The organism is Nostoc sp. DedQUE02 (genome assembly GCF_034531035.1).
GTDB lineage: Bacteria > Cyanobacteriota > Cyanobacteriia > Cyanobacteriales > Nostocaceae > Nostoc.
Genome location: NZ_JAVRBY020000016.1, coordinates 1 through 57,671, shown reverse-complemented (window position 1 = coordinate 57,671; position 57,671 = coordinate 1). Strand labels below are relative to the sequence as shown.

Here is a 57,671-nt window from a genome sequence, read left to right as displayed (position 1 = left end):
AGCATCAAATTCGCTACCAATATCCAAGTTCTCTGGATTATTTGCCCAGTCGCCAAAGTCTGCTTGTATGCCAGTCCAGCGTTGTTGATATCCAGATGTTGTGATTTTATCTTGGGCAAATTGCAGCATTCGAGGTGAGTAATCTAGGGCAATTACTTGAGCATCTGGAAAGCGGTTGAGTATCTTGAGACTAAGTTCACCTGTGCCACAGCCTAATTCTAAAATACGCTGACTTGTGGAATTTAGACAACGAGCAATTACCTCCAACATCTCATCGTATCGCGGTAACAGTTGGCGAATCCCAAGGTCAAAATCAGCCGTGTTAGCGAATACTTCTCCGGGAAATACATTTTGCATGGGAATTGGAACTTATAGTTACACTAATCAATATTAATCATCCATCATTACCGAGGTATATAGTACATCGGTGGGAGGAACTTTATCAGTTGCCGCCAAGCCACAAAAGCAGAACGGAAAGTTTCTGAACAAAGTTAAAAGGGTATGCAGGCAAGAAAATTAAGACAGGTAATATTATTTTTCATTAGACATTGAAAAGACGCAATTAATCGCATCTCTACTAAAAATATCTATATAAAATCACAATTTTAGTGGTATTGAATTGTTGTATTATTTCTGTCACGCAATCCGTTTTGTGAAGCGATCGCTCTTGCGTTGATGGTGAAAGAATCTGTCTTTTCACTAATTTCTATCTTATGCTAGGTGCGAACTAACATCAAACGTACTAATCTACCTCTAGTGGAAGAGGCTTCGCTGTGTTTGGTTGAGCAAAAGATGGATTTTAGTCAGACTCTAATTGCAAAAAGTGATGCCATTCTTGATCAATGGGTAGAAGCAGTTTACCAGGATCAACAAATTGAAGCTACTAATGAACTTACTTTCAAAGCTGTACGGGATAGCTTACCCCGCGTTTTAAAAGCATTAGCAACAGTACTTTCTGAATCAGAAACGAGCGATTTGCAGACAGTTGTAGATGCAAGTTTAGAACACGGCACACTTCGCGCCCAACAAGGATTTGAACCATCAGAAATTGCACGAGAGTATCGGTTACTGCGGTTTGTAATTTTTTCCTTTTTAGAAGAAGATTTATTACAGGGATCTGCACAAGATGTGCTAAGGGCTGTTCGCCTGATTGATACAGTAATTGATGAAGCGATCGCTCGTTGTTTTAACAGTTATACTCAAGGACGATTACAAGAGCTTAAACAACTCCAAAGTCAGTTGCGGTTGACTAACCAAGAACTAACTCGTTTGGTTCGCGCCAATAAAGATAGCCTCTCTCATTTGGCTCATGAACTGAAAACGCCTCTGACTTCAATCATTGGTTACGCAGACTTATTTCTGCGCCAGCAGCGTCAACAATCAGAACTCAAAGATACCTATGCAAATCTTGAAAGTATCGAGCGAGTTCTTAAGAGTGGTAGACTTCTTGTCCGGTTAATTAACGATACTCTGGAAATTTCGCGTTATGATGCCGGACAGATGAAATTGCAGCCTACTTTAACCGATGTGCGTAGTTTAATCAACTTTGTTTTAGAGATGGTTGAGCCATTAGCCCGTACTAAAGAATTATCTTTAGTTGTTGAATGCGAACGCGCTCCAAGTCAAGTTACCACAGATCCGCTTCGGCTTCAGCAAATTCTGACAAATTTGCTGAGTAACGCAATTCGCTACACAGAATCTGGTTCAATTCATTTGGAGTGCTGGACGATATCTCGACAGCAGTGGGCTATCTCTGTTACTGATAGTGGTATTGGTATTTCTCCTGATGCTCAAGCACAAATCTTCAATCCCTATTTTCGGGAAGTAACTGCTCCCCAAGTCAAAAGTTCTGATGGTACAGGATTAGGTTTAGCGATAGTCTCGCGATTGGTTCAGTTAATGGATGGTGAAATTAAAGTAGATTCACAGCTAGGAAAGGGGTCTACATTTACAGTAATTTTCCCATTAGAAGCCATCGCTCAGGTATGATTGTGGCTTTGCCATAACTCCAAATTTAAAACTTGAGAGAACGCAACTTAAATTGGTGCGTTAACGCAGTGTAACGCACCCTACTGGCGTATCTACTCGTCAATTTGACCAACGCGGCGGATATTTAAAATGTCGCTCATTTTCTTAATTTGGACAAAGACTTGCTCTAATTGAGAGCGATCGCGTATATCTATTCCTAAGTCCATCAATGCAGGTTGACCAGTAGAGGTTTTCACCTGGGCATGGCGGACATTGATCCCTTGATCGCTCAAGCGTGACAAAATATCCTTTAACACCCCTACGCGATCCAGGGCTTCAATTTGAACATCTACGGGGTACGTGTGCGGACGACCACTATTTTCGGCGGCTGGGTTCCACCTAACTGGTACTAAGCGCTCATACTCCACAGTCTCCAGATTATGGCAGCCTTGGCGATGAATTGAAATCCCCCTACCTCGCGTCACCACACCAATAATTGGTTCGCCAGGAATCGGGGTACAACACCCAGCTAAATAATATACCAACCCCTCTACCCCAAAAATTGGCGAATCAGTGGAGCGTGAGGTAGTTGGAGGTGCATCTCGCAAAGCTTTTGAACTTGGTTCTTTGGGGATAAATAGAGGCACAGTGGCAGCTGGTTGTTGTCCCTTCGCTACTTCTCGCCAGCGATTTAGCACTAAGTTCAACGTAATTTCTCCATAACCCAAACCAGCCAGTAAATCTTCTACGCTGTGGTAATTACACTTTTCGGCGACAATCTGCATCGCATCCGACTTTAACAAACTATCAAAACCAGTTTTACCAAGTTCCTTTTCTAGCAATTCTCGTCCACGGGTGATATTTTCTTCCCGGCGCGATCGCTTGTACCATTGTTTTATCCGATATTTCGCCGCCGAACTTCTGACAAAGTTCAACCAATCCAAACTCGGATGGCAGTTCTTTTGGGTTAAAACCTCTACAATATCACCATTGTGCAACCGCGTTGACAATGGCACCATTCGCCCATTCACCCGCGCCCCTGAACAGTGGTTTCCCACTTCGGTATGAATCCGATAAGCAAAGTCTATAGTTGTAGAACCGGGGCTTAAAGGAACAACATCCCCCTTAGGGGTGAAGACATAGACATCATCTTCAAATAAATTATCTTTTACGCTATCAAGATATTCTTGGGCATCCTTGAGATCAGTTTGCCATTCCAGTAGCTGCCGCAGCCAAGTAAACTTGTCATCTGTCGCTGTCAAATGGCTAATACTAGAACCTCCTGTTTCTTTGTACTTCCAATGGGCGGCAATCCCATACTCGGCGATGTGATGCATTTCGGTTGTCCGAATTTGCACTTCCAAAGGACGACCAGTTAATCCAATCACCCCAGTATGCAACGACTGGTAACGGTTAGGCTTTGGCAGTCCAATATAGTCCTTAAATCTCCCAGGAATTGGACGAAAAGCATCATGAACCACCGCCAAAGCCCGATAGCATTCCTCATTAGTTTGAACAATAATCCGCAGCGCAGCCAAATCGTAAATTTCATGAAATTCTTTTTGCTGGCGGTGCATTTTTTGGTAAATGCTATAAAGATGCTTGGGACGACCACTGATATCCTGAAAGTGGATTCCGGCTTGCTGCAAACGTTCCCGCAAAATGTCTGTAGCTTTGGCTAATTTCTCTTCTCGTGCCGTCCGTTTTTCAGAAACATGCTCTTGCATTTGGCGAAAAGCTTCTGGTTCCAAATACTTAAAAGCCAAATCTTCTAGTTCCCATTTAATTCGCCAGATGCCCAAGCGATTAGCTAAAGGCGCGAAAATATCTCGTGTTTCCTGGGCACTGCGGCGGCGGCTAGCCTCTGACATGTATTGTAAAGTTCGCATATTATGCAAACGATCTGCCAATTTCACCACAATTACCCGAATATCTTGCGCCATAGCCAAAAACATCCGCCGGAAGTTTTCGGCTTGGCTTTCGGTTTTGCTGGTGAAATTGATCTTAGAAAGCTTGGTGACACCTTCGACCAATTGCCGCACTTCTGGGCCAAAGCGTTCTTCTATTTCTTCACTTGTAACTTCTGTATCTTCAACTACATCGTGGAGAAATCCAGCTGCTATCATAGCAGCACTACCTCCCAAGTCACGCAGCAATTCAGCCACAGCAATGGGATGAGCAATGTATGGTTCTCCCGATTTGCGGTATTGACCCTGATGCAGTTGGTAAGCAAATTCAAATGCTCGACCAATTAAGATTGCATCACTATATCTTCGGTCATCTTCCACTGTGCCGCTAATTGTCGATGACTCCTTCAAACATTTTTTTAACCATTCCGGAATGGCAAGATCAACTGATGAATTTATAGCTATGCTGCTCATACAATTGGGTTTAGAGTGGCTCGGTAGATAAGTGAAAGATAAATAAAACTGGCAGCATCGCCCGAAGAAGATGCTGTCACCCAGAGAAGGGTAGAAAAAACAGTGTCAGGATGATTTTCCAATTGCTATGGTAGTCATCCAGTTTGAGTTTCAAGGATCATAAAAAAGAAAATCCATTGATGGCAAACAAAGCCTTAAATCATCGTTTGAGGCTTTTAATGTTGATAAGTCTTTAAGAAAGTTTATTGTAGAAGAAAAATTACTTGACATTAATACTATCTTAACTAGCACTGGATGTCTTTAAACCGTGAGAAATATCTGGCATTTGTAACCTTATTAGAGCAATTACGCTCCGATGCCACAACTACCCAAATCGTTGCGCCCGAACTGCGGCAGCGTGTAGCCTCGTTGCAGCAATTCTTTGGGCAGCAGATTGTGCCTTTGGCTGATGAAAACTGGCGAGTACAGTCTTATCAAACGGAGATGAGCAAGCAATTGCGCCTGTTGGAAATGGATGTAAGGTTTTTCCAAGGAGCGCGGCAAGCATCTACTGCACAAACGAGACTTCAAACGATTAGCGATCGCTTGACAACCCTCATTCAATATTGTGATGCCATTCTGCAACCAGAAGCGGAAGGAGAAAAATAACAATTGTTCACCTTTTTCTCTAATTTCTCCATCATCTCATTTACAACCGTTCATGAAAAGTTATTTTTGCAACAAGTTGGAAATGGGGACACTTCGACAGTGCGGTAGTTGAATCTCGACTCACAACGACAAGCTCAGTGCATCGCTGGGGACACAACGACTGCGCTCAGTGCATCGCTGGGGACTGGGGATTTGGGATTGTTATTCCCCTTGTCTCCCTTGTCTCCCTTGTCTCTCTATGCCCCATTCCCAATACCTTTAAGGAGAAGATTCATAGTGCGGCGCATATAGGCTTCTACTGGCTCGGTTGTGGGTTTGAAAATCAGTGCATAATATAGTGAACCGCTCACAAGGTCGATAATTAGGTCTACGTCTGCGTCCTTGTGAATTTCATCTCTGGACTTGGCACGCTCAAGTACTTTCGCAAAGGCTTCACGTCGGAGTTTTGTATATTTTGTCCAATAGACCTCGGCAAACTGAGGATTGCTAGACGCTGTACTAACAATCAGTGCGAGTGTCTGACGGCCAAGGGGACTATCAATTTTTTTGGCGGCATTCTTAATCAGAATATCCATGTCTCCCCAAAAGCTGCCGGTATCGGGGATCGCTAAATCATCTCTGAGACTTTCTATCGCGTCTGCAACTAGTTCTTCTTTGGAAGTGTAACGCCGATAGATGGTTGTTTTACCAACTCCAGCACGAGAAGCGATCGCTTCTATACTCATGCTTTCATATCCTATCTCTGCAAGCAAATCCAAAGTCGCTCGCAGAATCGCTTGGTCGGCGTGGATGCTGCGCGGGCGTCCAGAGGTGCTGTTGATTTGCTTACTCATAAAAATATCATCCCCAAGCAATATCTTTTTGGTCATTTGCTCCTACCTTTGGGCACAGAACATCGCTTCTGGGAAACAAATAAGCTTTATAACCCAATTTTCATGCACTAAAACAGCAGCAATGACCATCCATCTTTAGCATAAGTATTTCTGCCACTTTTCATAGATAACTCTCTTGACCATTTTTATATGATACGCTACCGTAGCGTATGTATACAAAATTTAATTTTAGCCTTGGCATTGGTTAACATCTCCCAAATATTATTTGTGCTAAATAATGGCTACCAACATTAAAAGTTCTAGTATTGACCAATTTGGTTATGTCCACGGGCCATTGAAGTGGGCGATCGCATTTACGGCTTCTCTGGGTGCAATATTAGAAGTAATTGATACTAGTATTGTCAACGTCGCTCTCACTGATATCCAAGCTACCTTGGGTGCAACTGTGAGTGAGGTAGGTTGGGTAGTTAGCGGATATGCGATCGCTAACGTCGTCTTAATTCCCTTATCTGCATGGTTGGGAGATTACTTTGGGCGTAAAACCTACTTTATCTTCTCGCTAGTTGGTTTTACGATTTCCTCTGTTTTATGTGGGCTGTCCTTCAATCTACCGATGTTGATTGCGGCTCGAATTCTCCAAGGTTTATGCGGTGGCGGATTGCTAGCGAAAGCCCAAGCAATTTTGTTCGAGACTTTTCCCCCAGCTGAACAAGGTTTGGCGCAAGCAGTTTTTGGCGTGGGTGTAATTGCTGGGCCAGCAATTGGCCCAACCTTAGGAGGATTCTTAGTAGATGGTTTAGGCTGGCGCTGGATTTTCTTCGTTAACATTCCCTTTGGGATCGTTGCAGTCGCGATGTCTTTGGCGTTTTTGCCAAAAAATAAGGATAAGAGCGATACAAAGAACCAAGCTGTTGATTGGTGGGGAATTGGCTTTTTAATCGTGGCCGTGGGTAGCATACAAACTGTATTAGAAGAAGGGGAAACAGACGACTGGTTTTCCTCTAGTTTCATCGTCTCTCTGACTATCCTTGGTATTATCGGCTTGGGGTTGTTTATTTGGCGAGAACTGAAAACAGATCACCCGGCTGTGGATTTGAGAGTTTTGCGTCACCGTTCTTTAGCTGCGGGAAGCATTCTTTCAGCAGTGGTGGGTATGGGGCTTTATGGCGCACTGTTTGCTGTGCCGATATTTGCTCAAAGCGTGCTGCAATTTACGGCAACACAAACAGGACTATTATTAGCACCTGGGGCTTTAGCGTCTGCGATCGGTATGGTTTTATTAGGCAAGCTGACTAGTATAGTTGATGCGCGATTTTTAATTGCGATCGGCGCTGTCGGCTCATCTGGAGTCATGTTTCAATTGGCAGCAATTACCCCACAAAGCGGCACAGACGATTTATTTTGGCCATTGGTATGGCGCGGAGCTTTTACTGTATTTATGTTTCTCCCTTTGAGTTTGGCAGTTTTAGGGCCGCTACCCAAAAAAGATATTTCTGCTGGTTCTGGTTTCTACAACCTGACTCGACAACTAGGTGGTAGTATCGGCATTGCCCTACTTACTACTCTGCTTGACCAAAGACAGACTTTTCATCGAGATATCCTGTTAGCAAAACTTAGCCCTTATGACCCAGAAACCAGTCAACGTCTCGACTTGCTCAATGGGGCACTTCAAAGCCAAGGCATGGATGCGGCAACAGCGCAACAACAAGCACTAGCTTTATTAAGTCAAACAGTAGATACTCAAGCTGCTGTTTTGTCTTATGCAGATTGTTTTCGAGTCGTAGGCATAGGATTTCTTTGCTCATTACCCTTATTATTATTCCTGGGCAAAGGTGGTGCAGGAGTGAAAGCGCCAGTCGGTCACTAGGTTCAAGGAAATAGCGATCGCCTCCCTATTTTAAATACTCTGATGGCAAAATTACGGATGAATACGTATATAGCAATCCGATTTGATTTCTGTATCCCTCACGGGAGCGTAGCCATACTTATTTGTGTAGAAGGCAATAGGCAATAGGCAATAGGCAATAGGTAATAGGCAATAGGCAATAGGCAATAGGTAATAGGTAATAGGCAAGAAGCCTCTTTGAGCTGTACTGAATGTTTTCAGAAATCAAATATGAGTCCTGTACTTCAGTTTTGCTCAGTAAACAATGGGTAACTCAATACTAAATTCAGTTCCCCAATCTGGATCAGATATCACATTAATTCGACCATTGTGGCTCTCAATGATTTGGTAACAAATCGATAATCCTAATCCTGTACCTTTGCCGACTGGCTTGGTGGTGAAGAAGGGATTAAATATCTGATGATGAATCTGGGCGGGGATTCCGTTACCATTATCCTTGATGCGAATTCTAATGTAGTGATCGTTTAGTTTCTCCGTGTGAATCCAGATGCGACTGGGATAATTTCGTATTAATTCTGGCGATGATCTACGGTCTGTCGCAGACAATCGCACTTGTTCAGCTTCTTCTAAAGCATCGATCGCATTATTCAGGAGATTCATAAACACTTGATTGAGTTGCCCAGGAGAACAAGAAAGCCAAGGCAATTCTCCATATTCCTTAATCACTTCAATACCAGAATAGCGATCGCTAGGATTAAGGCGACTTTGTAAAATCATCAATGCAGCCTCTAAACCCTCATGAATATCAACCACCTTGAATGTTGCTTCGTCTAATCGAGTGAAGTTTCGCAAAGATTTAACAATCTCGCTAATCCGCTCGGAACCTGTCTGCATTGATTGGAGTAATTTTTTAATATCCTTTTGCATAAAATCAAGATCCAGGGCTTTAATTTCCTGCTGAATCACTCGACTCGGATTAGGATATTCTTGCTGATAGAGTTGAATCAGTTTCAGCAAATCATTATAGTATTCACCCGCATAGGTCAGATTTCCATAAATAAAGCTTATTGGATTATTAATTTCATGGGCAATTCCTGCAACTAAATGTCCTAGTCCAGACATCTTTTCCGTTTGCACAGCTTCAAGAGCATTTTGCAGTTTGAGTAGAGTCTGTCTTAAGGTTTCATTCGATTGTGCGAGTTCTGCCTCAATGCGTTGGCGTTGTTGAATTTCTTTACTCAGCGCATGAATTTTTTGGTTAAGCACAACGAATTGATCGCTTGTTCGCTTTTCTAACCGCAGTAAATTAATGGCTGGGCTTTCTGGCGATCGCGGCTCGATCAAAGATCCTTGACTACGACAAGCAATTTCCTCTCCTTGGGCTTGCTGGATAGTTAAAGCTCCCAAAATCATTTGACGACTTTGAGAGCAAGCTCGAAGATAGTCGATGACTTTCTCTGAAGAATCAGTAACAAACTCGGTAAGACATTGACCAATCAGTGCTTTACTGGTCTTGTTAAAGAGTCTGGCAGCAGGCTGATTAACTGCTAAAATTTCACCTGCGCTAGTCACAAGCAGCAGAGGTTCTGGTAAAACCTGGGCAAACTTTAAAAATTGATCGCGTATCATGATCTGGAGGTACTGAAGCGAGGATCTTTACCACTGCTCATAGCACTGATGGGGTAAAAGTGAAGAGACTAATACTAATTTTCGATTTTAGATTTTGGATTAAAAGCTTTGACCACAAAGCTGCTTCAGAAATCTTAAATAATACCTTTTGTACTAATCTGGTATAAGCTACGCTTTGGGGCATCAACTTCAGCCGGGACATATTATTACAGGGAGAGGGTGATAGTCTGCAAATGTCCCGTTTAACGCTGCTACTATGCTTTGAAGTATTCTTGTGCTGTAAACTCGTCTAATACTTCGCTAGGTTTGAGATAAATAACGATTTTGCATTCTTGTGCGCCTCTGGCAATCGTGTCTTGTAACTCGACTCTAGCGTAGCCGAGGTTGTCGGCTGCGATCGCGCCAAAAATGTTTGATGTCATAACACACATAGCTTCGCGTCCTTCTACCTGTTCTGCAAAAGGACATTTGCGATTGCCTAAAACGATCTTCTCATCGGTTTCTTCAATCACATAAAAGTCACCTTGAATCCGGCGTTTCCAATCTACGAGGACAACAGTTACCTGTTCACGAGAAAGATTTGACAATTGCAAAGCGTTTTGGTAAATCTGATTGACATGTTGACCTGTTCGATAGCCGACCACATTCAAAAAGCCTTCTGCCTGTTCAATCCCAACTACATCTTGTAGGGTTCCAGCCAATTCTCGAATCATTGTACGCAGAAACTGGTCGCGCTCGATCGGTAATTCTAAGGATTTTATTTGGTTGTCGAGCGAAGATGTGTCAACCATGATAGTGTTATTCTCTCGATGTTTAGATGGGACAAGCATCAATGGCCCTTAGTTAAGCGAAAATCAGTGAAACACCAAAATCTCTTAATTAAATACCATGTATAGCTGTCAATAGTTTTCCCTAACTGGCTACAAAACTCACTTCAACTACGAGCGAATGGCACTAAGCTTAGTTATTTGTTAAAGCAAGCTCTTTTTCTTCAGGGGTTTAGCCGAGATATCTACAAAATCGGACAATAGTCAAATTCCTGTCAATAGACATCTCCGGAAAAGATTTAGAAACTTTAAATTTACGCGCAGACCTAATCCCCCTACTCCCCTTCCCTTCAAGGGAAACGGGAATTAAAGCCTCTCTTTGCTTGCCTAACGGCAGGCTGACGCCAACGGGGAGAGGTTTGGAGAGGGGTCAGACATTAATTTTCGGAGATGTCTAATGCGTAAGCCCGGAATTTTTCTCTGCTGAAAGTCACAGAAGAGGCTTAATCTACACTATATATGCATCATAAAAGTAAAAGTCCCACTCAGTTTTGAGCGGGACTATATGAAGTCTTATTTCTAAAATGAGAAATCTTAAATCTTAGAAAAAGTTCATGATTGTAATAACCCCAACGCTGGTTAACATCATTAAAGCGCCCATAATTATAGACTGGCCTAATGGATTGCTGAATTTTGCGTTGTTCATTGTAAGTAAAATCCCTTTTATTAATAGTTCCTTAACCATATCAAAATCAGTATAAATATCTATAAAAGTATTATAAAACTTAAATTACCTTAAACTTTCTTAGTAAATACTTCATTTATGCTTATGTAATAATTTTTACTTGGCATTGCGTGTGGTTAGGGACATCCAAGAATTAAATTACTCAATTCCTACATCCAACGTTACTATTCAATTTTTTCTCCCCCTGCCTTCCAAAACGATTGATTATTTTTTTAGTTGGAAGTCCCTTATTTTTCTTGTCCCCATTCCCCATTTTCAAAATGTAGTAATTTCCGCACAAAATAATTACCTTATCTCCGAGCGGAATACGTGTCTTGATGGGGTAAGATCGATATTAATCAAGGTAGAAATATTTGAATAGAAGATTATCATGACAGTCTCCACGGCATCTAGAAACCAAGCGATCGCTTTTGACTTAGACAAATTAAACGAGCAATTTGAAACTGCCAGTCCTAAAGACATACTGGCATGGTCTATAGAGAATATCCCAACGGGACTGGTGCAAACAAGCGCCTTTAACGTGGATGACATGATAATTACCCATATTCTTTACAGCGAACTGAAGCATCCCGTTCCTGTAATCTTTCTCGATACTTTGCACCACTTCCCTGAAAGCCTAGAATTAGTAGCCAAAGCTGAACAAATCTACAACCTGGATTTGCAAACTTTCAAAACTCCAGACCTAGACACCCGCGAAGCCTTTGAAGCCAAATACGGCGACAAACTCTGGGATACGGATATTGCCAAATTCCACCACATTACAAAAATTGAACCACTACTACGGGGTTTAGACGAACTCAACAGCGTTGCTTGGATTACCGGACGCCGCCGTGACCAAGCAGTAACCCGTGCAAATATGCCCATATTTGAATTTGATAATAAAGGTCGGCTGAAAGTAAATCCCATAGCTACTTGGACTCGTCAAGACAGCTGGGTTTATGTGGCTGAACATGGAGTCATCTACAACCCTCTCCACGACCAAGGTTATCCCAGCATCGGCGACCAACCCATCACCACCAAAGTAGGCGAAGGCGAAGACGAACGCGCCGGACGCTGGCGAGGAAGTGATAAAACAGAATGTGGAATTCATATTTAAAAGTGAGTGGGGAGTAGGGATTGGAGAGTGGGGAATAGAAGAAAAGAAAAATTTCCCCCGACCTTCCTTACTCTGCGCCTTTGCTGTTAGATAACAGTGTTAGACAACAAATTTAGAGGCTAATTTCTTGACCATTTTGCTGGAAAAGCTGCTCTAGAGAAGCTAATTCAGCTTCTGTAGCTGCGTCAATCTCTGGCAAAGGTCGCTGCATAATTGAATACAGTGATCGCTTTTGCACTTTTGTAGATTGCAAACCAACTTCCTTCAATTCCTCTCCAATTTTTAAGATCATATTGCGTCGGTCAGCTTTAGCTACATCAGGACTTTGAAGAATAGCTATTTCAATAGCAGGTAAAATAAATTTCTTTACCTTGTCATATTCTCCTGAATAAATAGCATTTTGAGCTTGAGTAACTAGCTCTTTTATAGTTTCTAACGACTCCCAATCTTGCTGTTTGCGCTTTTCTATGCGAAATAACATATAGCTGAAACCCTTAAAAGGCTTACTATCACGGAGAAATACTTTAGTATTTCCCGGAGAGCCAAGCCGTAGGTTATCTTTGACAACGCAAAGATTTTCCATCTGAATCTCTCGTTCTTCCGCCAAAATTACGGCAAAGTACCCCTCTCTAAGGAAATTACTACTACCACCGTCAGCATCAGAAAAAGTTTGTCGATAACCTAACTCTAGCCGGCGTTCTCCAATATCAAGTAAATCTTCTATTCCCCGATATACGGGTTCTGCTAGATTCAACACAGTTGAAAGTTGAGGCGTAGGTAACAATTTGGCAAATCTTCCCATTGTCTCGATAAATTTGCCGATGGAGTCACTCGCAGCCATGCTAAATAAGCCAGCTTCAAATTCTACTAAACCTTGATTAAAGGGAAATAAAGGCGTAAGAGGACATCTCTCTAGAATGACTTTATCTAAATTGTTGCTTCCCAAATCTTTTAACTGACCGGGCGCAGCTAAAAAAGGAATAGTTACTAACTTAGAGTCATAATGGAAACGGACAGCAGCATTAACAACTGGATATCGTTGTTTAAACCAGTCTACATCTTTAGCTAAATTCATATCCTCTAGCCAGATGCGACAATAGGCTTCACCTGCACGAATAGGTGTATCATCGTAGTCTTTATCAACTCGATGTTTTGGTAGGAAAATAGTTGTATATTTTTTAGCCTCGCGGCTGAAAGTTTCAGATACATTTTGGAAAATACCCATAAAAATATGACCCTGTTAAATCAATTTAAATATGATGAAATTTGAGGCCAGATAGCACGGATAGGAATACCACCTGTTGAACCTGGAATCACGGTACGTCCTATACCGGGATTTCCTTGATGAATTGCAATCAATTCCCATTGACGATTAAAAATTGGTGCGCCAGAGGAACCATCATCAGTTTTCACATTATGGTCAATGTAATCTTCTCCTACTTGTGTAATTTGTCCAAAATCGGAAATTATAACTGGGTTTCCTTGTGGATGATGGATAATACGAACATCTTGACCGCTATCTAATATAGATGTTTCATTAATAAAAATAGCTTTTTGTTGCTGAGGATTATCTTTTATTTTGACTAAAGCGTAGTCAGGGCGATTATGATAGCTCAAAAAAGTCATATCTAGTTCAAATAAATTATTGTCTAACTGACGGCTGTGAGCATTGTAGTTAAAACGTATCCAAGCTTGTCTAACTTGAGTTTTGCTAAAAATGTGATTGCAGGTTAGTAATAAATTTTTACCTATCAATACTCCTGTCCCAATACCCATTCCTTTGGGTGATTCGATTCTGCAAACAGTGTTACAAGCCTTTAAAGCGTTGAGATTTTCCCGACCTCGTTCAGCTAATTTAGTGAATAATTCTATATCTTGGTCTTCAAACTCATAACTTTCTTTTCGATTGAGTAGATACTGTAAGAATTTCACCATCGGGTGATGATCTATTCGCTGATTAGAGACTTTATAATTTTTAAATTTTGCTACTACTCTGTTGCTGAATTCTACAGGATTGTTAATAAAAATTAGAGGTCTAATAAACGAATCTTCAACACCTGATGAGCTAAATACGCTTCTCCAACTACTTGCATTATCAAACTTTGTAGCAAAGAATTTTTCTAGACTATTCTCTAAATATACAACATCATTTTGCTCTAAAAATATTTCAGGATTCATTACGCTCTCAGGTGTCCAATTTAAATTGAAATCTATATTTGTAGAAAGAAAATTGTTAACAGCTTGAGTTCTTTCAATTGATAATGAATTAGGAATATTCTCTAAAGCTTCTGGCTGCTTGTAATCTTCTAAATTAGGAGTATATTCTTGTAGTGTATCACTAAATTCTGTACTAACTATCGTAGTAATAATAGGTTGAATAGATATCTTTTGTTTAAAACGACGCTGCAAATCTTGAATAAACTCTTCACTAGAAGTTGATTGTAGATGATATTTCTTCAAGGCTCTCTCAATTGGTTTAAGAATATTTTCATAGAGATCATCAATATATCTCTCTCGTACATCATACGATTTTTCTAGATTCATTGACCAGTAATGATACCACTGCCAAAGCGATCTAAAATTGTTGGGATGTAGAATAGGTATACCTATTTGCCGAAGGATACTTATTTGTAATGTCAACTCTCGGTAGAGTTTTCTATAATCCTCATCCTCAGATTTAATTAAATAAACAGGGTCTCCCTGAATAGCAACCGAAATCATGATTCCCTTCAATTTTTTAATTTTTGCTATTAGGTCTTCAAATTGTGATATTTGCCAATTTTCAACTAGCTGTTGATGAGATTTGTCTTCAACATAGTGCTGACATAAAACAAGATCAATTTGACTTAAAGAGGTAGTGTATAGGTCGTGAACATATCGTCCTTTTAATGCATATCCCCTTTCTAAAGATGACCAGCGATCGCGCCAATCTGAAAGAGACTTACAAGGATTATGATTTTCGATTAATACCCCTTCTTCTGCAAGAAACTCTATGATGTCAACAATCTCTCTATATAGTTTTGTGTATAATTTTTCTTTCTCTCTAATGGGATTACGATATGAATCAGTTGATACCGCAATCATAATTGATTGTAACTGTTGAATTTTAGTTAACAGTTCTTCAATTTTGGCTATTATCATAGGCAATCCAAGTCTTATTCAAATTCCTATTTTCAACAGTAAATTACTAATTGTATTTATTTCTGGTTGCGGAGATTTTCTATATGCGCTATGAGCCTATTAATTTGTTCTTCCCTGTTGCGATCCCACTCACGAGACCAAATTCTGTAAATGCGCCAGCCTAATTTTTCTAAGACTTCTTGGCGGAGGCGATCACGATCGCGTGCTGTAGGATATTTATTATAAGTTCCGCCATCACACACAATCCCCAGAAGAGACTCTTCATTTTCGGGTTTGGAATTATCCATCACAACTAAGTCGATTGGATAAGCTGAACGACCTACCTGTTTCTTAACTGCGTATCCCTTTTCTGTTAAAGCCTGATATATATCTTCTTCAAAAGGTAAGTTTAAGTGAGACAGGTCATCATCACGCTTTTCATCTAGTTTTTGACCGCCACTTTGAACGTATGTAAAATACTTCTTAATTAATGCAGCTTGTGGACTTACTTCGGGGTTAATATTCTCCTGTTTAATCGAAGCGACTAATACAAACTTGTATTTAGCGCGAGTTATTGCAACGTTTAATCTTCGTTTACCTAAATCTTGCTACTTTTTACTGAAGTAGCCAAAGCTGTGATTCAACTTACCCGGATTTTTATTATCAAAACCAAAGCCAAAGCTTAGGAAAATTACATCTCGTTCATCACCTTGAACATCATCAATTGATTTAACAAAAAACTTATCAGAGTTTTCTTGACAAAATTCTTCTATTTCATGATGTTGAATAGTTATTTGTTTTATTTGTTCTTGAATGGCTTTTGCTTGTTGTTTACTTGAGGTAATAATACCCAAAGATTGCTGAGACTGTTGTTTAAAATGCTGGACTGTTAGCTGTGCGACTGCTTCAGCTTCACGAATATTATCTCCGCGACCACCACGGTCATATATTCCCCCTTCAACAAAATGGAAATGTACGCCTCTGCTAACATCTTTTGCAGGGTTAGGGAAAGAAATAAGTTTTGACCCGTAAAATTCTTGGTTTGAGAAGGCAATTAGGCTTTCGTCTTGACTACGATAATGCCAACTTAAAGTACGAGTGATCATAATTGATAATTTAGAACACTCATCTAGCAAATTTTCATAAACTTCTTCCTCTTCATCGTCGCTATCATCGGCTCCTGCACTTTCAAAGTAAGCTGTAGGGGGTAACTGCTTGCTATCGCCTACAACAATTAGCTGCTTTGCTCGCATAATAGACGATACTGCATTTTCAGTACGAACTTGAGAAGCTTCGTCAAAGATAACAACATCAAACTCCACTGCGTCTGCATCTACATATTGACAAACCCCTAAAGGACTCATCAGCCAACATGGTTTAAGAGTAGTAACAATTTGAGCATTCTTCTCGATAAATTGACGGATGTTTTGTTGTCTACTTTTCTTTTTGATTTCCCCTTTGAGATTGCTTACTTGTGCCTGTGCTTCTGGCTGCTTTAACCAATCTTGGCAACGTTGTGCATGGAGTTGTCTCAACCGTTTTATTGCAACCTCATACTGTTGTTTATCTTTTTCTGAAAATTCATTTATTCTCTGTTCGTGCAAATTCTGGCTAAACTTTCGCAACTTAGAATTATCATCATGTATGTGTCGCAGCCAATTTTCATAAAAGCCTTTCCGTAAAACAGAATACCACTTATCTGGTAAAATGTCGGTGTCTCGTAGTTTAGCTAAAAATTCCTCTGTTCCAATAGCTTCTAATTTATGTACAATTTCTTGACAGTCCAACCACTGTTGGAATAGATCAAGCTCATTATAGGCTTGTCTTCGGAAATCTTCAATTTCATTTAAAGGTGTTCTCTTTAATACATCTAATGCTGTTAGTCTTTCTTTAGGGAAGTGTTTATTTAAGAATTTGCAGCCGTCTTGAATTTTGTTTAAAGATACTTCCAAAGATTTGAATAATTCTCCTAGTTGTTCATAGCGTTCTCTTGAAGTAAGAACTGCGGCTACTGTTTCTTTATCTAATAGAAGATTTTTATTTAGGTTTTCCAACCATTCAAGACCTTGCTGGATATTTTGCAAATTCGTCATTTCTTTCTGGAAGGAAGAACCAAAAACCTGACGAGCTTGGTAGTTGCGGTCTTGTAATTTAATTAAAATATGTTGACGCTCAAGTGCATTTTCAATATCTGCCATTAACTCTTGCTCAGAAATGCGCTTGTGGTCTTGTCGAAGAGCGATGAGACGTTGACGTTCGCGCCTCTTATCATATAGCCATTTCAAATAAGCTGGTTTAATAAAGCGAAAGATCCCTGTAAATCTTCTTGCAAAAATTTTCCTTATTTTTAATAAATCGAAAGTAAAAAAATCTCGCACATACTTGGAATTGAGATCGTAACTAATTGATTGATAATTCCTAATGTCTGTTTCTAAGTTTAAATACAACTGTGCCAAATCATCTAAATCTGTTGGCAATGACCAAGTTTCAATGTTTGATGGAGCATTAAGGATATGATTAACTGCTGGTTGTAACTCTTCTAAATCATACAAATTTTCAATTGTTTCGTTGATATTTAGTAGTTGTACCAATGAAGATACAGTATTCTGAGCCAGTTTTATGCCAGCGCTAAAACTGTCAAGATTTCTACGCAAATCTTGATATATAGCAGACGACCAAGGATATTTTACGGGACTACTTGACCATAGGGTTTTTTGTCTACCCCGGAATATAGCCTCAAATTGGCCAAGTTTTTCTAATAATTTTTTTGCATCTAACAATTTAGTTTCTGGCCAATCTTGCAAATTAGAGAAATTAAACTCTAGTTGAGGAATATCTTTGTCTTCTCTTTCTAACCTACGAATTTCGCCATACAAATTAAAAGCAGACTTTTTTAGTGGTTGCTTTTTATCATGCAAACCTTTTGTATGATCGTTGAGAAATTGTCGATAGTCGCGTAAAGGTTTAAAGAAGGTTTCCCAATCTTCCTGTTGTGCTTCATTACTTTCTGAAAGCTCATCGTAAGTTTGTACTAGCTGATTGAATAAATCTTTGGCTTTTTTTGTCACTTCATGATGTAAATTCAGACAGATATTTTCTAATTGGCTTTTTTTTAGTCTTTTAAAAACAACTTCTAAGGCAGTTTGCTTTTCTGCAACTACAAGGACTTTTTTTTCTTGACCAATTAACTCAGTGATGATGTTAACAATAGTTTGACTTTTTCCTGTACCAGGAGGCCCCTGTATAACACAATTAGAACCTGCCTTGACAGCTTCTATAACTACTTGCTGGCTGGAGTCTGCATCAAGTATCTGATAAATTAATGAAGGGTCTATTTGATCAAGTTCTGGCTCTTCAAAAATGGTGGTACTCTTGATATTGTTCGATGTTTCTTTTGAAGCCAAAGCCTTCAGTATGGGATGATTAGCTATCTTTTCCTGATTTTGTTCCAGGTCTTGAATCATTGCTGCTTTTGCGTCTGGAAACAAAGTAATGTGTGCTGTTTCTTTTACTTTCCACTCAGATTGTTTAGCAGCGATGGCACTACGAAGTTCATTGAAAAAATCTTCATAGCTCAATTCTTTAATCCTGTCACTGTCAGGCAGCGTTATACCATAATCCCGTAACCTGTTGACTAAAGTAAAGTTAACAGTAATATCATCATCTATAGGGTGAAGAGTAAATTCTAATGACTTTCTACCTATTTTTTCTAATCTCACTGGAATAAGCAGAATAGGAGAAACATATTTTTCATGAATATTTTCGGTATTAAACCATGTTAAGGCATTAATGACTAAAAAAAGACTATTAAAACCCTTTTCTTCAATGGTTGATTTAGCCTCTTTACGAAGTTCATCTAAAAGCTTTAACGGGTCTTCATCAGTCTGCTTAGGTTCCAGTTCACTAATTGGTAATGATTCAGGCTCATCTCCTGTAAAATGATCATATAAAAATGAAGGATCTCTTAAAAGAGGAACTAATCTGTTTTGATTTTGGCGTAAATCAACTAATGGATTTTTGTTGGATTCACCAATCAGCTTTTTCTTCCAATAATTGATTTTGTCTTCGATTTTCTGAGGTTCCGAAATACTCATTCGCTTTTAATTACAGTGCTGTACAGCAATTAACTTCTGTTTTAATACTTTTATTATAAGTAATATTTCTGATAAATATTATCATTTGTTACAATTTGCTGATATAAGGGTTGTCGTTTGTTTGGACTACACCTTAGAAAAATCTCAATGTAACGACGTTACATATTATTGAAACGTAAAATGCCGTAGGCGATATTATGATTGGCATGGGCAATTTAACATCAAATAGCCAGTTAATACTTGAGATAAATGTATGATTAAAATTCTCCACCTTTCCGACATTCACATGGGAAGCGGCTTCTCCCACGGACGTATTAATCCGGCAACTGGGTTAAACACACGATTGGAGGATTTTGTCAATACATTGTCTATATGTATTGACCGAGCGTTGACAGATGCTGTTGATATGGTGATATTTGGTGGCGATGCTTTCCCAGATGCGACACCACCGCCTTATGTACAACAAGCGTTTGCTAGCCAGTTTCGCCGTCTGATGGATGCCAATATTCCGACAGTGCTGTTGGTAGGCAACCACGACCAACATTCCCAAGGACAGGGAGGAGCGAGTTTAAATATTTACCGCACTTTGGGAGTGCCAGGGTTTGTAGTTGGCGATACATTAACTACGCACTGTATCGAAACCCGTAATGGCAAAGTGCAAGTAATCACCCTGCCTTGGCTGACCCGTTCGACTTTGATGACTCGCCAAGAGACTGAAGGTTTATCTTTGGCGGAAGTCAACCAACTATTAACGGAACGTCTGCGAGTTGTTTTAGAAGGGGAAGTTCGCCGTCTTGACCCAGATGTACCCACTATCCTTTTAGCTCACTTGATGGCTGACAATGCTAGCTTGGGCGCAGAAAGATTTTTGGCGGTGGGTAAAGGCTTTACTCTGCCCTTATCTTTGCTGACGCGACCTTGTTTTGATTATGTAGCATTGGGACACGTCCACCGCCACCAAAATCTGAATAAATCTAACAACCCGCCGGTGATTTATCCAGGGAGTATTGAGCGGGTAGATTTTAGTGAAGAAAAAGAAGACAAAGGCTATGTGATGATAGAACTGGAGCGGGGAAGCGTTGAGTGGGAATTTTGCCCTTTAACAGTTCGGACTTTCCGCACCATTGAAGTGGATGTCTCAAAAGCAGACGAGCCGCAAGCGGTGTTAATGAAAGCGATCGCCAAGTATGATATTCAAGATGCTGTTGTGCGGCTAATTTACAAACTCCGCTCCGAACAGATGGATTTAATTGACAGTTCCTCTCTACATACTGCTTTAAGTCCCGCTCATACCTACACCATTCAAGCAGAATTAGTGAGTCAATTAGCCAGACCCCGAATTCCTGAATTGAGCGCAAGTAGTAGCATCGACCCAATGGAAGCTTTAAAAACTTACTTGAATAACCGCGAAGACCTTAAAGATATCGCAACTTCAATGATGGATGCAGCACAAAAGTTGCTAGCAGATGAAGTGGAAGTTTGGCTGGAAGCAGCAACTAATGACTAGGATAAAATAATTTGTAATTAACAATTATTATGGAATAACAAACCGCAGAGGCGCAAAGGGCACGGATAAATCAGAGTTTTACAGGTATTTTGTGTAAGCCCTATTTTCCACTCTCCAAAATATATGACGCAAACAATCCCAGCAAAGGCCATCGACTTACGTTATTTAATTGATAACTTTGGTATTGACTTAGTTTTGGATGGCTCATTCTTTTGGGAATGGCAAGAAGATTTACCAGAAATTAATGATTTAGATAAACAACTTTTAGATAAAGTAAAAACGGGTTATTTTAATCTTCTTAATTACCCACCTTTACTAGAAGATGTAGTCAGAATGGCAGTTGTAGACCCATTGCTTTTTATTGGGGATTTTTATCTAGCTCCGTATTATGTAAAATCAGAAGAATCTATAGATATTGCTGTGCCAGATGAAGATGTAATTATCAAAGGTAGAATAGATACCTTAGTTTTAAAAGAGCAATTTTGGCTAATGATTATTGAGTCTAAAAGAGCTTCGTTTTCAGTGGAACAAGGACTCGCACAAATTCTTGCTTATCTGTTAGGAAATCGAGATAACGATCAACCTAGTTTTGGTATGATTGCCACGGGAAGCGAGTTTATTTTCGTTAAATTAGTGAAAGGAAATCCACCACGTTATGCTTTATCAAAGGGTTTTTTGATGCGTAACCCTGGAAATGAATTGTACGACGTGTTACGTATATTGAAACGCCTGACTCAGTTGGTGGGTGCCTAAACCTTATTGCTTGATTATATGTTCTCATAATAAAGGCGATGTCTGGCGACCAATAGCTACACGTCTACGCTACATCAGTTAATCAGTTAAGATTAAGTAATGAGAAAATATCTAAGATTTGAATAGTAAAGATTACAGGAGTAAGCAGATAATGCAAATTAGAGGAATCAAACGTGGCCAAACTATTGAATTATTAGAGCAAATTCACAGTATTCCTGATGGGGCAGAAATAATCGTTAATCTAGAACTACCTGCTACTGAACCTGTAGTAGCAAAACTAGACTTAACAGATGAACAGAGACTAGCAAAATTGAATCAATTATTTGGAGTTTGGCAAGAACAAACAGAGTTGATAGATATCTTTGCTGAAATTAACCAGCAGCGTCATACTTACCAAGGAAGGGTAATAAACTCAATAGATAAATAGAATAAAGACTAATGTATCTCTTAGATACTAACATTTGTATTGCACTGCTTAACGGGAATTCCCAAGTAATACCTGTATTCAATCGCTATTTCAGCCAATGCTATCTATCTACAATAGTAGTTTCAGAACTTTACAAAGGTGTTTACTGTTCTAAACAAGTTGAAAAAAATTTAGAAACACTAGCACAACTAACTGAACTATTACCTATAGAGCCATTTGATATAGATGCTGCCAGAGAATTTGGTAAAATCCAAAGTGAATTGAGGCAAATTGGTAGACCAACAGGAGAAGTAGATGCACTAATTGCTGCTGTTGTCCGTTCTCGTAATGATATTTTGGTTATAAACAATATCAAAGATTTTGAAAATATACTTAATTTGCAATTAGAGAACTGGTTATAGTAGCAAAAAAGCTGTATAAGTATTTCTACAAGTCAGCGATCGCCTGATTATATATTCTCACAATAGAGGCGATCGCTCTTCCAATATTTTTTTGTATTAATAATCACATCTTTTTAGCAAATATTATGTATGCAATCAGATTGTTTTGCTATCCAGCAAAAAAACTGTCTTCTACAATGCCTTGGTAAATCAGATTTATTTGCTAGTTTTGATCGTCAATTGCTCATTGAGTAAAAAAAAATTAATCCAGATGATAAATATTATTCTATATACCCTATAATTCTCCTAATCACGGTATGCATGTAGAAATACCGTAGATTTAGGGGTGATTCTAATGAGCAAGTCGCAACAACCGACACAGTTAAGTAAATTTCTAAGTGAAGGAATACAGCCTTATGTCATGAAAGCTTTGCAGAGTATACAACTCCGGTATCAACACGCAATTAAAAGTTGGTTGAATGGACGCAGTGTACAAAGCTTTGTGAGTCTGTTTTTAACAAGTATTTTTTTGAGTATAGCAGTTGCCTCCTGTTCTGGAAGCAGTTCAGCTAGCAAAAATGATGTTAAGCTAAAACTTGTATCTTTCTCTGTCACCAAAGCCGCTCATGACCAGATAATTCCCAAATTTATCGAAAAGTGGAAGCAAGAACATAACCAAAACGTTACATTTGAGCAAAGCTATGGAGGTTCTGGCGCTCAAGCGGCTGCTGTCATTAACGGTTCGCAAGAAGCAGATATAGTACATTTGGCACTTCCCCTGGATGTCAGCAAAATTCAGCAAGCAGGTTTGATTAAATCAGGTTGGGAAACCGAAGCTCCGAGAAATGGTATTGTTAGTAAATCGGTTGCTGCGATCGTCACCCGTGAAGGCAATCCTAAAGGTATCAATACTTGGGCAGACTTAGCAAAAGATGGCGTGAAAGTGATTGCCGCCAACCCAAAAACTTCTGGTATTGCTATCTGGGAATTCTTGGCTTTCTGGGGTTCGGTGAGTCTAACAGGTGGTGATGAAGCCACAGCGCTAGATTATGTCACCAAAGTTTATAAGAATATCCCGACTCTAACGAAAGATGCCCGTGAGGCTAGCAATTTATTCTTCCAAAAAGGTGAGGGAGATGTTTTAATCAACTACGAAAATGAGGTAATTTTGGCAGGACAAAATGGGACGAAGTTGCCTTATGTTGTACCTCAAGTCAATATTTCTATTGATAATCCTGTGGCGGTAGTTGATAAAAACGTCGATAAACACAGTACAAGAGAAGTTGCACAAGCATTTGTTGATTTTCTTTACTCTACAGATGCTCAACGGGAATTTGCCAAATTACAATATCGTCCTGTTAATCCCACCGTTAGTCAAGAAGTAGCATCACAACATCCACCAATTAAAACTTTATTCACATCTCAAGATTTAGGTGGCTGGGATATTATTCAGCAAAAGTTTTTTGGAGATGGAGCAATTTTTGACAAAGTGCAAGCTGCAAACAAAGCATGATATGTATTTATTAATGCAGCATTCTTTACTTGCAGATAGCCAAGCATAAGCAGCAATTTACAGTCATTTTACTGAAATTAATAATTTTATGAGCTTTCGTAGCCGATTTAAGGATAGCTTTTTCCTAACATCTTTAATGCTTATTGCCAGCAGTATCAGTGGTTGTAACGGTGGGCAAGAATTGAAAAGTCAAGTGAGTATTGATGGTGCAGCTGTAGGCTTTCCTATTTCTTTAGCAGTTGCAGAAGAATACGGTAAAGTTAAACCTGAAGCTCAAGTTAGCGTTGCCTCAAGTGGCACTGGCGGTGGTTTCAGTAAATTTTGTAATGGCGATATTGATATCGCTGGTGCTTCTCGCACCATTAGAGATGAAGAAATCAAAAAATGTAAAAGTAAGAATATTGAATTTGTCGAGTTGCCTGTAGCTTTAGATGGCATCGCCGTGATTGCCAACCGTAAAAATAACTTTGCCAAATGTCTAACTATTAAGGAACTAGGCAAGATTTGGGGCGGCAAATCCGACGGCAAAATATTGGCATGGAATCAAGTTAATCCCAAGTTTCCTAACGAAAAGCTAAAGCTATATGCTCCATCTTCTGATACGGGAACATTCGATTATATGACTCAAGCTGTGACTGGCAAAGCCAAGAATGGCCGTACAGACTACACTGCCACTCAAAATCAAAACCTTCTCGTACAAGGAGTGTCAGGTGATGTAACAGCCTTGGGTTATGTTGGGATATCTTACTACATTCAAAATCAAGAAAAACTGAATCTAGTTGCTGTAGAAAGTCTTACTGGAAAGTGTGAAAAACCAGTTCCAGTGGATAATGTAATTAAAAATATCTATACACCTTTGTCTCGTCCTCTCTTCATCTATGTCAGCAAAAAATCTTTAGATACTAAGCCAGCAGTCAAAGAATTTGTAGATTTTTATCTAGAAAATTCTTGGAAGTGGGTAGATAGTGTAGGTTATGTAGCATTACCTGATGAAGCTTACCTCAAAGTCAAACAAAAATTTGCTACTGGTGAAACTGGGACAAAGTTTAAAAAAGCAAAACCAGGTGAACCGATCACAAACTTTATTTAAATAAAGTCTCAGGCATAGTAGTTTAATTTTAGTGAGAAGTTAATTGTTTATGCAAAATACTAATTCTCAAGATGGTCTTTATCTACAATCCAGACAGTCTCTGGATAAAAATCCATCTGAAGATATATCTGAAAAGATTGTTGCGGTAATTTTATTTGCTTGTGCTTTAGTTTCGGTTTTGACTACTTTTGGTATTGTCGTAATTATCTTTCAGGAAACATTCAGTTTTTTCCAAGAAGTTTCCTTTGCCAAATTCTTTCTTGATACTAAATGGACACCTCTATTTGCAGAGAAACATTTTGGCATTTGGCCCTTAATTAATGGCACTTTTTTAACTACAGCTATTGCAATGGCAGTTGCTATTCCTCTAGGTTTATCTTCTGCGATTTATTTAAGTGAGTATGCTCAACCCAAAGTAGCAGCTATTTTACGTCCGGCAGTGGAACTTTTGGCAGGAGTACCTACAGTAGTATATGGTTACTTTGCCCTGTTGTTCCTAACACCATTAATGCGAAATGTTATCCCTCTGGAAATATTCAACGCTTTGAGTGCGGGATTAATGATGGGGATAATGATTACTCCTACTGTTGGTTCTATCAGCTTAGATGCCATCCGAGCAGTTCCACGTTCTTTGCGAGAAGGATCTTATGCTTTAGGTATCACTAAACTGGAAACCATTTTTAAAGTAGTTCTACCAGCCGCACTTTCTGGAATCATCGCCTCGATTATTTTGGGTATTTCTCGAGCTGTGGGTGAAACAATGACTGTTCTCATCGCCGCCGGACAGCAACCAAGACTAACTATTAACTTTGCAGAATCAGTAGAAACAATGACAGCCTATATGGCACAAATTTCTGGTGGAGATAGTCCGCGTGGTAGTCTCAATTTCAAAACATTATATGCTGTAGGTGCTGTTTTATTTCTACTTACCCTTGCTTTGAATATTGTTAGTTTCTGGATTGCTAATCGCTTTAAAGAAAAATACGACTAAATAGATATGGCTAAAAGTTATCAACAAGATGATTCTCTAGATTCTGCGGCAGAATTTACCGATAATGTTGAAAGTAGAGAGACATTAGGGAAAGTATTTGAAGTACTTTTTTTGTTAGGATTGCTGATTGGTTTATTTATCCTAGCGTTGCTACTTTTTGATATTTTGAAAGACGGATTAGGCAGATTTTTATCACCCGGCTTTCTCACGGAAACTCCTTCTCGTTTTCCTGAACAAGGTGGCATCCGCCCTGCAATTATCAGCAGCATTCTTTTAGGGTTGATTGTGATTTTAGTTACTGTCCCCATTGGTGTCGGAGCAGCTTTATATCTAGAAGAGTATGCACCTAAAGCTTGGTGGACAGCGATTATTGAGATTAATATCAGTAATCTGGCGGGTGTACCTTCTATCGTTTATGGATTGCTGGGTTTAGGGGTTTTCAATTATTTGCTTGGGTTTGGCCCCGCTTTGATTTCCGGTGCATTGACTTTATCTTTGTTGTCTTTACCAGTAATTATTGTGACGGCTAGAGAAGCAATTCGCTCTGTTCCAGATTCTCTGAGAAATGCTTCTTACGGATTAGGTGTCACAAAATGGCGAACTATTAGCAATCATGTCATACCTTATGCTGTTCCCGGTATTCTGACAGGGGTGATTATCTCTGTATCGCGCGCTATCGGTGATGCAGCTTCTCTAATTGTTGTCGGTGCTGTGGGTTTTCTCACCTTTAACCCTGGTTTGTTTCAAAGATTTATGGCATTACCCATTCAAATTTACAGTTATATAACTCGTCCCGAACCGGGTTTTGCTAGTGCAGCAGCAGCCACAATTATTGCGTTGTTAATTTTGATTTTAGCTTTAAATGGTGTTGCAATTTATATTCGACAACGCTTCTCAATAAATTAGGTAATTAAATATCTAATTTGGATAGATTCACAGATATTGGAGTTCAACCAAATGACTTATAGCAATAGTAGAAGTAAATCAGATAGTGCCACAATTGACCAAGATAATGGTGTATTCAATGTTGAAGGTGTAAAGGTCTATTACGGTGGATTTCTAGCACTTTTAGATGTCTACTTAAAGATTCCTGATAAACAAATTATTGCTTTTATTGGGCCTTCAGGATGTGGTAAAAGTACCTTACTGCGTTGCTTCAATCGGATGAATGATTTAATCCCTGGAGCTAAAGTTGAGGGTAGACTGAATTATCGTGATCGCAACATCTACGATCCCAAGATAAATTCTGTAAAATTACGCCGCCAAGTCGGAATGGTTTTTCAAAGACCGAATCCTTTCCCCAAGTCAATATACGAAAATATTTCCTTTGGGCCGCGGGCTAACGGTTATAAAGGTAACATTGATGAATTGGTGGAAGATTCTCTCAGACGCGCTGCTATTTGGGATGAAGTCAAAGACAAACTCAAAGAGAAGGGTACTGCATTATCTGGCGGACAACAGCAACGACTTTGTATTGCGCGTGCGATCGCTATGAAGCCTGATGTATTATTAATGGATGAACCATGTTCTGCTCTCGACCCAATTTCTAGCCGCCAAGTAGAAGAACTCTGCTTAGAACTCAAGGAGCAATATACCATCATTATGGTGACACACAATATGCAGCAAGCTTCTAGAGTCGCAGATTACACGGCTTTCTTCAATACAGAAATTGACGAGCATGGCAAACGTCGTGGAAAATTAGTTGAGTTTAATCCTACAGCTCAAATGTTCAGTTCTCCTCAAACTAAAGAAGCTGAGGATTATATCAGTGGACGCTTCGGTTGAAGAAACATCACCGCAGAAGGGGAAAGGTAAAAGTCAAGTTCAGTTGTGAACGACTGTTATCAAAACCTTTCCCTTTCATCTAAATCTAGTCAACTCAATGTCCCCTTAAAAAATACTTCTGTTTACTGGAATTTATACAACTGTATATCAATACTTGCAAAGGAGCTATTCCTTAGAAAAAGCTTCCCGAACTTTTGCAGCTTGCTTGCTATTTTCGCGCAAATTACCCCCGTACAAGCTGAGACTAGGTAATATATACACATCTAACCATAAATAAAAGGCATACAGTGGAAATTCAAGAATTAAAAGCATTGATTAAAGAAACTATGCGTGAAGTTCTGCAAGAAGAAAGACTTCGCCTCTGCCAAATTCTTATTCCTTACATAAATGATGATGAGCAACGCGAACTTGAAGCCGAATTTGGTGTACCTTCAGATGATGCTGAGGATGAAGTAATTGATATGACCGATTGGATAAAAGATGGCAATAAAATTTCGCAAAAAAGCGATTAAATTTTTAGAAAAAGCAAATCCCGAAGATGTTGAAAATATTCGGGAGCAAATAAAGCGAATTGTTATTGCTGTCGAAGACCAAGGTATTATCCCGTTTACAGAACTAGATATCAAAAAGATGAAAGGTGATTGGGAGGGATTTTACAGACTACGTATAGGTAAAAACAGAATTATTTTTACAGTCGATATTGATTCCAAAGACATCGAAATTTACGCTATTGGTGCGAGAGAAGATGTTTATAAAAATAATTCGTAATTAGTAATTTAATAACTCGGAATTACCAAAGTAATTTTGGAAAATATACTGAGGCTTGAAAGTACTAAGTTGAAGTAATATTTCAGTTTAGTACTTATGCTGTGTATTATGTTTAAGCCTCTGTCATTTGCTTTAGTTGCAACTACTATTCTAGTTGCATCAATCAATAATCCCAATGCTACCTTAGCTCGAACTTGTGCCTCTAAGTGTGGGTCGCACCCAATTCAGTTTACGCCTGGGCAACATATCCGAGTTGAAGTTGTAAATAGCACACCTAATCTGATTAAAATTCAAAAACCCTCCGGGACTGACGCAATATCCTTGAGTCCAGGGCAGAAATTGAGTTTAGAAGAAATAGAGGGTACGGAGCCAAATACATCTTTGATATTTTGGAGTGAAAAGGGTTTATCACTACAAGCAATTGTCTCGAAACTTAACTTTGGCACATTGCGATTGGAACTCCGTCCGACTTGGCGCTCTCCTGGCGATCGCTCGTTATATATTATGGATGATGGCAGAATAAACGTGTTTTAGATAGCAAATAATGTTATTAGTTATGAGTTAAGAAAAAATTTTAAATTCAACACTCCTAACTAATAACTCCTGACTTGTATTGTGCTACACCGACCTGTATCTGAGCTATCAAAACCTAGCAGGCGCTTACCCGATCAGCGCTGGCAAATTTATCCACAAAAACCAGAATTTGCCCAAAATCTGGCGGTTTTGACAAACATTTCACCCATTGTCAGCCAGTTGTTGATTAATCGGGGTATGGAAACACCAGAACAGGTACAAGCATTTTTAGATCCAGAGTCTTTAGTTTTGCCTTCGCCGTTAGAAGATTTCCCAGATTTGGCGATTAGTTTGGAATTGTTGGACAATGCGATCGCTTCTCAAACAAAAATTGCTATTTGTGGTGACTACGATGCTGATGGGATGACCAGCACTGCTCTACTTTTGCGTAGTCTCCGCACTTTAGGCGCACAAGTAGATTATGCTATTCCTAGCCGGATGCACGAAGGTTATGGTATTAATAAACGCATAGTTGAAGAATTCCACAACGAAGGGGTGGGATTAATTCTCACAGTCGATAATGGTATCTCTGCGTTTGAACCAGTTGCCAGAGCTAGAGAACTTGGTCTTGCAGTGATTGTCACCGATCATCATGATATCCCCCAAAAATTGCCGCCAGCTAACGCGATCCTCAACCCCAAACTAATAGCTGAATCCTCGCCTTATCGAGGTGTTGCTGGTGTTGGTGTTGCTTACATTTTGGCAGTGTCTCTAGCACAACAGCTAGGTCAGGCTAAGGGCTTGATCCAGCCGATGCTAGCACTGTTTACACTGGGAACGATCGCAGATTTAGCCCCCTTAACTGGTGTAAATCGTCGCTGGGTAAAACGTGGTTTACAACATTTACCCAAATCCCACTTACCTGGAGTGCAGGCGTTAATTCAGGTAGGTGGCGTGCAGGCGAGAGATGAGGGAGCAGGGGAGCATACTTCGACTACGCTCAGTAACCAGGGGAGCAGGGGAGCAGAGGAGAAAATTGCCAATCCAAAATCCAAAATTCAAAATCCAAAATCGCTTAAGCCTGAAGATATTGGGTTTCGCTTGGGGCCACGAATTAATGCTATTGGCCGGATTGGTAATCCCCAGACTGTGATTGAATTGCTGACTACAGATGATATGGGGGTGGCGCTGGAAAGAGCAATGCAGTGCGAACAAGTCAACGCCTCTCGCCAGGAAATGTGTCAGCAAATTGAACAAGAAGCGATCGCTTATGTAGAGACGGAATTTGTTGCGTCTCTACAACAAGACCGTGTATTAATTGTTGTTCAACCCAATTGGCATCACGGCGTTATTGGCATAGTCGCCTCTCGTTTGGTAGAACGCTACGGTGTTCCTGTGTTTATCGGGACTTATGAAGATGAGGGACATATACGCGGTTCTGCACGCTCAATTCCAGAGTTTCATGTGTTTGAAGCTTTGGAATATTGTCACGATTTACTAGGGAAATTTGGCGGACACAAAGCAGCCGGGGGATTCTCTCTACCAGCAGAGAATTTACAGATGTTGCGATCGCGTTTGATTGAGTTTGCTAACCAGTGTCTTGAACCACAGCATCTCAAGCCTCTGCTGAAAATTGATGCCGAAGTCAACCTCAATCACATCAATCAACAGCTTTATCAACAGCTTAATGCTCTACATCCCTGCGGTATGGACAACCCCGATCCAGTTTTCTGGACACCTAATGTCCAAGTGGTTGAGCAAAAAATCGTTGGTAAGGGTCACATCAAACTGACAGTTGCTCAAACTATAGATAATCAGGAGTATAAAATTAAAGCGATCGCTTGGCGTTGGGGCGACTACTTCCGCCTACCACCGCGAGTGGATATCGCTTACAAATTGCGAGAAAATTACTTTAACGGTAACACCACCATCGAGCTAGAGTTAATCGGAGTGAGGCTGCCAATTCAGATTCAACAATTTTTTGCTTCGTCACCCACCCAATCAATTACCACCTTTGAGTACAATCAGCGACAGTATACTTGTGGCTTCTATAAAAACGGTATTGAAGCAGAATTAAGAATTAAAAATACTGAAGGCAAAGTCTTAGCCATACAGCCAGGGCATATAATCGGTTTACTAGGCACTAATCGTCAAAATGCCAAAGAAGTTGATATCTCTCAGCCACAGTATGACAGTATTATCCAAGCTGCCTTTCAGGCGTTATCAGTTAAGAGTTAGGAGTTATAAGTTAGGAGTTTGGAGTTCTTAATTAACTTATCACTTGTGAGTATGACCCTGTAAGTGCTGATTTATGAGTTATGAGATGAGTTGAGAATAAAATTTAATTCCTCACTCCTCACTCTTAACTCTCAATCAGCACTCATAAATCTTATAGGTTGCCGTTGCGAAATGCCAGCAAAAAGATTACCACTGGCCCAGCAATCACAATTAGCGCCACGGACAGCAATTGGAAAATAACTTCCCAATTGATACTGGTAAAAGCGTTAAACAAAGAGTCAAACATTTTTCCTTTTCTCCTCTCAATTGCCTTAAAAAATTCAATAACTTAATTACAAAACCCGAAATCGATCATATATGGCTATGGACTGTTAGATTTAATTTACTTAACAAAATTATAAGAAAAAACATAAAAACGTAAAATAGGGGCATTGGGCATTGGGCAAAAAAAGCAGAGGTGCAAAGGTGCAGAGGGGCAGAGGGGAAAAACTTACTGCAACTTCTCCCCTGCTCCCCTGCCTCCCCTGCCTCCCCTGCCTCCCCTGCTCCCCCTGTTCCACACTCCCCAATTCAAAATGTCAACTTGGCAATGTGTAAAGCAATGTGGAGCCTGCTGTAATCTCGATCCAGCAGAGCGTCCAGATTTAGATCAGTATCTCTCTCCATCCGAACTAGAACTTTACCTCAGCATGGTAGGTGAAGGAGGATGGTGCGTTAATTTTGACCATACCACACGAGAATGTCGCATCTACGCCAATCGTCCACGCTTCTGCCGTGTGGAATCAGAAGTGTTTCAAGATATGTATGGGATTGAACCAGAAGAAGTCAACGATTTTGCTATTGACTGCTGTCGCCAGCAAATAGAAGGAGTTTATGGCGATCGCAGTTTAGAAATACTACGCTTCGACCAAGCTGTTGGGCTTTGACACCCAACCCTCCTTTTTTTGTGTGGGGTTGCAATTTATGACAAAAATCTGAGAAAATGATAGAAATATGAAAAGACCCTAACAACCAAAACTACTGCTTGTGAAACTTGACTCTGTACCTTTGGAGATTTCTGGCATATCTCACACTGAGATCGAGCTAGAACTGGAAGACAGCAATGATATTAACTTAACTCCCGCGATCGCTTCGTCAGTTCAGCCTGTAATTGTCGATAGTCCTCAAAAGCAGCAATCAGTGCTAGTAGTTTTTGGTACGACTTTTGTAACCATTTTTCTAGCAGAAATTGGAGATAAAACTCAGCTATCCACTCTCTTAATGAGCGCACAATCTCATTCGCCGTGGGTGGTATTTATCGGCTCGGCGGCAGCCCTAATAACCACCAGCTTATTAGGTGTACTTTTAGGTAGTTGGCTAGCCAATCGACTCAGCCCGAAAACTGTAGAAAAATCAGCCGGCGTGATGCTGTTGGTAATTTCCCTAATGCTATTTTGGGATGTATTTCAAGGTTAATAAGAAGTTAGAAGTTAGGAGTTAAAAATCTTAAATTTTTTCCCCTGCTTCCCCTGCTCCCCCTGCTCCCCTTTAATTATATGGATTGGCATCTTTTAGGACTGAGCTTTATTACGGTTTTTTTATCAGAATTGGGTGACAAAAGTCAGCTAGCGGCGATTGCACTTTCAGGACGCTCTAATTCTCCACGTGCAGTATTTTTCGGTGCAGCAGGTGCATTGCTGTTGACAAGCCTGTTGGGATCGTTAGCAGGGGGTGCAGTAGCGGAATTATTACCTACACGGGTGTTAAAAGCGATCGCGGCTGTAGGATTTGCCATTCTTGCTGCACGCCTGCTGTTATTTAACAATGAACCATCGGCAGATTCTGAACAAACACCTTGAAGAAGAATTCAGAATTCAGAAATCAGAATAATTCTTCGTAGGGTACTGGAACCTGACAAAGTTTTAAACCAATATCAATACTTCTCTACGAGACGCTGCCTGCGTGTAGCTTGCTTCCACGTTCGCGTAGCGTCCCGCAGGGAAGTGGTACGAGAAGCTTAATAACCATCAGACTCGAATTCCTACTGAATTCTGACTCCTGAGTTCTGAATTCTTATTTACAAAAGTTCCCAAGCAGTTCCTTTGTAACCGTATTGAAAAATTTCTGGATGCAAAATTTCTGCCAAAATCTCTAGAGAATCTACCAGTCGAGGCCCTGGACGATTGAAGTAAGAATTGCCATCAGTGATGTAGACCCTACCAGTTTCGGTAGCGTGTAGTTTTTCCCACTCTGGACGTTGAGTTAATAAATTGGCTTCTTGGCGAGTACGATTTAAATCAAAGCCACAAGGCATGAAAACAATTATATCTGGATTAGTTGTTAATAGTGTTTCCCACGGCAAAATCGGAGAAGGCTGACCTGTAGTACAAAATAGAGAGTGTCCTCCTGCTAAGTTAACTAATTCAGGAATCCAATTGGCGGCGATCATCAAAGGATCAGCCCACTCAATACAAGCGACAGTAGGCAGTTCATCTAAAGAAAGTCCTTGGATTTTTTGCCGACAGATTTTGACGCGAGCTTCTAAATTTTCTAAGACTTTTAATGAGTCTACGCCAAAAATGTTGCTGACTCGCTCAATATCTGCCCAAACATCCTGGAGAATATTGGGTTGTAAAGAAATAATCTGAGGTTTACTGTCAATCAGTGTTGCAACTGCCTTTTCCACTTCGTGTAAGCTGACAGCACAAACATCGCACTGATCTTGAGTGAGAATGTGGGTAGGCTGCAACTGCTCTAAAACATCTGTTTTGATTTCATAAATACTCAGAGCAGATTGCAATAACTTGTTCACTTCATCGTGAATTTGGCTGCTGGAGGCATCACTGTTTAAACGTGCTTGGGTACAAATGGGGCGATTGAGGATTTCTGGAGGGTAATCGCATTCGTGCGATCGCCCCACAATAGCATCAAGCAACCCTAGTGTCGCTAAAATCTCTGTTCCACCAGGAATTAAAGAAACAATTCTCACATCATTAGCTGTCATTACTCCACCTCCACAAAAGCTGCCATTACCTTAATTTTTGCAGAATTTGAGTCATTAGGTATCTTTCTCTAGGAGAATCAAGGGTATTTTGATAGTCAGCACTAAGCAATAAATTTAACTGGGGATTAGGGATTAAAGATTAAGAATTAATAACTAAAGATTAAGGATTAAGAACAATTTTTCCCCATCTCCAGTCCCCAGAAATAAATTCAAAACATTATACTAATTAACAGTATCTTTATTTGAACGGGGAATTACTTGATAGTAGAATTTTTGAAAATGTTAATTATACCCTGGCAAAAATCACTCAGATGAAGTAATAGAAGTGGTCAGCAAAATGTAGCTTAGAATTCATTAATCAGAATCCTAAAATTTGATTAGAAAAATTATACTTTCCGGTTAGGAAAAACCATATCAAGTAATTGTAGTTATACAAAGACAGTTCTACTTTTTCCGTATAACTGCAAAGCCAATTTATTTACTTCTTCTTGAGGTCAGCTAATGCAGGTGGTGTCGGCTAGAGATATTACAGAGCAAAGTCAGGCCCAAGAGGCTTTACAAATCAGAGAAAATAGTCGGCGAAAGCAAAGCCAGACCCTAGTGCAGCTGGCAAGAAGCAAGACATTTCAGCAGGGTAATCTCAATGCGGTGTTGAGGGAAATCACAGAAACTGCTGCTCAAACGCTATTAGTAGAGCGAGTTGGGGTATGGTTATATGATGAAGAACGTTCAAAAATTGAATGTATTGATTTGTATGATGTGAGTACTAAGGAGCATATCTTTGGTAACTCACTTTTAAAAACAAATTATCCAGTTTATTTCCAGGCTTTAGAAGAAGAACGTACCATTGCCGTAGATGATGCCAGAAACGATACCAGAACTCAAGAATTATCTGAGTCTTATCTTTCAGCTTTAGGCATCACATCCCTGCTAGATGCACCGATTTGGCTAGAAGGTCGTTTGGTAGGCGTAGTGTGTCATGAACACATAGGCGAAGGTCGCCAATGGACTTTAGAAGAAGAGACATTTGCTGGCTCGATTGCAGATTTCGTGACGTTGGCTATAGAAGCGAGTGAGCGAAACGTCGTACAGGAAGCACTGCGACAGAGTGAGGCGCAATTCCGGGCGATTTTTGAGCGTTCCTCTATCGGCATTGGACTTATAAATATGAAAGCGCAGATAGTCGATACTAATCTGGCACTGCGCGATATTTTAGGATATAGCCGAGAAGAGTTATACGGCAAGCCGTTTACAGATTACATTTCCACAGAAAGGGAGGATTTAAAACTTTACAAACAACTGATATCAGGAATTCACACAGACTTACAGAAAACTTCGCGAGTCGGCTGCCAACCCTTGAACCATCAAGAACAGCTTGTCGAAAGACATCGCATTGAGATGGAAAGACGTTGCCTGCATCAAAATGGTAGCTTAGTTTGGACTCATATCTCTGTTTCTGTTATACCAGGCAGCAATGGTGAACCTGAGTTTTTTCTAGCGATGATTGAGGATATTACTGAACGTAAGCAAACAGAGTTGAAACTACGTGCCTCTCAAGAAGCAGCAGAAGCTGCTAGTCGGGCAAAAAGTGAATTTTTAGCGACGATGAGCCATGAGTTACGGACGCCTCTTAATGTAATTATGGGTTTGTCACAGCTGCTGCAACAAGAAATAGTTGGCTCTCTCAATGAAAAGCAAAACGAATATGTAAATTGTATCTATAGTAGCGGTGAACATCTGCTGGCACTAATTAACGATATCCTTGACTTATCTAAGGTAGAAGCAGGTAAAGAGGAACTGTTACTTTCACCTTTGCCAGTATCTGATTTATGTAATTATGCCATCTGGACGGTGCGCGATCGCGCTTTAGAAAAAGGATTGCAACTCACACATGAAATTGACCTAGAAGCGGATATTTGCGTTGCTGATGAACGACGCATCAAGCAAATGCTACTCAACCTCCTCAGCAATGCCATTAAATTTACCCCAGCCGGTCAGGTATCGCTGGTAGTCAAAAAAGTACCGCAAGGGATAACGTTTACAGTTTCAGATACCGGCATTGGTATAGACTCAAATCATTTTAAATTTTTATTTGAACCGTTTAAACAGCTTGACAGTCGGTTAAATCGGCAGTATGAAGGCACTGGTTTAGGTTTAGCATTAACACGCAAATTAGCGCGTTTGCATGGTGGAGATGTAACTGTTAAATCGACTTTGGGAGAAGGTAGTCAGTTCACTCTATTTCTACCAAATCCAGTGGATATGCAAACAGGGCAAAATGAAGGATATCAGCAAGATACAACAGAAACATCCTCCCCAGCTACTCCCCAAAATCAAATCATTTTACTTGTGGAAGAAGAAAAAAATACTGCCATAGTTTTGCAAGATTATCTCCAGACAATTGGCTATCAAGTTAAGTGGATAGACAGCGTAAAGAACTTTTTAGAACAAGTGCGAAACCTCCAGCCAAATTTAATTTTGTTGGATGTCCAATTAGTAGGCGATCCTAGTGCCTGTGATTTGCTAAATGTTCTCAAGCAAGAGTTTTATTTCCCAGATTTGCAGGTAGTGATGATGGGTTTTAGTGAACTTCCAGAAGAGAAGCTTTCTATTCTGCAAGCTGGTGCTAGCGACTATCTTCTCAAACCAATTCAGGTAGTTCAATTAGAGTCAATATTGACACGATATTTGAGTTCTAGCGATTTTCAGAGCAACCAAACATTAATTTAACGTGAGTTCGACAACCACTTTTTTGACCTCTCCCCCAACCCCTCTTAGACACCCAGAGGGGAGCCAAAACCCTAATTTCTCGTTGTTCCTCCCTTTCCCACGGGGAAAGGGAGGTTGGGAGGCAGAGGTTCATCGAACTCACATTAATTTAGACCGGAGCATCGCATTCATATTTTCCCCCCAAAGAGGTATAGTTTTTTTCACAACTTAATCGTCTATATAAATTTTCAATTATGGTAACTGCAAAGTTTTTCTCATTTTCACATGGGTAATACCAGCTTATTCAAATACTTCTCCTTCTTCTATAAAGCCCAATTTTTAATATAAATATTTGACATATTCTTGAGAATGAACCATAACTTCTCGAATATTTTGACTAGCTATAAATAAGAGTGCATTTTCCATAATTTTATTACCAATTCCTTGCCCTCTAGCTGTAGATAAAACAGCAAGCCTTTCAATTTTGGCTGTTTTTTAATTTAAATATCTAATTCTGGTAGTACCCACAGCTTTATTATCTAAATAAGCTATTAAATGGTCAGATGTTTCATCTTTCCCATCAAATTCTAAATTAGGAGTTACCCCTTGTTCTTCCTGAAAAACGGATTTTCTAATTGCTGCGATCGCTGGGAATTATTCAGGTAAATCAGCAACTTTTATGATTAAATTACTCATGAAATTTTTTATGTATTTAGTATATAAAAAAAGGTGGGCATTGCCCACCCTAGACAATTTAATCAGCACCTTCAATTGGTGCAAAACCTTGACGCTGAATATTCTCTGTTACCGCGCGTGGTTCGAGAAATTGCAGAAGGTAATCAGGGCCGCCTGCTTTTGAACCTACTCCAGAAAGTTTGAATCCACCAAAGGGTTGCCGTCCAACGATCGCTCCGGTAATATTGCGGTTGATATACAAATTCCCGACTTCAAATTCTGTCTGCGCCTGCTGAATGTGCGAAGGTGTTCTAGAATAAAGTCCTCCAGTTAAGGCGTAGTTAGTTCCATTGGTGACTGCTAAGGCTTCCTGGAAATCTTTCACCCGAATTACTGCCAGCACAGGACCAAAAATTTCTTCCTGGGAAATTACCGCATTTGGCGATACTTCACTAAAGATCACAGGGCCGATAAAATATCCTTGTTCGGGTGCTGGTAATTCCAAGGCTAATTTTGCTTCTGCCTTACCCTTCTCAATATACTCGCGGATGCGATCGCGGGCATTAGCATCAATTACCGGCCCAACTTGTGTACTCGGTAACTCTGCTTCCCCAATATTCAAAGATTTTGTCGCTTCTAGCAATCGTTGCACAAAGGCATCATAAATCGGTTGCAGCACAATCACCCTGGAAGCAGCAGAACATTTTTGCCCACTGTAACCAAATGCCGACTGCACAACTCCCACAACGGCTTGGTCTAAATCAGCACTTTCATCTACAATAATGGCATTCTTGCCACCCATTTCAGCAATCACCCGTTTCATGTGTTTTTGTCCAGGTTTTAAGATTGCCGCCTCTGCGTAAATTCTACAACCGACTTCCTGGGAACCAGTAAAAGCAATTACATGAGTGTCTGGATGATTTACCAAATAAGCACCGACTTGTGAACCCTTACCAGGTACGTATTGAAATACACCTTTGGGAAAACCAGCATCTACCAAAATTTCTGTGAGTTTCGCTGCAATCACAGAAGATGTTTCCGCAGGCTTGAGGAGAGTACAATTGCCTGAAACTAAAGCTGCAACAGTCATTCCACAAGCGATCGCCAACGGGAAATTCCAGGGGGAAATCACCACAACAATCCCCCGTGGCTGATAAATATAACGATTAGTTTCACCAGCTATGTCGTAATTAACACCTTTATCTAACCGTTCTATCTCGTCAGCGTAATAATGACAGAAATCTATCGCTTCCGAAACCTCTCCATCAGCTTCCTTAACTGGTTTCCCAACTTCCAAAACTATCCAAGCTGAAAGTTCGGCGCGGCGGAGTTCCATCAAATCACCCGCTTTCCGCAAAATATCAGCACGTTGTTTAGCTGGTGTTTTCCGCCACCCAGGAAACGCCGCTTTTGCAGCTTGCATCGCCTGTTCTGCCTGTTCAACGCTAATCAAGCCAACTTTACCAATTACCTCACTGAACTTAGAAGGATTGAGAGAATCAACAAATTCCGGCGGATTAACATACTCGCCATTAATTAGCGGTAAATAAGTTTTACCCAACTGTTGACGAACGCTTTGAAAAGCTTGCGCCGCCTTCTTTCTCACCTCTTCCTGGGCGTAATCGGTATCAGCAGCACCGAGGAAATGAGAGTTTGGAGTTTGGAGAGACGCGACTAATCGCGTCTGTACGTTCTTTTCCTCTTTGACAATCGGTGGCGCTAATAATTCTTCAATTGGTCGATTTTCGAGATTTTGCCGTAAAAAAGAACTATTAGCTGTATTTTCCAACAACCGACGAATTAAATACGCCATTCCCGGTAATAATTCACCGTAAGGACAGTAAACTCTCACCCGATAGCCCTTGTCAACCAATGCCTTGGCAACTTTATCCCCCATACCGTAGAGGACTTGCAATTCAAAGCGACGGCGGGGGACATTTAAACTTTCAGCGATGGCAATGGCGCGAGAGTGCGATCGCACATTATGGCTACCAATGGCAGAATAAACATATTGATGATTTTCTAGCAATAACTGAGTGATGGTTTCAAAGTTAGCATCAGTTGCCGCTTTGTCGTTGTAAACTGGCTGTTCCCAATGCTTTTGGGCTGCTTTGATAGTTTCCTGATCCCAATATGCGCCTTTCACCAAGCGGATTGTTAGGGGATAGCCGCGTTGTTTCAACCAAGAAATTACGTCTTTGACATCTCGCTCACTATCACGCAGATATGCTTGAATCGTTATGCCAATATCTGTGCGTTGCCGAAACTCTTCTTCTAGTAACAGTTTTTTCAGGATGCTGAGAGTTATGTCCTTGTAGGCATACTGTTCCATATCAAAATGCACAGCTGCGCCCAACTCTTTAGCACGACGTAAGAGAATACGAATGCGATCGCTAACTCGCTCCTCACTACCTTTAGCATCTAAAGGGTCAAATTGAGAATAAAACGCCGTTAACTTCACAGAAACCTGAACTTTTGGGATTGCTTCGCCATCAGCCTCATCAATAGCCGGGATAGTTGACCAATTCTTTGATGCTTCTACCAATTGTTGCATTAATTCTAGATAGCGTTCTAGATAAGACTGCGCTTCGGCTTCGGTAATCACGGCTTCACCGAGTAAGTCGATGGTGAAAGCCATTTTTTCTTTTCGCAGTCGTTCAACTGTTTTGATGACTTGTTTAATATTTTCTCCAGAAATATATTTATGGGCAAGAGTCTCAACTGCTGTACCAACGGTTGTAGCAGCAACTTGTCCTGGTACAGAGTCGGGGTTAGCAAAGTTTAGCATTCCCTTCAAAGCTGCCGGTAATTCTACAGATTCATCGCCTAAATATTCTTGTAAATGTGAGGCAATTTCTGATTTACTGTGCAAAGCAGGTAGCGTATCTATAAACCTAAATAGTTGCACCCGCAACCCAGGATTACTCATCGCCCAAGCTAGTAATTTATCATCCCAGCGCATTTGATCCCGTAGGGAAGAAAAAAACGAGCGATTTTCCTGGGTTGCTGCGAGAAGTTGTTTAGCAATTTCTTGGGTTTTGGCTTCGTAGATGCTTGTTTGTACTTGTAATACCACTGATAATAAACTCCGTTAATTAAGGTAAGGCTTTTCATATAAAGCCCGTGTCTTCTATTTTGACGCTTTCATATATCTAGTGGGGAGTGGGGGGATGAGGGAGCAGGGGAGCAGGGGAAGCAACAAGAGAGGGGAAAAGGTTAAAGGGTAAAGGGTAAAGGATGAAGAAATCAACCCTTTCCCCCTTACCCATTCCCCTTTACCCTTCTTACCCATGCCCAATGCCCAATTCGATAACAAGTGTTATCCTTTTGTTTGATCTATTTCTAACTTGATTGACAGATGTTGCAACACAAGAGATTAGCTCAGTCATACTAAGAGTGTGGATACTACGTTTATGCCTACAGAAAACCTCACGCATATCTTATTTTCTAATTGGCAGCACACACTCCAATCCTTTGGAGTTGACCAGGTAGCGGCTGAGAAAGCTTTTAATCCCTTGGTTGCAGCTTACTCTACCCCTGGTCGCTACTACCATACACTGAAACACATTGATCGCGTCCTCAGCACAATTGAGATTTTGCAAGGCTACACCAACAACCTAGCCTCTGTTCAACTAGCTGCCTGGTTTCACGATGTAGTGTATGAGTCTCAAGCTAAAGATAATGAAGAACAAAGTGCAGACTATGCTTTTGAATTGCTAAATAATTTGGGTATTCCAGAAAGTACTATAGCTACTGTTACCCGTCTCATTCTGAATACTAAACACCATCAAGCTGCGGTGGATGACTATGATAGCCAAGTTTTACTTGATGCAGATTTAGCGATTTTGGCTACTAACCAAGCGCAGTATGAAGAATACGCCTATGGCATTCGCCAGGAATATGCCTGGATGGGAGAGGTAGATTATATCACAGGTCGTCAGCAGGTTTTAGAACGATTTTTACAGCGATCGCGTATTTACTTTACGCCTTTAATGTTAGAGTTCGCCGAACCATGTGCCCGTGGCAATATCCAGGCTGAAATTCAGTCTTTATTGTCTGGTTAATTTTATAGCGATTCTTATTTGGATGCAATACGCGGTAGTGTTTTTTTAGTAAAGGTCAAAACCATTTTAAATGACCGAAAATAATTGAGTGCTATTCAAAATAAGAGGATTAAATCTATCATGTCTCATCTACTAACAGCGTTTCGTCAGCGACTATTATGGAATGTCACTTTGTTTTTACTCATAACTTTGATTAGTAGTTTAATACTTCCTGGGGCTACTTGGGCAGCTTCTTCTAGCTTGGGAATTAATAACGGTCATCTTAATTCTTGTCCAGTTTCCCCTAACTGTGTTGTGAGCCAAAATGCTGATTCCAAGCACGCTATTGACCCGATTGCTTATCATGTAGATCGCAATGCTGCTAGAGAAACCTTACTAAAAGTTCTCACTGTTGTTCCTCGCACAGAGGTTATAGAACAAACTCCTAATTACATCCATGCTCTTTCTAAAAGCCGCATCTTTAGATTTGTTGATGATGTAGAGTTTTATTTGCCTTCCAATGAGTCAGTAATTCATCTGCGCTCGGCATCTCGTCTGGGAGATTCAGATTTCGGTGTCAATCGTAGGCGTGTCGAACAAATTCGTTTAGCGCTGCGTGATTTAAATATTTGATTTTTGCAAGCCCTGAAAAGTGCTAAAATTTTTGATTACTATTAGTTAGCCAAAAAGTCAAGGAAGCAAAAATCCCCGTCGATTTATCGCGGGGAATGTCAATCCCTTAGTTAACGTCTGCCACCGCCACGATGAGGTACTTCAGGCACATCAGCGTCTTGTAGCTTTCTTTTTGGTGCAAAAATTTCTTGATGTTGCTGCTGCTGAATTTTTTGCTGTGCAAACTTTACACGGGTGCGAACCCCCAGATCAACATCTGTATCGAGTATCTGCTGAAGTTGATTTGTAATCTGCGATGCTTGCTCGGGTAAAGTGAATACTATGGCGCTCGCTAGTGCTTCTAAACTGGTCACTGCTGCATAGCGCACTACCCACTCTGGATCTTGAGAAATTAGTAATAGCGCCTCTAATACCTGAGTCTGAACAGGTTCCACTTTCTCAGCAGGTAGTTGATGCCAGCGCAAAGTGCCTAATCCCCTAGCAGCTGCTCGCCGCACACTTAGGGAAAAATCAGTTTTTGCTGCCTCTAACAAGGTATCCAGCGCCCGAACATCACCAATTCCGGCTAAGGCACGAATAGCCCAGGCTCTAGCACTATAGTTGTAGTCATCAATTAGTTCCAATAGTGACGGGACTGCGGCTTCTCCGATCGCAATCAGCCCATCTACTGCCGCCACAGCTGCCCCTGGGTTATTGTAGCCCAAAGCTGCAATCAGAGTGGGAACAGATTCCTCTAGACCAGATGCCGCTAACTCCTGAACTGCGTCTAATAGGCGTTCTGAGGAGTCTGCTTCTTCCACAGCACGGATCAATATTTGGGCAAGGTCGCTGTTATTCATAATAATTTTCATCGGTGATGAGTGGTCAGCCAATTGTAGCTTAGGTTATCCGTAGTTGACATCATACATAAACCCCTAGCCCTGATTTTGCAGTTGGGTTGGGGGTTTATCTGTAGTAAACATTTTGCTTTAAGGTATTAATGACAACTACTTTTTGGAAAAATATAACTACAACAGTGAGTCCATCAAATTCATCACTTTAATCGCACCTGCTGACAAAGTGCTTGTTGCTGTGTGGTTAACTTGATGTTCTAGTAATCCTTTAAGAGAAATTAGCTTCAGACTATTTTCGGCAAGAGTCTCGGCGATCGCATCTGCTGCGGGTAGATAGCCAATCGCTCCCAAGTCTGCTAACACTGCTCGACGCAATTGCAATTTATCTCCTGCCAGAGCTTTGACTAACCGTTCTCCATAAACTGGTTCTTGGGTTAATTGATACATGGCTCGTGCAGCAGCATATTGCACCAATTCGATTGGATGCTCTAAAAATGGTTTTACGAAAGGGATGCACTCAGTCGCCTTCAATGTTCCCAAGGCTTCTAAAATGGCCTCGTAGGGTTGAGATAAATCAGGCTGCTTTGATATTAGCTGCTCTCCCTGCAAACCGACTGCTAATAGCTTGATTAGGGCGGGAATACAAATTGGATCACCCAGCATTTCTAAGGATTGTGCCGCCGCTTCCCGGACATAAAAATCTGAGCAGTCTAAACACGCAATTAAAGGCGAGATTGCTTGGCGATCGCCTAGTTTTCCTAAAGCCCTAGCTGCGTTCCGTCGTAAAGGATATCCGCCTTCTGGCGTTTTGTCGGCTTCATCCTCTAACGCTTTAATCAATCCTGTAACCGCAGCTGCTTCACATATCCGAAATCTACCTAACCACCAGGCAGCATAAAAGCGCAGACCTAAATCTGCACTCTCAAGATTAGCGATCGCTTGCTCTACTGTCAAAGATTCACCATCGCCAGAGTTCTCTGTCGATGATAAATCTTCAAATTTCTGCGGACTGAAATTCATTATCAAGAAGGATCGCTTTGTTCGCTATTTGTTTGAGGTTCAGCGTTCAATGGCTGAATGCTGACTATTTTGCCACCCAAGCGAGTAATTCGCTGCATTTCCTGATTCATCCGGTTCTCAGGTACTGTGAAAAACACACTGGCACTAGAACGAATGGGATAGTTGGTTTTGTCAGTTTCTTCGCTTTGACGCAGACCCACTACTTCATATCGAAAGTAGCGATTACTCGTACTACTAATTGGCCCAACCATAAAATTAATTCCCTATTCTAAATTGTCATTAGTCTTTTTTGACTAATGACTATTGACAAATGAGACTAAAGGGGTTTTACACTAGCTATTTTACCACCTTGTTTTACCACTCTCTGGAAGTAACTAGATAGTTCTTCATAAGGTATAACTACCGCTTGATTAACGCGGCGTGTGCTAGGATAACCAGCGCCAAAAACACCTGCTACTTCAATGCGGTAAAGTCTGCCTTCTTTACCAAAGGTTCCTGCACCACCAAAAGTACTGTTGGGGGTAACGCCTTTTTCAGAAGCAACGTATGAAAAGCCTGAGGAAGCACCGGAGGGAGGAACAACGACGGATGCGCTATTGCGACCTAGTTCGCTAGCAAGGCGGGTGTCTTTGCCTTTGAGTTGGGAAGTATCGCTACTGGCATAGCCACGATAAAGTTGAAATATCCGGGTAAATCCGACAGTTTTTTGTCCTGTTTGGGTTTCAAAGCCGCGATAGTAAGGCACTATATTTTCACCAAAGTTAGATTGATACTCTGGCGAATCAATATAAGAATCAATGTCGGCTTCATATCCCTTGGTTTGATACAAGTCCAAGTGATAGACGACATCAGACTCATCATAAGGGGCACGACCCAACAAATGTTTGTAGTTCAGTTCGATGACGCGAGTTTGAAAGTTGTCGTAGAAAAACTTGGATTTGTACAGTTCTGATTTAGCTAGTTGACGTACAAACTCTTGAACTGTGATTTTTCCATCGCGCAGGATAGATTCAGCACTTGTCAGGCGGTCTGATGCCAATATGTAGTTGTTTCCCAACACCTGACGATAGACGGCAACAATTACTCTCTCGATGTCTTCTTTGGTTGCATTCGGACGCAATTCCACAGGAGACTGATCGCTAAAAGGTTCTGTTCCCAGACGGGAAGCTGCTGTTGTAATAGCCATTGGTAATTTTCCTTGTGTAATTAATAATTGCTAAGGGGAGTAGGCTGTGGGGAGTTGAGAGTGGTGAAATTCCCCACTCCCGTTCGGCTACGCTCACGGCAAGCCTACTCCCTACTCCCCACTCCCCCGATTCCCTATTTATACGGCTGTAATGCTAATAACCTTACTACCCTTGCGATTCAACTGCTGTAATTTACTAGAAAGTTGCTCGTAGGGTACGATCAATTCCGCAGTACCGCGCCGTACTACAGCTGAGTTTGGGGAAGCTGCTTGTAGTACTCTGATCCGGTATGTTTCGCCGCGACCGCCTCTAGAGAGACCTGTTAAGGCTCCAGAAGAGACTGGGTAAATGGGTGAAGCTAGATTCTTAGCCACTTCCCAGGTGAGGCGTCCTTGTTTTTGTCCTTGAGCGCGATCGCTATTGGCATAACCCCGATACAGTTGGAACAGTCGGCTATAGCCAACGTTTTTCTGTCCTACTTGACTTTTAAAGCCTTTATAGTAGGGGACAATATTTTCGCCAAAATTCTCTTGATATTCTAATGAGTCAATGTAGGAATTAATCTCAGCTTCATAACCTTGTGAGTTATAAAGCTCAACATGGTACGAAATCTCTGACTCATCTTCTGGGGCACGCCCCAATAAATGCTTATAATTCAACTCGATAAACCGAGTTTGGGAGTTGGAGTGGAAAAACTTATCCCGATATAGTTCTGATTGAGCAATGGCTAGCACAAATCCCTTAACGGTGATTACACCTTGCTGCAACAGTGATTCTGCACTCTCTAGACGCTCTCCTTCCAGTAAATATGCATTACCCAAAACCTGACGGTAAGCCGCCCGGATAACCACTGCCACATCTGCTTCTGTTCTATCAGGGCGTAGTTCTACTACTGCTGAATTTTCAAACGCTCCAATCCCTAATCTTGCTGCTTGTCCCAAAGCTGCCATCTTTAACCTCCTCAGTTTTAACTGCAAAAACTGCAAAACTGAAAATTTTTTAGAAAATTTTTTTCTAGTCTTTTAACAGTCTTTTTGAAATTGATACTCACCCTACCTTTAAGTAAGGCGATTTTTAAGACATTGCTGCCTTAATATCCTGTTTCCACAGGTTCCCAGGCTCACCTTACAGGTTTGGCAGTCTCCTATGGGGGAAAAACCTCCAGACGTTCTCTGCCAGATGCTGCACCTAGCTTCCTTCCCCGTAGTAGACGCGGACTCGCTAACGTTGCACTAGCGTCACGTAAGAGAAGGGAGAAAATTGCGCTCGCTGCCTCACCACATTTGCCACAAGGGCGTAGTGATATCTCCTTACGTTATTTCGGGCGTATACTTTCCCCCAGTCTGAGGGTAGGTTTTTAAATCTTGTACTGATAAAAATATTGTGCCAATTGACGGTAGCTTAAAAGAGGCACTGGGTTGTGAACTTTCCCAAAGTTGTAGCAAGTACCGTGCTACGTCGGCAGCTTTTATCCCTGTTCTAAAGCAAAAAATACAGAACTACGTTCTTCTTTCTCCAAGGTTTTCAGCTAGCTTTTCTTAAAAAACTGCCCGGAGAGGTAAACAACTCATAGAACTCACTTGTCATAAGAGCTGATTTCCTCTCCGGGCTAAAGAAACACTCTAGCTTAGAGTATTGATTACGTAGTCGATGTAGGAATTTGCTTCAACAGCTGGGTCGCCGCTGAGACCGTGGTTAGCTTTGATGTACTTGAGAGCTTCAATGTACCAGCTAGGAGAAAGATCAAAAGTCCGGTTGATTTCAGCCAAGCCAGAAATCAAGAAATCATCCAAGGGGCCTGTGCCACCAACAACTAAAGCATAAGTGATAATCCGCAAGTAGTAGCCGACATCACGTACACATTTGCCTTTGCCGCGTGCATCAGCCGCGAAGTTGGGGCCTTGTTGTTGAGTGGTGTAAGGGTACTTGTTATAAACTGCTTGAGCAGCACCTTCGGTCAAGCGTTGAGCATTAGCGCTCAATGCTTTTGCCGCTTGTAAGCTAGCTGGAGCTTGGCGGAAGCGACCAAAAGCAACTTGAATTTCAGTGCTGCTGAGGTAGCGTCCTTGAGAATCAGCCGATGCGATCGCTTCAGTTAGAGGTGTTTTTGTCATTTTGGTATTTCCCTTTTACAAACGTTATGGTTGAAATTTTGTTTTGTCCTATGGACAATTATTTAGTCAACATCAGCAAAGCAAGATTTGCTTAAGCCACAGCAGCAGCAGCACGATCGAAATAGCTAGCTATTTCAGATGACAAAGCACTGCAATCGCCTCTGGTGATATTGTTTGTATCGTTGACAATTGCCAAAGAAGCTTGTTTCAGCTTTTGAATACCAACAGCAACTGAAGCTCCTGGAGTTCCCAATGCCAAGTAGGTTTCCCGCAATCCATTGAGGGCACGATCATCTAGTACGCTGGAATCGCCAGCAAAGATAGCGTAGGTGATATAGCGAAGAATGATGTCCAAGTCTCTGATACAAGCAGCTGCACGACGGCTGGTGTAAGCATTACCACCGGGAGTGATCAATTGGGGTTGTTCTGCCCACAAATCACGAGCCGCAGCAGCAACAAGAGCTGACGCATTGCTGGTAATACGGTTAACAGCATCTGCACGCTTGTTACCATCTTTGACTAGTTCGCTCAATGCATCCAATTGTGCATCAGAGAGATATTCGCCGCGTGTATCAGCTTGGGAAACTACTTTTGCAAATGCATCTAAAACCATTGCGTTAAATCTCCTAATTTGCTTGGTTAAGAATAATTGGACTCAAAACTGAATGGTTCAGTTGATTTTTGATGTCAGCACTGCCTGACGAGTTACGAAAGGTTTAAAACAGACATCCAACGAAATAAGTTTACGATCTCCAGGCTTTCAGATTAAAACTTTTGTTAAAAAACTTCAAACTTCTATGAACGACTGGAAAACCTGATTAAGATGTTGTTTTTTACTTCCAAGTTCTCTTTATACAATGCTGCCGTATCATTATTTATTACAAATTATTGTTATGTTTGTTAATTTCGTTTACATAACTTTACATTTAGGTTAACTTCTCGCACTTTAATAAATACTCGAAATTTCTTTCAGGGAAATCCCTTAAAGAATGCGTAGGCGTAGTTCGCACTTCAGCTACGCGGTAATCGAGCGACTTGCACTGAGTTTCGACTACCTCAACTATCGCGGCGTCGAAGTGAGTCGAGATTCAGTGACCACCCAGGTATCGCATCTTTAACTATTGTAGTATTTGCTACTTGCATCTCCTGCCAGGGGCATACAGGATATTTACGGCTGCACTGATCGATACAAGGTAATAAGTGCAATTTCTTCGCGTCTCTGTTCTCAACTTTGATAAAGAAAAAATACTTGATTTTGGAGAACTTTTCATGATAATCTGTGTTCAGCATAAACTACGGTTATTTGATAAAATTATTGTAGTATTAAATTACACCTATGACTGTAATTTTGCAAACTTGTGATTAATGGGAATAGAAATTACTTCCTATGGTAAAAGACTGGTTTGAATGGCACGACCTCTACAAGAACGAACCAAAATTGCAACAACGCTTGCAAATTGTGCAGGAATACATTTCCTATAGCTTGAATTTGTCCGAACCAGGGTTAATCCGTGTAGTTAGTGTTTGCGCGGGCGATGGAAGAGATTTGCTAGGAACGCTATCAAATCACCCACGAGCAAAAGATGTTTATGCCCGACTCGTAGAACTAAATTCACACCTAGTTGAACGTGGACAACAAACAATAGAATCGTTGGGTTTGACAAAACAAATTGAGTTTATCAATGGTGATGCAACTCTCTCCTCTAACTATGTAGGAGCAGTGCCAGCAGACATTGTGATTGTCTGTGGTGTATTTGGCAATCTTGCAGATGAAGCTGAACTAAATCGCTTGCTAGCAAATTTGAATTTTCTGAGTAAGCAAGGTGCTTTTGTAATTTGGACTCGTGGACACTCTAACGGTATTGCTCACTCTGAGACTGTGCGTAAATTTTTCCATGAATATGGATTTGAAGAAGTGAACTTCAAACTCACCGCAACAGGAGACATGGGAGTAGGTATTCATCGTTATCTTGGTGAAAGTTTAGCTGTACCCAAAGAACAACAGTTTTTCTCCTTTACTGGTGTTCCAAGTAAAGCCAGGTAAATAAAGGGATAGTGATTGAAAAGATTGATAAAATCCAGCACTAAGCTGTTTTTAAATATTTGCTATTACTCACATTTCTGTAACAGTTAAAGTCCACTTGAGTGGACTGGAATTTTGCTGAACATACAAACTCTAGTATGACTTCCGTAATAGTAAACTCAGTAGAGGCAATTCATGAATTGCCCCTACCAGAAAATCAGAGTTTTGTATTGTTTTTGTAAGTCCTTTTTTCCTTTCCCCCTGATTATTAATTCCTGCCAAACACACTGCCAAGGGCACGCGCCATATTTTGCGGTTGCATTGCATCCATTGCGGCGGTGGGTTCGTAGCCGCAGTGAACCATACAATCGGCACACTTGGGATTACCACTCTTCTGGCCGTATTGACTCCAATCAGTTTGGGCGAGTAATTCCTTGAAGGTAGAGTAATAACCTTCGTTCAGCAGATAACAAGGTTTTTGCCAACCGAGAACGCTATAACTAGGACTACCCCAAGGCGTGCATTCGTAGTCCTTCTCACCAGTGAGAAAATCTAAGAACAACGGATTGTGATTGAAGTTCCAGTTTTTTTCACCACTTTTGTATGGGGCCAGAATTTCCCGGAAGAGGGCGCGGGTTTGTTCGCGGTGGAGAAAATGATCTTGATCTGGTGCCCACTCGTAACTGTAGCCGGGAGAAATCATCATCCCGTCAGTATTTAGTGTTTCCAGAAAGTTGAAGAAATCTTGCATATCTTGGGGTTTAGTACCTTCAAAGATAGTGGTGTTAGTTGTAACACGAAAGCCTTTAGCTTTAGCGGCGCGAATGGCTTTGACAGCAATATCAAAAACACCTTTGCGATCGACGCAGTGATCGTGTAACTCGCGCATTCCATCTAAATGCACGCTAAAAGTCAGGTAAGGCGAAGGTTGAAACTTATCCAGGCTCTTTTCTAATAACAAACCATTGGTACACAAGTAAATATATTTCTTGCGCTCAATTAATCCCTGAACAATTTCATCGATTTGGGGGTGTAGCAGAGGTTCTCCGCCAGGAATGGAGACAACCGGTGCGCCGCACTCTTCCACTGCGGCAAAACACTGTTCTGGGGTGAGATTTTGCTTTAAAATTTCCTTTGGATGTTGGATTTTACCACAACCAGTACAAGCGAGATTACACCGAAAAAGAGGTTCCAACATCAATACTAAAGGGAAGCGTTTACGTCCTTTCAAACGCTGAGTAACAAGATACTTCCCAATATCCATAGCTTGTTGTAGATTAACTGCCATTGTTGCGATCGCTCCTCTTTTAAAGATAAATGCACCACTTTCTCAACCCCAAGATTGATCTATGGGGTCTTAAATTTTGAATTTTGAATTTTGAATTCCCCAGAGGGGTTGACATATCCCTGAGCAACAAACCAATCCACAGCATCTTTGAGCGCGGCGTTCAGCGAAGATTGGGGTAGACCCAACTCTCGTACAGCCTTTGAAGCATTGTAATACATCGGTTGTTTCGCCATCCGAACGCCATCCAATGGCACTGAGGGCGATTTACCCAGTGGTGCGAGAATCTTTTCATCAATCCAGGCAACACCAAGGGGCAACCAAGCGGGTACTGTTCGTTGAGGTGCGCTAAGACCTGTGATATCGGCGAGTTGTTCGAGTAGTTCTTTGAGACTGAGGTTTTGATGACCTAAGATATAGCGATCGCCTGATTTACCCCGTTGCAAAGCCAGTAAATGCCCCCATACCACATCCCGCACGTCGATAAAATTTAGACCAGTATCCAAGTAAAAGGGCATTTGGCCTCGCAAAAACCGTAAAATTATATCACCCGTAGGGGTAGGTTTGATATCCAACGCGCCAATGGGGCTGCTGGGATTGACAATAACTACCTCCTGACCTGTAGCAACGGCTTGCATAGCTTCTTGTTCAGCCAAAAACTTAGACTTTTTATAGTCACCCACCAACTTTTCTAAGGGACTCTGATGTGTTTCATCCACAACTTCTCCTGACGATCCTACCCCAATTGCCGCAACCGAACTTGTGTAGACGGTGCGTTCAATATTAGCTTTGCGAGCTGCTGCCAACACATTGCGCGTACCCAGGACATTGTGACGATGGAGTAATTCTCGGTCTGTTTGCCACAGGGAATAATGAGCTGCCACATGAAATAGATATTGACAACCTCTCATTTGTTGCCAGAGATTTGGATCGTTCAAATCGCCTTTGACAATTTCCACATCCAAACCGCGTAGATTCTCCAAATTGCTGGTTGAGCGTACCAGCACTTTGACGGCATATCCTTCTTGTAGGAGCAACCGTACCAAATGAGCGCCAATAAAACCCGTACCCCCCGTGACAAAAACCTGCATCAACTTGCCCCCTGCTCCTCTGCTTCCCTGCTCCCCCTCTTCTTAAACCGGGGAAACCAATCATCCAAAATAGTGTAGACGACTGGCACAACAATCAAACTGAGAATAGTTGAAGTTACTAGTCCACCTGCGATCGCTACAGCCATCGGCGATCGCAATTCGGAACCTGCACCCAAACCCAAAGCGATCGGCAGCATCCCTAAAATAGTGGAGGCCGTGGTCATCATAATTGGTCTGAGGCGCACTAGTCCGGTGTTGAGAATCGCCTCTGTACGCTCTAAGCCAGCATTGCGTAACTGGTTGATATAATCTACAAGCAAAATCGCATTTTTATTTGCCAGCCCTAGCAAAAAGACGAAACCGATCAATGAGATCATACCAAAGTCGCTCTTGGTAATTAGTAGCGCCAACATCGCCCCCACTAGTGCTAAAGGCAAAGATACACCAATAACTAAAGGGTCTACCCAGCTTTTGAATAGTAAAATTAGTACCACAACAATGCACAAGGCAGATAAAGCTAAAGTACTGCCGAAACTGCTAAAAACTTTATTTTGGTTAGCAGAGTCTCCCCCCAAATTTAAAGAAACATTAGAGGGTAACACCGCGTTTGCTTCAGCTACTACTTTGTCAGTGGCATCACCCAAAGACAGATCCTTGCCAAGATTAGCACTGATGTAGGCTACGCGCTGATTATTCAGACGCTCGATCTGAAAAACCGTGCCTTGTGGATTCGTTTCACCTGTAACTGTGACATCAGCGAATCCCGGTAGCCTTTGAATCCTTTCTTTAATTGCTTTGACTGCTTTGCTCAAAGCTTGGAGATTATCACCTTGTAATGCTATTTGCAGGGGTTTTTGACCGCCAGAATCGACAAATTGAATATCTTCAACACTAGTAGTTACCCCAGAAAGAGCAGGTAAGGAGGAGCGCAACTGGTCTTGTAATTCCGCAGTTGTAATTGTGCGATTTTCCTTTAACTTTACATATAGTGTCCCTTTATTTGGTTCACCCTCACGAGAACCAATAGTGGTAAATACCGTTTCAACTGTTGGTGATTTTCTGACAACCTCTTCTAGTTTTTTCGCAACCTCAAGAGAATCGTTCAAGGGATTGGGAATTTGAGACTGGAGACTAGGATTTCTCCCCTGCTCCCCTGCTCCCCCCCGGTCACTGAGCGTAGCCGAAGTGCTGCCCCCCTGCCCCTCTCCTCCACTAGGAATACTCGGCAAAGGAGCCGTATAAGCAATATTAAATTCGCCGCGATCAAGTTTGGGAATGAACCCTTTGGGAATTAGTGGAATCAGTGCTATACCTGCGATGAAGCTGAGTACAGCTAACCCGATAACTATCTTGCGATGATTCAAAGACCAACTCAGCAAGTTTCTGTAAAATTGAGTAAACGCTACCCAGATTTTTGCTTCTCGACGTGGGGAGAGCGAGGATTTCGGTTTTAGCCAGTAGATAGCCAAAACTGGAGATAAAGTCCGAGCAACTAGCATAGAAGCAAGCATCGCGGCTGAAACAGTGATGCCGAAAGGCTTGAAAAACTGACCGATGACACCACCCATCAAACCTATGGGTAGAAAAACTGCTACTGCTGTCAAAGTAGCGGCGGTGACTGTCAACCCGATCTCATTTGTAGCTAAAAGCGCTGCTTGGCGAGGAGTTTCCCCATCTTCAACATGTCGCATGATGTTTTCCACATCCACGATCGCATCATCAACAATGCTACCAATCACCAAAGCTAAAGCCAGCAGGGTGATTGTTTCCAGGTTGAAGCCGAAAATCGCCATAACGATAAACGTCGCCAACAAAGACGTGGGAATCGCCAAGGCAGAGATGAGAGTTGCCCGCCAATTCCATAAAAAAGGAAAAATTACTACGATTGACAACAAGACTGCTTCCAGCAAAGCATCAATTGTTGACTGGGTGGCTTGGCGGATATATTCTGCTTGGGTGGCAGCTAAGGTGAGTTTGACATCTTTAAGGGTAGAGCGTAGCCTTTGAACTTCTTTCTCAACCCGACTCACTACTTCCAAAGTATTAGCATTACCGCGTTTGATTACCTGAAATGCGAGTGCATCTTCACCGTTAAACCGGACTAATGTCGCCCCACTTTGGGGGACTGTTGCACTTGCATTCGCTGGATTTATTGGAGGAGTTGCATTAGCAGCGCCTAGTAGTGAGACTTTCAGGACTCCTGGTAGTTTAGCGATCGCACTCACAATCTCATCTTGCGCCAACTTCGTCAAATCCTTGAGATTCCGCGTGGGACTCTCTATGGCATAACTAATGGCGGCTGACTCATTTAAATTCAGGGGAATAATTTTGGAAGTTGCTCCTTGAGGTAAAGTCAACTTCTTCAGGGCAGTTTCAACTTTTTTGGTCGATGTTTCTAAATTCGTCCCTACGACAAAAGAAAGGGCAACAGCAGTTTGACTTGGATAGGTAGATGAGCGGATATTCTCCAGTCCTTCTAGGGAACGCAGGCGTTCTTCTAGGGGTTTGGTAAGCTTCGTTTCTGTATCCAGCGCAGTTCTCAGAGGTGCTGTAGCATTCACAACCACCACCGGAAAGGTAATATCTGGAAACAAGGCATACTTAAGGGAGCTGAAAGCCAGAACGCCGGCTACCGTTACGGCAATCCAAAAACTCACCGTCAGCCACGAAAATTGAATCGCCAATTTGGAAATATTGAAGAGTTCTCGTGCGGATTTGGAGTTATGAAGCTTTACCATCTTGGAAAATTATCGTGTGGGTGACACAATTATTTAGTCATGCTACAGCAATCACCTTCGGTTTGCGAGTTTTGGTTAGTACTAAACGGCAATATTACTTATTGTCACTCAGATATAACCCAATTTTTAATACAAAAAGGAAACTTCAAGATAAAACTTGGTTCTGTGACTTGCTACCATTGCTCTCCCTACCTTAGAGTTAATCCCCAAACGCAAACTTGAAACTGTCGAGAGGGTTAGTGCCTAACTTTTTACCCATTAATACAATTTTGGTGCCTCAGGGAGCAGAATATAAAGCTGTCTGTCGCGGATTAAGCGGCGTTTCTGGCTCCATCCCAACGGTAGTAGCTATACCTGTTGGGATGAAGGCTTTACTCAAATATCTCCAACAAGGACAATTTCTAGCTTCATCGAGAGTGCTGATGATGGGTCTATGTGGCAGCTTGAGCGATCGCCACACAGTTGGTGATATTGTGCTGTATCAAGATTGTGTTTATCAGGGGAAGCAGCAAGAATGCGATCGCACTTTGACAACACAATTGCAATCTTCGATATCAGAAAAAGTATCTTTAGTCAAGTCAGTGACAAGCGATCGCGTAATTTGCTCTGCTGCTGAAAAAAGCCGTTTAGGTAAGACTTTAGCAGTTGATGTTGTTGATATGGAAGGATTTACCGCCCTAGAATTTTTCAATGCTGTTGGGGTGTCCGTGGCAATGCTGCGAGTAGTGAGCGACGATTGTCAGCATAATATCCCCGATCTGACATCAGCAATTAACTCTGATGGTTCCCTAAACTCTTTTCCTTTAGCAATGGCAATGCTTCGACAACCCATTGCTGCGACTCACCTGATTCGAGGTTCATTAACAGCATTAAAGGTATTAGAGCAAGTTACAAATCTGCTCTTTTCAGACTATAGCCTGAAATAATTTGTTGCGTCTTGAATTGCACACATAATCATTTTGTGAAATCTAACTATAGATAAACATAGTTATTTAACTGAGTTCGACGAACCTCTCTCCTAGCCTCCCTATTTGAAACCCAAAGGAGGAGCAACGAAAAATTCAATTTTTGCTCCCCTCTCCGACATGGAGAGGGGTTGGAGGAGAGGTCAAATAATACTTGTCGAACTCACGTTTATCTGTAGTTATTTTTGTTTTTAGATCGCGTTAAAACAAATAAATAAGTACCGTTTATGTAATAATAAATACAACTATAGATTTGTTGTGTAATTACTTGTGGAATAAGTTTTACATAAACTTTATCGTTATATATATCAAGTAGAAATTGAGATTGGGAAACATAGATATATAAACTTATCAGGGTTGGGTTACATGAGAGCTAGTTCTATTGAATTAGAAATCAAAAATACCCTTTTGCCAGGATAGCTCGGAACTAATTTACCAACTATCTAACAGAATTTATGAATCTCAATCACAAGCTCTACCTATACTCGTTCCTAGCTCGTTTTCGATGGCTGAAAAAAAGTTACACCGCTAAAATCATGTTGGTGGCTTTTTTGGGCACTCACGTACCACTTCTGACCTTACTTTTGAGTTTCGTCATCTCAAACTCCTATTCTTTAGAGATGGCGATCCGAGTTATGCTCATTGCTTTGTTGGCTACGTTAGTAGGTACCGCCGTCACACTTTACGCCCTACACCACCTCCTCAAACCGGTTATTTTGACATCTACTGCATTGCAAAATTATCTAAATACCAAAACCCTACCTGAATTACCCACAGAATTTGCTGATGAAGCGGGTACATTGATGGCGGATACCTCACAAACTCTTCACAAATTAGATGAGTTAATTCACTACATCACTAATTATGACGATCTCACTGGATTGCCCAATCGTGATTTATTCCGCGATCGCCTCTATCAAATTCTATCCCAACCTGAAAATAACCAGCGCCTTGTAGCTATCTTTTTAGTAAGTATTGATGATTTCACTGGTATAAGTCATGGGTTGGAGCATGAAACAACAAATTTGTTGTTAAGAGCAGTTGCTCAGAGGTTATCATCTGGCATAGGGCAAACAGATATTCTTGCTCATTTAAATGGAGATGAATTTATCATTGCCCGCATAGAGATTGTTTCTCTTGAAAATGTGATTAAGCTATCTCAAGTGCTTTTGAGTACCCTGAGCAAACCCTTTTCTGTAGAGGGTAACTTGATTCATATCACCGCCAGCATCGGCATCACAATTAATGGAATAAATGATCGTAATAGCGTAGATCAACTTTTGCAACAGGCTCACATAGCACTGTATCAGGCCAAGCAGAAAGGGCGTAGCCAATACCAATTCTATTCGCCAGAAATTAATGCTCAGTTGCAGGAACGACTGACTTTAGAAAATGAATTACATGGAGCGCTTGACCGTAACGAAATGCTGGTTTATTATCAACCTCTGATTGATTTACATAGCGGACAAATTACAGCTATGGAAGCATTGGTTCGCTGGCAGCATCCTACATTAGGTTTTATTTCTCCAGGAAAGTTTATTCCTATTGCAGAAGCTAATGGTGCGATCGTACCAATTGGCGAATGGGTCTTGCGAACTGCTTGTGCCCAAAACCGTGCTTGGCAGCTTGCTGGATTTCCCCCAATTCGGATATCTGTAAATCTGTCAGCTCGACAGTTTGAACAACCGTATTTGGTTGAAATCATTAGCCAAATTATTGAGGAGACTGAACTCCAAGCATCCGATCTAGAACTGGAAGTAACGGAAAGCTTTTTGATGGGTGATATGGAGCGATCAATTAAAACCTTAAGACAATTACGAGAACAGGGTATATGGTTGGCTCTAGACGACTTCGGTACAGGTTATTCGTCCCTGAATTACTTGAAGCGCTTTCCTGTGAATATACTGAAGATTGATCAGTCATTTGTGAAAGATGTCATGTCTAATCCTGATAGCGCTGCTGTCACCAATGCCATTATTGCCCTTGCAAAGAGTCTCCGGTTGAGTATCACGGCAGAGGGTGTGGAAACCCAAGAACAGCTTGACTACCTGAAAATGCAAGGATGTGACGAAGGCCAAGGTTACTACTTCAGTTGTCCTGTCCCTGCTGATATAATTGCCCCGATGTTACAGAAAAGTTCTAAACAGATGAAGATAATTTCAGCATAAGTGGATGCCTAAGCCAGAAAAGGGAGCAACGCGAGAATGTGAGATCATCGCTTTTTGAAGCAGGGGGAGCAGGGGGAGCAGGGGGAGCAGGGGGAGTAAAGAGAGAATTTAG

General features: G+C 41.1%; 49 protein-coding genes and 1 pseudogene (1 of these 50 running past the window's edge). 27 read left to right on the top strand and 23 right to left on the bottom strand.

The window, feature by feature from the left end:
* A protein-coding gene (locus tag RMX98_RS15175) for a class I SAM-dependent methyltransferase (RefSeq protein ID WP_322678583.1) crosses the window boundary here: on the bottom strand, positions 1 to 357 show its 5' portion. It extends 360 nt beyond the left edge of the window; only the first 357 of its 717 coding nucleotides appear in the window; it begins with the start codon at positions 355 to 357; its stop codon lies beyond the left edge, outside the window.
* Between the two features lie 435 nt (positions 358 to 792).
* On the opposite strand from RMX98_RS15175, the gene RMX98_RS15170 reads away from it, so the two are divergent.
* Positions 793 to 1,989: a HAMP domain-containing sensor histidine kinase gene (locus RMX98_RS15170; RefSeq protein ID WP_322678608.1), complete on the top strand. Its 1,197-nt coding sequence runs from the start codon at positions 793 to 795 to the stop codon at positions 1,987 to 1,989.
* Positions 1,990 to 2,081: 92 nt separating this feature from the next.
* On the opposite strand, the gene RMX98_RS15165 is transcribed toward RMX98_RS15170, so the two are convergent.
* On the bottom strand, positions 2,082 to 4,349 hold the full coding sequence (locus RMX98_RS15165; protein WP_322678582.1) for a bifunctional (p)ppGpp synthetase/guanosine-3',5'-bis(diphosphate) 3'-pyrophosphohydrolase: 2,268 nt from the start codon (positions 4,347 to 4,349) through the stop codon (positions 2,082 to 2,084).
* A 294-nt stretch (positions 4,350 to 4,643) separates the two neighbouring features.
* On the opposite strand from RMX98_RS15165, the gene patD reads away from it, so the two are divergent.
* Positions 4,644 to 4,997 carry a heterocyst frequency control protein PatD gene (gene patD, locus RMX98_RS15160; protein WP_322678581.1) on the top strand — a complete coding sequence of 118 codons (354 nt, stop codon included), beginning with the start codon at positions 4,644 to 4,646 and terminating at the stop codon, positions 4,995 to 4,997.
* A gap of 236 nt (positions 4,998 to 5,233) precedes the next feature.
* Here the strand turns inward: patD and RMX98_RS15155 are convergent, their stop codons facing one another.
* Positions 5,234 to 5,866 (bottom strand): TetR/AcrR family transcriptional regulator, encoded by a 633-nt coding sequence (locus RMX98_RS15155; protein WP_409881494.1) that lies wholly within the window; start codon positions 5,864 to 5,866, stop codon positions 5,234 to 5,236.
* Between the two features lie 241 nt (positions 5,867 to 6,107).
* Here RMX98_RS15155 and RMX98_RS15150 point away from each other — a divergent pair, with 241 nt between their 5' ends.
* A complete protein-coding gene (locus RMX98_RS15150; RefSeq protein WP_322678579.1) occupies positions 6,108 to 7,697 on the top strand; it encodes a DHA2 family efflux MFS transporter permease subunit in 1,590 nt (529 codons plus the stop codon).
* Positions 7,698 to 7,970: 273 nt separating this feature from the next.
* Here RMX98_RS15150 and RMX98_RS15145 read toward each other — a convergent pair whose 3' ends face one another.
* Together RMX98_RS15145 and RMX98_RS15140 are read right to left on the bottom strand one after the other, a co-directional pair.
* Positions 7,971 to 9,305 (bottom strand): sensor histidine kinase, encoded by a 1,335-nt coding sequence (locus RMX98_RS15145; protein WP_322678578.1) that lies wholly within the window; start codon positions 9,303 to 9,305, stop codon positions 7,971 to 7,973.
* A 254-nt stretch (positions 9,306 to 9,559) separates the two neighbouring features.
* On the bottom strand, positions 9,560 to 10,096 hold the full coding sequence (locus tag RMX98_RS15140) for a methanogen output domain 1-containing protein (protein WP_322678577.1): 537 nt from the start codon (positions 10,094 to 10,096) through the stop codon (positions 9,560 to 9,562).
* A 1,091-nt stretch (positions 10,097 to 11,187) separates the two neighbouring features.
* Between RMX98_RS15140 and cysH the strand changes: the two genes are divergently transcribed.
* Positions 11,188 to 11,913: a phosphoadenosine phosphosulfate reductase gene (gene cysH / locus RMX98_RS15135; RefSeq protein WP_322678576.1), complete on the top strand. Its 726-nt coding sequence runs from the start codon at positions 11,188 to 11,190 to the stop codon at positions 11,911 to 11,913.
* A 112-nt stretch (positions 11,914 to 12,025) separates the two neighbouring features.
* Here cysH and RMX98_RS15130 read toward each other — a convergent pair whose 3' ends face one another.
* The 4 genes from RMX98_RS15130 to RMX98_RS15115 all read right to left on the bottom strand — a co-directional run bounded on the left by RMX98_RS15130 (position 12,026) and on the right by RMX98_RS15115 (position 19,127).
* Positions 12,026 to 13,138 (bottom strand): hypothetical protein, encoded by a 1,113-nt coding sequence (locus RMX98_RS15130; RefSeq protein WP_322678575.1) that lies wholly within the window; start codon positions 13,136 to 13,138, stop codon positions 12,026 to 12,028.
* Between the two features lie 20 nt (positions 13,139 to 13,158).
* On the bottom strand, positions 13,159 to 15,054 hold the full coding sequence (locus RMX98_RS15125; RefSeq protein WP_322678574.1) for a trypsin-like peptidase domain-containing protein: 1,896 nt from the start codon (positions 15,052 to 15,054) through the stop codon (positions 13,159 to 13,161).
* Positions 15,055 to 15,110: 56 nt separating this feature from the next.
* Positions 15,111 to 15,422, bottom strand: coding sequence for a DUF559 domain-containing protein (locus tag RMX98_RS15120; RefSeq protein WP_322678607.1), 312 nt, complete (start codon positions 15,420 to 15,422; stop codon positions 15,111 to 15,113).
* A 219-nt stretch (positions 15,423 to 15,641) separates the two neighbouring features.
* Positions 15,642 to 19,127: an AAA domain-containing protein gene (locus tag RMX98_RS15115; protein ID WP_322678573.1), complete on the bottom strand. Its 3,486-nt coding sequence runs from the start codon at positions 19,125 to 19,127 to the stop codon at positions 15,642 to 15,644.
* A 253-nt stretch (positions 19,128 to 19,380) separates the two neighbouring features.
* On the opposite strand from RMX98_RS15115, the gene RMX98_RS15110 reads away from it, so the two are divergent.
* The 13 genes from RMX98_RS15110 to RMX98_RS15050 all read left to right on the top strand — a co-directional run bounded on the left by RMX98_RS15110 (position 19,381) and on the right by RMX98_RS15050 (position 31,092).
* Positions 19,381 to 20,634 (top strand): exonuclease SbcCD subunit D, encoded by a 1,254-nt coding sequence (locus tag RMX98_RS15110; protein ID WP_322678572.1) that lies wholly within the window; start codon positions 19,381 to 19,383, stop codon positions 20,632 to 20,634.
* 123 nt (positions 20,635 to 20,757) lie between these two features.
* Entirely contained in the window at positions 20,758 to 21,387 is a 630-nt protein-coding gene (locus RMX98_RS15105) for a restriction endonuclease subunit R (RefSeq protein WP_322678571.1), read from the top strand.
* Positions 21,388 to 21,538: 151 nt separating this feature from the next.
* Positions 21,539 to 21,814, top strand: a complete 276-nt coding sequence (locus RMX98_RS15100) for a hypothetical protein (protein WP_322678570.1) — start codon at positions 21,539 to 21,541, stop codon at positions 21,812 to 21,814.
* An 11-nt stretch (positions 21,815 to 21,825) separates the two neighbouring features.
* Positions 21,826 to 22,215: a type II toxin-antitoxin system VapC family toxin gene (locus RMX98_RS15095; protein ID WP_322678569.1), complete on the top strand. Its 390-nt coding sequence runs from the start codon at positions 21,826 to 21,828 to the stop codon at positions 22,213 to 22,215.
* Positions 22,216 to 22,549: 334 nt separating this feature from the next.
* The gene (locus tag RMX98_RS15090; RefSeq protein ID WP_322678568.1) at positions 22,550 to 23,707 is read left to right on the top strand and encodes a sulfate ABC transporter substrate-binding protein; all 1,158 of its coding nucleotides are present in this window, start codon (positions 22,550 to 22,552) and stop codon (positions 23,705 to 23,707) included.
* Positions 23,708 to 23,795: 88 nt separating this feature from the next.
* Positions 23,796 to 24,797, top strand: a complete 1,002-nt coding sequence (locus RMX98_RS15085) for a PstS family phosphate ABC transporter substrate-binding protein (RefSeq protein WP_322678567.1) — start codon at positions 23,796 to 23,798, stop codon at positions 24,795 to 24,797.
* A gap of 49 nt (positions 24,798 to 24,846) precedes the next feature.
* Entirely contained in the window at positions 24,847 to 25,788 is a 942-nt protein-coding gene (gene pstC / locus RMX98_RS15080; RefSeq protein WP_322678566.1) for a phosphate ABC transporter permease subunit PstC, read from the top strand.
* A 6-nt stretch (positions 25,789 to 25,794) separates the two neighbouring features.
* The gene (gene pstA / locus RMX98_RS15075) at positions 25,795 to 26,694 is read left to right on the top strand and encodes a phosphate ABC transporter permease PstA (RefSeq protein ID WP_322678565.1); all 900 of its coding nucleotides are present in this window, start codon (positions 25,795 to 25,797) and stop codon (positions 26,692 to 26,694) included.
* Positions 26,695 to 26,745: 51 nt separating this feature from the next.
* The gene (pstB, locus tag RMX98_RS15070; RefSeq protein ID WP_322678564.1) at positions 26,746 to 27,573 is read left to right on the top strand and encodes a phosphate ABC transporter ATP-binding protein PstB; all 828 of its coding nucleotides are present in this window, start codon (positions 26,746 to 26,748) and stop codon (positions 27,571 to 27,573) included.
* A gap of 287 nt (positions 27,574 to 27,860) precedes the next feature.
* Positions 27,861 to 28,085: a hypothetical protein gene (locus RMX98_RS15065; protein ID WP_322678563.1), complete on the top strand. Its 225-nt coding sequence runs from the start codon at positions 27,861 to 27,863 to the stop codon at positions 28,083 to 28,085.
* Positions 28,054 to 28,341, top strand: a complete 288-nt coding sequence (locus tag RMX98_RS15060; protein ID WP_322678562.1) for a type II toxin-antitoxin system RelE/ParE family toxin — start codon at positions 28,054 to 28,056, stop codon at positions 28,339 to 28,341. Before RMX98_RS15065 ends, RMX98_RS15060 begins: the two co-directional genes overlap by 32 nt.
* A gap of 108 nt (positions 28,342 to 28,449) precedes the next feature.
* The gene (locus RMX98_RS15055) at positions 28,450 to 28,875 is read left to right on the top strand and encodes a hypothetical protein (RefSeq protein ID WP_322678561.1); all 426 of its coding nucleotides are present in this window, start codon (positions 28,450 to 28,452) and stop codon (positions 28,873 to 28,875) included.
* 81 nt (positions 28,876 to 28,956) lie between these two features.
* Positions 28,957 to 31,092: a single-stranded-DNA-specific exonuclease RecJ gene (locus RMX98_RS15050; protein ID WP_322678560.1), complete on the top strand. Its 2,136-nt coding sequence runs from the start codon at positions 28,957 to 28,959 to the stop codon at positions 31,090 to 31,092.
* A gap of 151 nt (positions 31,093 to 31,243) precedes the next feature.
* On the opposite strand, the gene psb30 is transcribed toward RMX98_RS15050, so the two are convergent.
* Positions 31,244 to 31,378, bottom strand: a complete 135-nt coding sequence (gene psb30 / locus RMX98_RS15045) for a photosystem II reaction center protein Ycf12/Psb30 (protein WP_199784655.1) — start codon at positions 31,376 to 31,378, stop codon at positions 31,244 to 31,246.
* 289 nt (positions 31,379 to 31,667) lie between these two features.
* Here psb30 and RMX98_RS15040 point away from each other — a divergent pair, with 289 nt between their 5' ends.
* The 3 genes from RMX98_RS15040 (at position 31,668) to RMX98_RS15030 (ending at position 32,930) form a co-directional block, all read left to right on the top strand.
* A complete protein-coding gene (locus RMX98_RS15040; RefSeq protein WP_322678559.1) occupies positions 31,668 to 32,018 on the top strand; it encodes a YkgJ family cysteine cluster protein in 351 nt (116 codons plus the stop codon).
* Positions 32,019 to 32,118: 100 nt separating this feature from the next.
* A complete protein-coding gene (locus RMX98_RS15035; RefSeq protein WP_322678558.1) occupies positions 32,119 to 32,547 on the top strand; it encodes a TMEM165/GDT1 family protein in 429 nt (142 codons plus the stop codon).
* 80 nt (positions 32,548 to 32,627) lie between these two features.
* Positions 32,628 to 32,930, top strand: a complete 303-nt coding sequence (locus RMX98_RS15030) for a TMEM165/GDT1 family protein (protein WP_099100177.1) — start codon at positions 32,628 to 32,630, stop codon at positions 32,928 to 32,930.
* 218 nt (positions 32,931 to 33,148) lie between these two features.
* On the opposite strand, the gene RMX98_RS15025 is transcribed toward RMX98_RS15030, so the two are convergent.
* Positions 33,149 to 34,075, bottom strand: coding sequence for a cobalamin-binding protein (locus RMX98_RS15025; protein WP_322678557.1), 927 nt, complete (start codon positions 34,073 to 34,075; stop codon positions 33,149 to 33,151).
* Between the two features lie 501 nt (positions 34,076 to 34,576).
* On the opposite strand from RMX98_RS15025, the gene RMX98_RS15020 reads away from it, so the two are divergent.
* On the top strand, positions 34,577 to 36,805 hold the full coding sequence (locus RMX98_RS15020) for an ATP-binding protein (protein ID WP_322678556.1): 2,229 nt from the start codon (positions 34,577 to 34,579) through the stop codon (positions 36,803 to 36,805).
* Between the two features lie 279 nt (positions 36,806 to 37,084).
* Here RMX98_RS15020 and RMX98_RS15015 read toward each other — a convergent pair.
* Positions 37,085 to 37,429: pseudogene (locus RMX98_RS15015) on the bottom strand (GNAT family N-acetyltransferase).
* A gap of 109 nt (positions 37,430 to 37,538) precedes the next feature.
* Entirely contained in the window at positions 37,539 to 40,535 is a 2,997-nt protein-coding gene (gene pruA / locus RMX98_RS15010; RefSeq protein ID WP_322678555.1) for an L-glutamate gamma-semialdehyde dehydrogenase, read from the bottom strand.
* A gap of 337 nt (positions 40,536 to 40,872) precedes the next feature.
* Between pruA and RMX98_RS15005 the strand changes: the two genes are divergently transcribed.
* Positions 40,873 to 41,523: a hypothetical protein gene (locus tag RMX98_RS15005; RefSeq protein ID WP_322678554.1), complete on the top strand. Its 651-nt coding sequence runs from the start codon at positions 40,873 to 40,875 to the stop codon at positions 41,521 to 41,523.
* A gap of 120 nt (positions 41,524 to 41,643) precedes the next feature.
* Positions 41,644 to 42,135 carry a DUF1499 domain-containing protein gene (locus RMX98_RS15000; RefSeq protein WP_322678553.1) on the top strand — a complete coding sequence of 164 codons (492 nt, stop codon included), beginning with the start codon at positions 41,644 to 41,646 and terminating at the stop codon, positions 42,133 to 42,135.
* Positions 42,136 to 42,245: 110 nt separating this feature from the next.
* On the opposite strand, the gene RMX98_RS14995 is transcribed toward RMX98_RS15000, so the two are convergent.
* The 7 genes from RMX98_RS14995 to RMX98_RS14965 form a co-directional block, all read right to left on the bottom strand.
* On the bottom strand, positions 42,246 to 42,974 hold the full coding sequence (locus RMX98_RS14995; protein ID WP_322678552.1) for a HEAT repeat domain-containing protein: 729 nt from the start codon (positions 42,972 to 42,974) through the stop codon (positions 42,246 to 42,248).
* 168 nt (positions 42,975 to 43,142) lie between these two features.
* Entirely contained in the window at positions 43,143 to 43,988 is an 846-nt protein-coding gene (locus RMX98_RS14990; protein ID WP_322678551.1) for a HEAT repeat domain-containing protein, read from the bottom strand.
* A 2-nt stretch (positions 43,989 to 43,990) separates the two neighbouring features.
* A complete protein-coding gene (locus RMX98_RS14985) occupies positions 43,991 to 44,239 on the bottom strand; it encodes a phycobilisome linker polypeptide (RefSeq protein ID WP_322678550.1) in 249 nt (82 codons plus the stop codon).
* 65 nt (positions 44,240 to 44,304) lie between these two features.
* The gene (locus RMX98_RS14980; protein ID WP_322678549.1) at positions 44,305 to 45,174 is read right to left on the bottom strand and encodes a phycobilisome linker polypeptide; all 870 of its coding nucleotides are present in this window, start codon (positions 45,172 to 45,174) and stop codon (positions 44,305 to 44,307) included.
* A gap of 138 nt (positions 45,175 to 45,312) precedes the next feature.
* Positions 45,313 to 46,125 carry a phycobilisome linker polypeptide gene (locus tag RMX98_RS14975; RefSeq protein ID WP_322678548.1) on the bottom strand — a complete coding sequence of 271 codons (813 nt, stop codon included), beginning with the start codon at positions 46,123 to 46,125 and terminating at the stop codon, positions 45,313 to 45,315.
* A gap of 672 nt (positions 46,126 to 46,797) precedes the next feature.
* Complete coding sequence (cpcA, locus tag RMX98_RS14970; RefSeq protein ID WP_322678547.1) at positions 46,798 to 47,289, bottom strand: phycocyanin subunit alpha; 492 nt, start codon at positions 47,287 to 47,289, stop codon at positions 46,798 to 46,800.
* Positions 47,290 to 47,380: 91 nt separating this feature from the next.
* Positions 47,381 to 47,902, bottom strand: a complete 522-nt coding sequence (locus RMX98_RS14965) for a phycocyanin subunit beta (protein ID WP_099099077.1) — start codon at positions 47,900 to 47,902, stop codon at positions 47,381 to 47,383.
* Between the two features lie 774 nt (positions 47,903 to 48,676).
* Here RMX98_RS14965 and RMX98_RS14960 point away from each other — a divergent pair.
* Positions 48,677 to 49,333 carry a class I SAM-dependent methyltransferase family protein gene (locus RMX98_RS14960; RefSeq protein ID WP_322678546.1) on the top strand — a complete coding sequence of 219 codons (657 nt, stop codon included), beginning with the start codon at positions 48,677 to 48,679 and terminating at the stop codon, positions 49,331 to 49,333.
* Between the two features lie 247 nt (positions 49,334 to 49,580).
* On the opposite strand, the gene hpnH is transcribed toward RMX98_RS14960, so the two are convergent.
* The 3 genes from hpnH to RMX98_RS14945 are packed head-to-tail and all read right to left on the bottom strand — an operon-like array spanning position 49,581 to position 54,426.
* Positions 49,581 to 50,600: an adenosyl-hopene transferase HpnH gene (gene hpnH / locus RMX98_RS14955; RefSeq protein WP_322678545.1), complete on the bottom strand. Its 1,020-nt coding sequence runs from the start codon at positions 50,598 to 50,600 to the stop codon at positions 49,581 to 49,583.
* A 59-nt stretch (positions 50,601 to 50,659) separates the two neighbouring features.
* Positions 50,660 to 51,688, bottom strand: coding sequence for a hopanoid-associated sugar epimerase (gene hpnA, locus RMX98_RS14950; protein ID WP_322678544.1), 1,029 nt, complete (start codon positions 51,686 to 51,688; stop codon positions 50,660 to 50,662).
* The gene (locus tag RMX98_RS14945) at positions 51,688 to 54,426 is read right to left on the bottom strand and encodes an efflux RND transporter permease subunit (RefSeq protein WP_322678543.1); all 2,739 of its coding nucleotides are present in this window, start codon (positions 54,424 to 54,426) and stop codon (positions 51,688 to 51,690) included. The genes hpnA and RMX98_RS14945 overlap by 1 nt, the downstream gene beginning before the upstream one ends.
* Between RMX98_RS14945 and RMX98_RS14940 the strand changes: the two genes are divergently transcribed.
* The 3 genes from RMX98_RS14940 (at position 54,396) to RMX98_RS14930 (ending at position 57,559) form a co-directional block, all read left to right on the top strand.
* Positions 54,396 to 54,623 carry a hypothetical protein gene (locus tag RMX98_RS14940; RefSeq protein WP_322678611.1) on the top strand — a complete coding sequence of 76 codons (228 nt, stop codon included), beginning with the start codon at positions 54,396 to 54,398 and terminating at the stop codon, positions 54,621 to 54,623. The genes RMX98_RS14945 and RMX98_RS14940 overlap by 31 nt on opposite strands.
* 42 nt (positions 54,624 to 54,665) lie before the next feature.
* Positions 54,666 to 55,352 (top strand): phosphorylase, encoded by a 687-nt coding sequence (locus tag RMX98_RS14935; RefSeq protein ID WP_322678542.1) that lies wholly within the window; start codon positions 54,666 to 54,668, stop codon positions 55,350 to 55,352.
* 494 nt (positions 55,353 to 55,846) lie between these two features.
* Positions 55,847 to 57,559, top strand: coding sequence for a bifunctional diguanylate cyclase/phosphodiesterase (locus RMX98_RS14930; RefSeq protein ID WP_322678541.1), 1,713 nt, complete (start codon positions 55,847 to 55,849; stop codon positions 57,557 to 57,559).
* Positions 57,560 to 57,671: the final 112 nt, after the last annotated feature.

Excerpts from the sequence above, each read along its gene's own strand:
- RMX98_RS15170 (WP_322678608.1), top strand. The coding sequence starts at position 793 with ATGGATTTTAGTCAGACTCTAATTGCAAAAAGTGATGCCATTCTTGAT.
- RMX98_RS15165 (WP_322678582.1), bottom strand. The coding sequence starts at position 4,349 with ATGAGCAGCATAGCTATAAATTCATCAGTTGATCTTGCCATTCCGGAA.
- patD (WP_322678581.1), top strand. The coding sequence starts at position 4,644 with ATGTCTTTAAACCGTGAGAAATATCTGGCATTTGTAACCTTATTAGAG.
- RMX98_RS15155 (WP_409881494.1), bottom strand. The coding sequence starts at position 5,866 with ATGACCAAAAAGATATTGCTTGGGGATGATATTTTTATGAGTAAGCAA.
- RMX98_RS15150 (WP_322678579.1), top strand. The coding sequence starts at position 6,108 with ATGGCTACCAACATTAAAAGTTCTAGTATTGACCAATTTGGTTATGTC.
- RMX98_RS15145 (WP_322678578.1), bottom strand. The coding sequence starts at position 9,305 with ATGATACGCGATCAATTTTTAAAGTTTGCCCAGGTTTTACCAGAACCT.
- RMX98_RS15140 (WP_322678577.1), bottom strand. The coding sequence starts at position 10,096 with ATGGTTGACACATCTTCGCTCGACAACCAAATAAAATCCTTAGAATTA.
- cysH (WP_322678576.1), top strand. The coding sequence starts at position 11,188 with ATGACAGTCTCCACGGCATCTAGAAACCAAGCGATCGCTTTTGACTTA.
- RMX98_RS15130 (WP_322678575.1), bottom strand. The coding sequence starts at position 13,138 with ATGGGTATTTTCCAAAATGTATCTGAAACTTTCAGCCGCGAGGCTAAA.
- RMX98_RS15125 (WP_322678574.1), bottom strand. The coding sequence starts at position 15,054 with ATGATAATAGCCAAAATTGAAGAACTGTTAACTAAAATTCAACAGTTA.
- RMX98_RS15115 (WP_322678573.1), bottom strand. The coding sequence starts at position 19,127 with ATGAGTATTTCGGAACCTCAGAAAATCGAAGACAAAATCAATTATTGG.
- RMX98_RS15110 (WP_322678572.1), top strand. The coding sequence starts at position 19,381 with ATGATTAAAATTCTCCACCTTTCCGACATTCACATGGGAAGCGGCTTC.
- RMX98_RS15105 (WP_322678571.1), top strand. The coding sequence starts at position 20,758 with ATGACGCAAACAATCCCAGCAAAGGCCATCGACTTACGTTATTTAATT.
- RMX98_RS15100 (WP_322678570.1), top strand. The coding sequence starts at position 21,539 with ATGCAAATTAGAGGAATCAAACGTGGCCAAACTATTGAATTATTAGAG.
- RMX98_RS15095 (WP_322678569.1), top strand. The coding sequence starts at position 21,826 with ATGTATCTCTTAGATACTAACATTTGTATTGCACTGCTTAACGGGAAT.
- RMX98_RS15090 (WP_322678568.1), top strand. The coding sequence starts at position 22,550 with ATGAGCAAGTCGCAACAACCGACACAGTTAAGTAAATTTCTAAGTGAA.
- RMX98_RS15085 (WP_322678567.1), top strand. The coding sequence starts at position 23,796 with ATGAGCTTTCGTAGCCGATTTAAGGATAGCTTTTTCCTAACATCTTTA.
- pstC (WP_322678566.1), top strand. The coding sequence starts at position 24,847 with ATGCAAAATACTAATTCTCAAGATGGTCTTTATCTACAATCCAGACAG.
- pstA (WP_322678565.1), top strand. The coding sequence starts at position 25,795 with ATGGCTAAAAGTTATCAACAAGATGATTCTCTAGATTCTGCGGCAGAA.
- pstB (WP_322678564.1), top strand. The coding sequence starts at position 26,746 with ATGACTTATAGCAATAGTAGAAGTAAATCAGATAGTGCCACAATTGAC.
- RMX98_RS15060 (WP_322678562.1), top strand. The coding sequence starts at position 28,054 with ATGGCAATAAAATTTCGCAAAAAAGCGATTAAATTTTTAGAAAAAGCA.
- RMX98_RS15055 (WP_322678561.1), top strand. The coding sequence starts at position 28,450 with ATGTTTAAGCCTCTGTCATTTGCTTTAGTTGCAACTACTATTCTAGTT.
- psb30 (WP_199784655.1), bottom strand. The coding sequence starts at position 31,378 with ATGTTTGACTCTTTGTTTAACGCTTTTACCAGTATCAATTGGGAAGTT.
- RMX98_RS15040 (WP_322678559.1), top strand. The coding sequence starts at position 31,668 with ATGTCAACTTGGCAATGTGTAAAGCAATGTGGAGCCTGCTGTAATCTC.
- RMX98_RS15030 (WP_099100177.1), top strand. The coding sequence starts at position 32,628 with ATGGATTGGCATCTTTTAGGACTGAGCTTTATTACGGTTTTTTTATCA.
- RMX98_RS15025 (WP_322678557.1), bottom strand. The coding sequence starts at position 34,075 with ATGACAGCTAATGATGTGAGAATTGTTTCTTTAATTCCTGGTGGAACA.
- RMX98_RS15020 (WP_322678556.1), top strand. The coding sequence starts at position 34,577 with ATGCAGGTGGTGTCGGCTAGAGATATTACAGAGCAAAGTCAGGCCCAA.
- RMX98_RS15005 (WP_322678554.1), top strand. The coding sequence starts at position 40,873 with ATGCCTACAGAAAACCTCACGCATATCTTATTTTCTAATTGGCAGCAC.
- RMX98_RS15000 (WP_322678553.1), top strand. The coding sequence starts at position 41,644 with ATGTCTCATCTACTAACAGCGTTTCGTCAGCGACTATTATGGAATGTC.
- RMX98_RS14995 (WP_322678552.1), bottom strand. The coding sequence starts at position 42,974 with ATGAATAACAGCGACCTTGCCCAAATATTGATCCGTGCTGTGGAAGAA.
- RMX98_RS14990 (WP_322678551.1), bottom strand. The coding sequence starts at position 43,988 with ATGAATTTCAGTCCGCAGAAATTTGAAGATTTATCATCGACAGAGAAC.
- RMX98_RS14985 (WP_322678550.1), bottom strand. The coding sequence starts at position 44,239 with ATGGTTGGGCCAATTAGTAGTACGAGTAATCGCTACTTTCGATATGAA.
- RMX98_RS14980 (WP_322678549.1), bottom strand. The coding sequence starts at position 45,174 with ATGGCTATTACAACAGCAGCTTCCCGTCTGGGAACAGAACCTTTTAGC.
- RMX98_RS14975 (WP_322678548.1), bottom strand. The coding sequence starts at position 46,125 with ATGGCAGCTTTGGGACAAGCAGCAAGATTAGGGATTGGAGCGTTTGAA.
- cpcA (WP_322678547.1), bottom strand. The coding sequence starts at position 47,289 with ATGACAAAAACACCTCTAACTGAAGCGATCGCATCGGCTGATTCTCAA.
- RMX98_RS14965 (WP_099099077.1), bottom strand. The coding sequence starts at position 47,902 with ATGGTTTTAGATGCATTTGCAAAAGTAGTTTCCCAAGCTGATACACGC.
- RMX98_RS14960 (WP_322678546.1), top strand. The coding sequence starts at position 48,677 with ATGGTAAAAGACTGGTTTGAATGGCACGACCTCTACAAGAACGAACCA.
- hpnH (WP_322678545.1), bottom strand. The coding sequence starts at position 50,600 with ATGGCAGTTAATCTACAACAAGCTATGGATATTGGGAAGTATCTTGTT.
- hpnA (WP_322678544.1), bottom strand. The coding sequence starts at position 51,688 with ATGCAGGTTTTTGTCACGGGGGGTACGGGTTTTATTGGCGCTCATTTG.
- RMX98_RS14945 (WP_322678543.1), bottom strand. The coding sequence starts at position 54,426 with ATGGTAAAGCTTCATAACTCCAAATCCGCACGAGAACTCTTCAATATT.
- RMX98_RS14930 (WP_322678541.1), top strand. The coding sequence starts at position 55,847 with ATGAATCTCAATCACAAGCTCTACCTATACTCGTTCCTAGCTCGTTTT.